Raw genomic sequence first — 57,507 nt, forward strand, 5'->3', positions numbered from 1 at the left:
ACCTCAGAAACCGAGCGCAGGCAAGCCCTGCCGGGCTGGCTCCACTTCTACAATCACCACCGAGCCCACTCCGCCATCGGAGGCCAGCCACCGATCACCCGACTGAACAACCTCCCCGAACATCACAACTAGACGCAGAACGGCCGGCATGAGCACGAAGCCGGGCCGGGTGGGCGCAGGGGCGCCAAGGCAGCGACAGCGGGGTTGTGGGTAGCTCCGCATTCTTCGAACATACGTGCGTATTGATCGAGCGAGACTCCGGCTCTGATTCGAGCGAGGCCGACGCGAACGGCATCCGGGTCTCTTGGGTCGGGACCGTGGCGGTCGGCGGCACCACCGCAGGAGCGGATAGGGCTACTTGCCGCCGCAAGCGTCGGCTGCGGCAAGGTGGCGAGTCCGTTGTAGTTCCGGTTACCCCGGGCGCGTGCGAACGCTCTGGGGCCGTTTTCGGGCCGTCGTGGGGCCGTGGGGCCGTCGCTGGGCCGTCATAGAGCCACCGACATCCACCGATGTTCACCAGCAGCCGCCCGGTAAACCCGCAGCTAGAGCGGCTGTTGACGACGTGGACCTGCGACGCGGGAGAACCGTCAACGCTATCCGGCGTATCGGCCATCTCGTTCCCAGTCTTGCGCCCGCGAGGGCGTTCACGTGCGGCGGTCGTGCGCGATTCCGGATCGTTCCGGCTCTGGGGCGTGGTGCGCGTCAGGCCGAGGCCGGGGGTTCTGCGGACGGGTCGGCGGCTCGGAGGGGGCCCAGGTCGTAGTGGGACAGGAGCTTGGCGGTCGCGCGGGTCATCTCGGGGAGGGCGTCGGCGGGGTGCCAGGCGGCGTCCCAGACCTCGTGGCCGTCGACGATGATCTCGGTGGTCTCTGGGTCGCGGGTGAGCCGGAAGACGTTGTCGACCCAGCGGCCGCTGGTGTGGACCACGGCGCACGGGTCGGCGGGGGCGAGTTCGCTCAGGTCGGCTTCGATGCCGGTCTCCTCGGCGAGTTCGCGGCGGGCCCCTTCGACGGGCTGCTCGTTGCGGTTGAGCAGTCCCGCGGGGAGCGACCAGCGCCGGCCCGGCGGCTGGCGGAGCATGAGCAGCTTCGTGCGGTCGGCGTCCATGACGAGGACGACGGAGCCGAGCGTGTACGTCGGCGTGGCGATCCGCACGATCCGGCGGCGCATCGGGTGCGGAAGGCTGTAGAACACCGTGCCCGCGAGGCGCCGCAGCAGAGGCGCTTTCCGGCGCCGCACAGAGGGAGTCACCTGCCACACCCTACATACGCGCGAAAGGCCCGGAGCATCGCGCTCCGGGCCTTCTGCGTGCGTCCGCTACTGCGGGCCGAGCTTGCGCGTGCCCGTGTAGTACTCGAAGGTGAGCCCGCCGACGGCGAGCATGAGCGCCGCGCCGCCCGCGACCATGAGCCACGGCAGCCAGAAGACGAGGCCCAGGCCGCAGAGGACGGCGGTGAGCGCCAGGCCCAGCGGCCAGTACGAGCCGGGGCTGAAGAAGCCCACTTCGCCGGAGACGTCGGAGATCTCGCCGTCGGGGCGGTCCTCCGGGCGCGGGTCGATACGGCGGGAGATCACCCAGAACACGAGCCAGACCATGCCGGCCAGGAGGCCGGAGAAGATCAGGGCGATCGTCCCGACCCACTCGACCTCGCCGGGGCGGCCGTAGGTGGGGTTGTCGTTCTCCCAGGTCCAGTAGCCGTAGATCGCCGCGAAGACGAACATCGACACTGCGACGATGGCGAACAGCCGGTTCTCTGTCTTCATCGCTGGTCCTCCCTAGCTCGCTTCGCCCGAGGCCGGGTCGGTGTCGAACGGGTGCGTCGTGGTCGCGTACGGCTCCTGCCCGATGAGCTCGAGGGCCTCGGGCGTGCTGGCGCCGTCGACGCGGGCGTCGACGAAGGTCTGGTAGTCCTCGGGGGAGACGACGCGCATCTCGAAGTTCATGAAGGCGTGGTAGGCGCCGCACAGCTCGGCGCAGCGGCCCACGAAGGTGCCCTCCGAGTTGAAGTCGACCTCCCACTGGGTGTGGCTGTTGTCCGACCCGGGGAACACGTCGCGCTTGAAGAGCAGGTCGGGGACCCAGAAGGAGTGGATGACGTCCTCGGCGTGGGCGGTGAAGCGCACGTCGTCCTGGTTGGGGACCACGATGATCGGGATGTAGTCCGAGTCGCCGGTCTCGGTGACGGGCTGGCCGTCGGCTCCGGTCAGGGGATCGCAGTTCTCGTCGGTGTAGGTGAACTGCCAGTTCCACTTGAACGCGGTGATCTCGGTGCAGGCGCTCGGCTGCTCGCTCATCTTCGTCACGTTGTCCTGGACGATGACCGTGTAGTAGAAGAGCACGCCGATGAGCACGAACGGCAGGGCCGTGAAGGTGAGCTCGGCCGGGAGGTTGTACTTGGTCTGGCGGGGCAGCTCGGTGTCGGTGTCCTTCTTCTTGTAGGCGGCGATGCACCAGAAGGTGAGGCCCCAGACGACGACGCCGACGGCGAGGGCCGCGATCGTCGAGCCGATCCAGAGGTCGAACATCTGCTCGGACTGCGTGGTGGGCGTCGTGCGGGGCCAGCCGAAGTAGAAGGCGTCGGCGACGCTGCAGCCCGCGAGGAGGATCGGGAGCAGCGCGGCGATCCCGGTGAGACCTATCGCGCGGCGGGCTCGGCCGCGACGTTCTCGGGACGGTTTTCCGACCACCTGTCTCATGCCTTTCTCAGCGCTCGGCTCCGCGTCCGCCGCCGGGCAGGCGACAAGGCACGGACTTGACGGCAAGAGCCTACTGCTTAGCCCGTGCGGCGGGGACCAAGGGGTTGGGTTCGGGGCCGGGAGGGTTCTAGATTGGAACCGTGACCGAGACCTACTTCGACGGCGCGACCGCCCAGCCGCCGCACCCGGCGGCCCGAGACGCGTATGCTGCGGCTTTGTCGGAGGGATGGGCCGGGCCCGGCCGACTGTACACATTGGGCCGGCGGTCCCGGATGCTGCTGGAGGCCGCCCGCCAGTCGGCGGCCGCCTCGCTGGGCGTGAGCGCTGATGAGGTCACTTTCACATCGAGTGGGACACAGGCCGTGCACGCCGGCGTACTCGGCGTCATCGCGGCCCGCAGCGAGCCCGGCCCGCTCGTCCACAGCGCGGTCGAGCACTCGTCGGTGCTGCACGCGGCGCAGTGGTTCGAGGCCCGCGGCGGCCGGGTCGCGGCGGTCCCGGTGGACCGGCTCGGGCGGGTCGACCCCGACCCGCTGGCAGGGGTCGACGGGGGCGACGAGGCGTCGGTCCTGGCGGTGCAGTCCGCGAACCACGAGGTCGGGACCCGGCAGCCGGTGGCCGCCGTCGCGGCGGGCGCCGGGGACGTGCCGCTGGTCGTGGACGCCGCCGCGAGCCTGCCGTGGGAGCCGGTGCCCGACGGGTGGTCGGTGCTCGCGGCCAGCGCCCGGAAGTGGGGCGGCCTGTCGGGGGCGGGGATCCTGGTCGTGCGGAAGGGCGTGCGCTGGCGCAATCCGTTCCCCGGGGAGGACTCGTCGATCCGGGAGGCGATCGGCGAGATCGACGTGCCGGCGGCGGTGGCCGCGGCGGCGTCGCTGCGGGCGGTGGTCGCCGAGCGCGAGGAGCTGTCGAAGCGGGCGCGGGCGCTCACCGAGCAGATCCGCGAGCACATCGCCTTGACGATTCCGGAGGTGGAGCTGCCGGGCGATCCGGTGGACCGGCTGCCGCACATCGTCACGTTCTCGTGCCTGGGGGTGGACGGCGAGGTGCTACTGACGGAGCTGAACCGGGCGGGCTTCGCGGTGTCGTCGGGGTCGGCGTGCGCGTCGACGCGGCTGCGGCCCTCGCACGTGCTCCAGGCGATGGGGGTGCTGAGCCACGGGAACGTGCGGGTGTCGCTGCACCGGGAGACCACCGAGGCGGAGGTGGAGCGGTTCCTGGAGGTGCTGCCGGGGATCGTGGAGTCGATCCGGCGGCTGGCCCGCTAGTGCGCCGACGCGTTGCGCGGCTTGGGTTGCGGGCGCGGCCGGGACGTTGGTCTTAAGACGACGGGAATCACGGGGCGACCCGTGCCGACTTCTATTGCAAATAACTTGCAGTTGTGAAACTGTGGCGACAACGTTCGATCTGCCGCGATAGAGAGAGGCGACGATGACCGTCTACACGCTTCCGGACCTGCCCTACGACTACGGCTCGCTGGAGCCGCACATCAACGGGTACATCCTCGAACTGCACCACGACAAGCACCATGCGGCATATGTCAAGGGCGCCAACGACACCCTGGAGCGGATCGCCGAGGCGCGCGACAAGGGCGACTTCTCCTCGATCGTGGGGCTCGAGAAGACGCTCGCGTTCAACGTCTCGGGCCACGTCCTGCATTCCCTCTACTGGGAGAACATGAGCCCGGACGGCGGCGACCGCCCCGAGGGCGAGCTCGCCGAGGCGATCGACGAGTACTTCGGGTCGTTCGAGGGCTTCCACGGGCAGCTCTCGGCGGCGACGACGCTCGTGCAGGGCTCCGGGTGGGGCGTGCTGTCGTACGAGCCGCTCTCGAAGCGGCTCATCGTGGAGCAGGTCTACGACCACCACGGGAACGTGGCCCAGACGTCGGTGCCGCTGCTGGCGTTCGACGCCTGGGAGCACGCGTACTACCTCCAGTACAAGAACGTCCGGCCCGACTTCGTCAAGGCGATGTGGGAGGTCGTGAACTGGCAGGACGTGGCCGCGCGCTACGAGGCGGCGAAGGCCGGGTAGGCCTGAGGCTCCGGGCCGCGGTGCGCACTCCCCCGTGTGCGGCCGCGGCCCGGTCGCGTGTCAGGAGCCCGTGCAGCGGGCGAGGGCGCCGGTCTCGAGGGCGGCCCAGAGCGCGCCGTCGGGGCCGGCGGCGATGCCGTGGGGTTCGCTGCCGGCTTCGGGCAGCTCCCGGCCGGTGATCGCGCCGTCGGCGGTGATGCGGCCGATGCGGTTGGCGCCCCACTCGGTGAACCAGAGGGCGCCGTCGGGGCCGGCGGCGATCGCGTGCGGTCGCGCTGCCCGGTCGGGCAGCGGGTACTCGGTGACGGTGCCGTCCTCGTCGATGCGGCCGATCTGCCCGGCGCCGATCTCGACGAACCAGACTGCGCCATTATGTTCGGTGCCATTGTGTCCGGTGCCGTTGCGTTCGGTACCGCCGAGGTCGGTGCCGTCGGGTCCCGCGCAGATGCCGACCGGAGCGGCGCCCTCGGTGGGGAGCGGGTGGACGGTCACCTCGCCGTCCAGGCCGATCCGGCCGATCGCGTTGGCCGCGTTCATGGTGAACCAGAGCGCATCGCCCGGGCCGGCGGTGATCGCCGACGGGAAGGCGTTGTCGACGGGGATCGGGAAGCCGGTCGTCTCGCCGCTCGTGGTGATGCGGCCGATGCGGTTCGCGGCGGTCTCGGTGAACCACAGCGCGCCGTCGGCGCCGGCGGCGATGCCGAACGGCTTGGCGTCGCGCCGCAGTTCGTACTCGGTGACCTCGCCCGCGGTGGTGATGCGGCCGATGCGGCTCGCCTCGTACTCGGTGAACCAGAGCGCGCCGTCGGGTCCCGCCGCGATGACCGTGGGGCCGCAGCCCGGGTCGAGATCGTAATACTCGGGTTCGCCGCCCGGAACGAGGCGGCCGATCTGTCCGCTGTGGACGAGGGTGTACCACAGGGCCCGGTCGGGGCCGGTCGTGATCGCGTAGGGGCCGCTCTTGTGGTCGGCGACGCGGATCGCTGTGATGTCGATGCGGGTCAAGAGGTTCGCTCCAATCCGTTGCGGAACAGGCAACGTTACCGGACGGCGGGGGCGGGCGCACGGCGCTTTCGGGAGGCGTCCCGCGCGGCGCTCAGGCCAGGCCGAGCGCGTCCAGCAGGGCGTCGAGCATCGCCTCCTGCAGTGCGGCGCTGTAGGACTCGGGGTCGAAGCAGGCGAGCTGGGCGGCGCCTTCGGTGGCGCCGACGAGGGCGAGGACCGCGGCGTCGACGCGGTCGGCGCCCCAGTCGGGCGCGGACTCGCGGACGAGGCGGGCGACCCGGTCGCGCCAGACCCGGTTGTTGCGGCGGTGAAGGTCGGCGAGCTCGGGGTCGCCGACGGAGGCCGCCAGGAACCCCATCCACACCAGGGCCTCCTGCGCGGCGTCCTCGGTGAGGGCCATGCCCTGCGCGAGCACCGCGCGGAGGGCCGCCCGCGGGGTCGGCGCCTCGGCTTCGAGTCGTTCGACGCGGACGCGGGTGCGGGCGTGGAGGAGGTCGCGCGCGTGCGCGAGCAGGGCCCGGCGGCCGGGGAATCGGTGCATCACGAGACCGGTCGTGCAGCCCGCGGCGGACGCGACGGCGCGGATCGTCAGGTGCTCGATCCCCTTGCGCGCCAGGATGCTCCAGACCGCCTCCGAGATGCGCTCCTGCTGGGACTCCGGATCGGCTCGGCGTGCGATGGCCCACTCCCCTTCCTCAACTTCGTAACACCTGTTACGGTAACACTTGTCATGACGAGCCTGCCGGGGCCCGACCGGACTGGAGACCAGCATGCGCACCACCACCGACTGGCGGATCGAGCCCCGCGCCTGGGACGATCCCGAAGGCGCCCGCCTCCGCGCCGCCCAGCGCGCCGAACTCGACGCGCGCTTCGGCTGCGACGACCACGAACCCGGCCCCGCCCCCTCCTCGGCCGACATCGAGGTCTTCCTCGTGGCCGTCGACGCGAACGGCACCGCCGTCGGCTGCGGCGGACTGCGCCGGCTCGACGCCGGCACCGCCAAAGTCAAGCGCATGTACGTCCTCCCCGGATTCCGCGGCTCCGGCGTCGCCCCCGCGATCCTCGCCGCGCTCGAGGCGACCGCCCGCGGCCGGGGCTGGGGCACCCTGCGCCTCGAGACCGGCGACGAGGCCCGCATGCCCGACGCCAACCGCTTCTACCGCCGCGAGGGCTACCGGCCCATCCCCCGCTACGGCCACTACGTCGACTCCGACGTCTCCGTCTGCTACGAGAAGCGGCTCGACTGACCGGATCCGCACAGCGCCGCGCCCCGCTCGCCTACGCTCGACCGGAGGCCGCGCACCCGCGGCCGCGCTGCGAACGCGACGAGGCGAAGGAGCGAGGCGATGGCCGCACCGGTGGCGCCCACACCCGAGGAGTACCCGAACGCGGTCGACGACCGGGGCCGCAAGACCGGGCTGTGGGCCGAACGGGACCCGCACGGCGGGTACGAGGTCGGCGAGTACGTCGAGGACCTGCGCCAGGGCATGTGGCGCCACTACGCCGACGACGGCCGCCTCCGGTCCGAAGGGGCCTACCGCGACGGCCGCGTCACGGGCCGGTGGACCTGGTGGCGCGCCAACGGCGAACTCCTCCAGAAGGGCGGCTTCGACGACGACGAGGCCAAGCACGGCGTCTGGGAGCGCTGGACCGCCGAAGGCGACCCGCTCGACCACGGCGAGTACGACCACGGCAGGAAGACCGGGCGGTGGACCGTCTTCAACCCCGACGGGTCGGTCAAGAAGACCACGAACCACCGCCCCCGGCCATGAGGGGCCGGAGGCCGGGCCGCGGGCTGCCCGGCCTCCCATCGAGGGGTCACTTGACCGCGTGCGTGACGTCCCGCTCCTCCGCGTAGAAGCAGGCCGTCGGATGCGTGCCCCGGTCGCCCACCGCGAGCGAGGGGACCTCCTCGGCGCAGCGGTCGGTCGCCTTCCAGCAGCGGGTCCGGAAGCGGCAGCCCGACGGCGGGTCGATCGGCGACGGCACGTCCCCCTGCAGGACGATCTCCTCGCGGTGGCCGCGCAGATCCGGGTCCGGGACGGGCACCGCCGACAGCAGCGCCTGCGTGTACGGGTGCCGCGGGTGGTCGTAGATCTCCGGCCCCGTCCCGCGCTCGACCACCTTGCCGAGGTACATCACGGCGACCTCGTCGGCGATGTGGCGCACCACCGACAGGTCGTGCGCGATGAACACGTACGCCAGGCCCAGCTCGTCCTGGAGCCGCTGGAGCAGGTTGATCACCTGCCCCTGGATCGACACGTCCAGCGCCGACACCGGCTCGTCGCACACCAGGACCTTCGGGCGCAGCGCGAGCGCCCGGGCGATCCCGATGCGCTGGCGCTGCCCGCCGGAGAACTGGTGCGGGTACCGGTTGATGTGGTCCGGGCTCAGCCCGACCATGTCCAGCAGCTCCTTGACCTCGCCGGCGCGCCCCCGCTTCGGGACCGCCTCCGGGTGGATCTCGAACGGCTCCCCGACGATGTCGCCCACGGTCAACCGCGGGTTCAGCGAGGTGTACGGGTCCTGGAACACGAGCTGGACGTCGCGCCGGAACGGGCGCATCCGGCGGGCCGAGAGGTTCCCGATCTCCCTGCCCTCCAACTTGATCGAGCCCGACGTCGGCGTCTCCAGGCCCACCAGGAGCTTCGCGAGCGTCGACTTGCCGCAGCCCGACTCCCCCACCACGCCGAGCGTGCGGCCCGGATGCAGCTTCAGGTCGACGCCGTCGACGGCCTGCACGTGCCCCACGGTCCGCTTCACGACGATGCCGCGCTGGATCGGGAAGTGCTTGACGAGGTCCTTCGCCTCCAGGACCGGATCGGTCCCGGTGTCGGCCTGGCCCAGTTCAGCGTTCATCGGTGTAGACCTCCTCGGCGAAGTGGCAGCGCGAGCCGTGGAACTCGGCGGGCTCGATCCACGGCGGCACCTCCGTCGCGCACTTGTCCTCCGCCGCGAAGCAGCGCGGGTGGAACGGGCACCCGCCCGGCAGCTTCGCCGGGTTCGGCGGCAGCCCGCGGATCACCTCCAGCTCCTGGCCGACGGTGTCGACGCGCGGGATCGCCCGCAGCAGCGCCTTCGTGTACGGGTGGGCCGGCCGCTTGAACGCGTCGCGGATCCCGGCGCGCTCGACCACCTCCCCCGCGTACATGACCGCGACCTCGTCGGCGACGTCGGCGACCACGCCCAGGTCGTGCGTGATGAGGATCAGGCCCATGTTCCGCTCGGCCTGGATCCGCTTGAGCAGCCGCATGATCTGCGCCTGCACCGTCACGTCGAGGGCGGTCGTCGGCTCGTCGGCGATGAGGACCTCCGGGTCGAGCGCGAGCGCCATCGCGATCATCACGCGCTGGCGCATGCCGCCGGAGAACTGGTGCGGATAGTCGCCGACGCGGTTCTTCGCGTCGGGGATGCCGACCTGGTCGAGCAGTTCGACCGCCTTCAGCTTGGCGTCCTTGCGGCTGGTGCCGCGGTGGACGCGGAACAGCTCGCCGATCTGGAAGCCGACCGACCACAGCGGGTTGAGCGCCGACAGGGCGTCCTGGAAGACGATCGCGATGTGGTTGCCGCGCACCTCCCTGCGGGTCTCCTCGCTCTGCTCGAGGAGGTCGACGCCGTGGAGGCGCACCGCCCCGCCGGTGATCGTCGCCGGCGGGGTGTCGAGGATGCCCATGATGGCCTGCGAGGTCACCGACTTGCCCGAGCCGGACTCGCCGACGACGGCGAGCGTGCGGCCCTGCTCGAGGGTGAAGCTGGCGCCGCGCACGGCCGGGATGCGCTGCCCGCGCACCCGGAATTCGACGCGCAGGTCGTCCACTTCGAGCAGCGGGGCGTTGAAGTCGGCGCCCGGGAGGGTGTCGCCGATGACGCGGACGGTCTCTGACACCGGGATCACCTCAGTTTCGGGTCGAGGGCGTCGCGCAGGGCGTCCCCGAAGGTCGCGAACGCGAACACGGTCAGGATGAGCAGGCCCAGCGGCCACGCGAAGAGGTAGACGTACCCGCCGCCGGCCCACTCGGTGCCGTCGGACAGGAGGACGCCCCAGCTCGTGGCGGGCGGCTGCACCCCGATGCCGAGGACCGCGAGCGCGGACTCGGTGACGATGATGCCGCCGATGGTGGTGGGGACGACGGCGGTGACCGGGACGATCGCGTTCGGCAGGATGTGCTTGAACATGATCCGGCGGTCGCTCGCGCCCAGGCACTTCGCGGCGATCACGTAGTCGAGGTTCTTCGTCTCCAGGGTGGCCGCGCGCGTGTAGCGGCAGAACTCCATCCAGCCGAAGAGGGTCAGGGCGATCGCCGGCGCGGCGATCGTCTCGACGAGGCTCTCGGTGGACACGCGCCCGCGGAACAGGCTCAGGATCAGGATGGCGCCCATGAGCATCGGGATGACGACGAACACGTCGAGCGCGCGGGAGATCACCGAGTCGAGCCAGCCGCCGTAGTACCCCGCGTAGATGCCGAGCACGAGCCCGATGACGACCGAGGCGACGATGACGCTGAGCGCGAGCGCGATCGTGGGCCGCGTGCCGTGGACGAGGGTGGCGGCGAAGTCGCAGCCGAAGGCGTCCGTGCCGAGCGGGTGGTCGCCGGTGAACCACGTGTCGGGCCGCAGGCGGGCCTCGCGGCCGAGGCACTGGGTGGGGTCCTTGTCGGTGAACAGCCGCGGGAACGCGGCCATGGCGAACACCAGCAGGAGGACGAGCGTGGCGATGATGACGTCGGGCCGCCGGCGCATGGTCCGGAAGGCGTCCGACCACAGCGAGGCCTGCCGCTCGGTGGTGGGGACGGGCGCGGTCAGTTCACTCATAGCGGATCCTCGGATCGAGTGCGGCGTAGAGCAGGTCGACGATCAGGCTGACGAACACGACCACGAACGCCGAGACGGTGAGCCCGACGATGACGAGGTTGCCCTCCTGGCGCTGGACGGCCTGGAAGATCATGCGGCCCATGCCCGGGATGCCCATGACGCCTTCGGTGAGGACCGCGCCGGAGAGCATGAAGGCGAACAGGAAGCCGATGCCGGTGACGATCGGGATCATCGAGTTGCGGATGACGTGCACGATCGTGATGCGCATCGGTTTGAGGCCCTTGGCCCTGGCGGTCCGCACGAAGTCGGATCCGAGGTTCTCGAGCTGGGAGGCGCGGATCAGGCGGGTCATGGTGGCGAGGCCGACGGTCCCGACGATGATCCCGGGGATGATGATCGTCGTCCACGGGTAGTCGGGGTTGTAGTTGGGTCTGAACACCTGGCCCATGAACGACTCGGTGCCCCAGATGCCCCTGGCCCAGCGGGTGAGCGGGACCGCGACGATGTACACGTAGGACAGCAGGATGAGGAAGACCGGGATCGAGTCGGCGAGGATCGTGGTGCCGCGGACGGTGTGGTCGATGAACCTGCCGCGGTGGCGTGCCGCCCAGGTCCCGAGGACCATGGAGACGGCCACGAGCGTGATCACCGAGAACACGAACAGCCGCAGCGTGTTGGGGATGTAGATCGACAGGAGCTGGGCGACGTCGCGGTTGCCGTTCAGGGTGGTGCCGAGGTCGCCTTGGACGTAGTCCTGGAGGCGCTCGACGAACGGCGTGATGCACGGGTCGCCGACCCGCTCGTAGCAGGAGTTGTCGAGGTTGTAGAGGCGTTCGACCTGTTCGAGCATGGCGGGGTCGGGGGTGCGGTCGCCGCCGAAGAACAGCAGCGCCGGGTTGCCTCGGATCTGGACGGACAGGGCCATCAGGTAGTGCAGCAGGAAGAGCACGATCCCGAGGGTCAGGAGTGCCTGGAGAATACGGCGGATGACGTAGCGTCCCATTGTGTTCCCGTTCTAGCGGCCCGGGCGGGCCAACGCCGTGGCCCGCCCGGGTGTCGCAGTGTGGTCGCTACTCGGTGATCGTGACGGTGCGCAGTTCGCAGTCGCCGCGCGGGCCCGCGTAGATCGGGTGGACTTCGACGTTGTCGAGGCGCTCGGTGTAGAAGAAGTTGAAGTTCTCACCGAACACCGGGACGCTGGGCATGTCCTCGGCGAGGATGGCCTCGGCCTCGGCGTAGAGGGCGACGGCCTCGTCGAGGGTCGCCGCGGCGCCGGCCTCGGCGATCTTGGCGTTGTACGCCTCGTTCTCCCAGCCCTGGTCGTTCACGCTGGCGCCGCCGCCGTAGATCGGCTCGAGGTAGTTCTCGTTCAGGTTGTAGTCGGGGCCCCAGCCGGAGCGGAACGGGCCGTCGAGCTGGTGGTTCTCGCGGGCGGTCAGGAACTCGGTCCACTCCATCGGCACCAGTTCGTAGGTGATGCCGAGCGATTCGGAGATCGAGTCGCCGATCGCGCGGAAGATGTCGAGGTTGTCGGCCGCGTCGTTGACCCAGATCTTGAGCGGTTCGCCTTCGGGCCAGCCGCCGGCCTGGGCCAGGAGCTCCTGGGCCGCTTCGGGGTCGTAGGTGCAGTACTCGCCGCAGGAGTTGGTGCCGCCGCCGAGGATGGACTCGGGGACCCATTCGTCGAGCGGGGTGAAGCGCTCGGGGCCGACGACGTTGAGGACGCCTTCGCGGTCGATGGCCATCGAGATGGCGCGGCGGACGTTGACGTCCTGGAACTTCTCGTCGTAGAGCGGGAAGGCGAGCATGAGGATGCTCGGGTCCGGCTGCTGGATGACGCGCTCGGCGAGTTCGGTGTCGCTCATGGCGGACTGGTAGTCGGCCGCGGAGGGCGAGCAGATGTCGATGTCGCCGGTGAGGAAGTCGGCCCAGCAGTCGTCGCCTTCGAGGTAGACGTGCCATTCGACGGCGTCGATCTTGGGCTTGTCGCCCGCGTAGTCCTCCCAGACGACGGCGGTGCCGCCGGCCTGCGGGTCGTACGGCTCTTCGAACATGAAGGGGCCGTTGCCGATCGGCGTGGCCTCGCAGGCTTCGAGGTCGGCCAGGCACTCCTCGGCGACCGGGTAGAACGCCTCGTAGCCGAGCATCGTCGGGAAGCCGATGAACGGCGCGGTGAGCTTGACCTCGATGGTGAGGTCGTCCACCGCGGTGACGCCGGACAGGTGGGTGGTCGCGACCTCGGGGTACTCGGGGACCTCGGGGTCGGCCCACTGGTCCTCGGGCAGCGGGTCGGGGTTCATCTCGGCGTAGCCCTCGAAGGTGCCGAAGAAGTAGTTCAGCGGGAGTGCGTTGGGGGCGTAGGCGGTGCGGTCCCACGAGCGGATGAAGGCGTCGGCGTTGACCGGTTCGCCGTTGTGGAAGGTCAGGCCGTCCTTGATCTTGATGGTCCAGGTCTGGTTGTCCGGCGAGGTGATCTCCTCGGCGACCAGGTTCTCGGGCTCGCCGGTCTCGATGTCGTAGTAGACCAGGCCGTCGTAGACGTTCTTGATGATCCGGTAGCCCTCGGATTCGCCTGAGCCGCCGGGGATGAGGCTGCGCACCTCGCCGATCTGCATGTTGATGACGCCGCCGCCGTCGCCCTCGCCGTCGACGTCGCCTTCGTCGCCGGCGCAGGCCGCGGTGGCGGCCGCGAGTCCGGCGGCCGCGATCGCGGCAACGGTCATTCGCATTCGTCGCACTGGGAACGCTCCTGGGTGTGAGTGGGTCGTGGGATACCTCACACCATGTCGCACAACACAACTAAATGTAAGAGTGCGTTGTGAAATCGTTACCTGCCGGACGGTAACCAGAGACCTTGCGCGTGCAATGTTTCGACGGGATTGCCGGATGAATCCGGCCATATGCGACGACTGTTGCGGGTGCGGGTCCGGAAGACCCGGGAGTTCACTCGGGCAACAGGTAGGCGGACGCCTCGGCCGCGGCGGCCGGGCCGTAGGACTGCTCGAGGCGGTTCACGAACTCCACCGGGTTGACCGAGTACCCCTGCGGGCCCACCGACTCGAGGGCGAGCGCCGTGAGCTGGCTGCCCACTTCGGAGGCGCGGCGCAGGCTCATGCCCCACCCGAGTCCTGACAGGAGCCCGGCGGTGAACGCCTCGACGCCCCCGGCGGGGTCGATGATCTCGCGGGCGCGGGCGAACGGCACCCGCACCCGGTCCATGTCGTGGCCGGCGATCTCGACGCCGTCCTGGTCGAGCGTGGTCACGCGGACGCGGACGCGCTCGAGGATGTCGTCGTCGGCGAGGCCGGTCGTGGCCTGGAGCAGGTGGTACCGGTGCTCGCTGGTGACGAGGAACTTCGCGCCGGAGAGGAACTCGACGGCCTCCTCGCCCTCCAGGTCGCCGGGGTCGGCGCTGAACTCGAGGCCGAGGTCCCGGGCCTGGTCGGCGTAGGCGTGCATGGCCTTGGCGTCGGCGGGGCCGATGTGGATGAGTCCGAGGGACCCGCCGCGCTCCATGACCTCGATGAGGTCGAGCTCCTCGCGGTCGAGGACGACGGGGGCCTGCCCGAGGCGGGCCATGCCGTGGCCGACGGCCTCGGCGGTGGTGCCGGTGACGGCGGTCTTCATGCCTTGCACGACAAGTGCCACTGAGCAGTCCTCGTTCAGTCGGGGACGGGAGGATCGGATTCGGAAGGCGCGGGGCAAAAGCGGATCACCCGGCCGGGGGCGCCCAGCCTAACGCACGGCGAAGCCCGGCCGGCGAAGCGTCCGACCGGGCTGCGCGAGTCTGGCCTAGTGGAACGAGTCGCCGCAGGCGCAGGAGCCCTGGGCGTTCGGGTTGTCGATGGTGAAGCCCTGTGCGTCGATGCGGTCGGCGAAGTCGATGCTGGCGCCGATGAGGTACGGGATGCTCATCTTGTCGACGACGACGCCGAAGCCGTCGTAGTCCTGGACGGTGTCGCCCTCGCGCACGTCGGTGTCGAAGTACAGGCCGTAGCGCAGGCCGGAGCAGCCGCCGGGGCTGACCTCGACGCGCAGGCGCAGGCCCTCTTCGCCTTCCTGCTCGATCAGGGCTTTGACCTTGGCGGCCGCGGCTTCGGTGAGCACGACGCCGACCTTGGCGTTGTCCTTGACTTCTTCAGCCTGCTGAGTGGCGCTCACTTGCTACTCCCTAGATGTGTGCGAGACCCGGGTCGATCGGGCCGATTCGACCCGTCAACAGTACCCAACCGGATCGCACGCGTCCCTATTCCCGCGGTTCACGGAAGTGGAAGTGACGCGTCATCACGGCTGATGTCCGACGGTACCTATTCCTGCCATTCCTTCGCCACCCGCTCGGCGAGCGCGCTCAGGCCCTCGACCGGTCTGGCCATGGCCTCCTCGGCGCTGCCGAGGAGATCGGTGACGGAGTACACGCCCGCGAGGTCCGGATGGGAGGCGAGGTCGGAGCGGCCGGCCAGGACGAGGCAGGGCCTGCCGTGGGCGGCGGCGCCCTTGGCGACCTCGGCGGCGAGCTTGCCGCGGAGGCTCTGGGAGTCGAACGACCCTTCGCCGGTGATGACGAGGTCGGCGGCGGCGATGCGGGCGTCGAGGCCCACGGCGCCGCAGGTGAGCCGGGCGCCGGAGGCGCGGGTGCCGCCGAGGAGGAACAGGGCGAAGCCGAGGCCGCCGGCGGCGCCGGCGCCGGGGAGGTTCGCGGTACCGGTGCGGCCGGTCCTGGCCTCGACGGCCTGCGCGAAGTGGGCGACGGCGAGTTCGAGCTGCTCGACGCGGGCGGGGTCGGCGCCCTTCTGGGGTCCGAAGACGCGGGAGGCGCCGTGGGGGCCGAGGAGGGGCGAGTCGACGTCGGTGGCGGCGATGAACTCGGCGCCGCGGGTGCGCGGGTGCCATTCGATGTTGTGCGCGGCCGGAAGGCCGAAGCCGCCGTAGGGGATCGGGCGGTCGAACTCGTCGCGGAAGACGCAGCCGAGGGCGGTGAGCATGCCGGCGCCGGCGTCGTTGGTGGAGGAGCCGCCAAGGCCGATGACGACGCGGCGGGCGCCGTTCTCGACGGCGTGGGCGATGAGGAGGCCGACGCCGTAGGTGGTGGTGCGGCGGGGGTCGCGCTCGTTCGGGGCGAGGAGGTGGAGGCCGCAGGCGGCGGCGGACTCGATGTAGGCGGTGTCGCCGTCCTGGAGGTAGTCGGCCTGGATCGGACGGCCGATGGGGTCGTAGACGTCGACGGTGCGCCGCCGGGCCGCGGGCTTGGCGCGGGCGAGGACGTCGACGAACCCGGGGCCGCCGTCGGCGAGGGGGAGGGTCTCGACGGTGTCGCCGGGCCGGGCGCGCAGCCAGCCTGCGGCTGCGGCGTCGGCGGCCTCGCCGGCGCTCATGGTTCCGGCGAACTTGTCGGGAGCTATGAGGATGCGCACACCGTCAGCGTAGTGGATGCGTTCGATGTCCCCGGACCATGGTGTAACCGTTTGCCGATCGGATCGCGCGCGTGGCCGGTCCCACACTGTGCGACGGCCGGTCCGGATAACGGATTTCGGCGGACTGAGAAACGCTCGGAAGCGACTACGATTGCGGCCATGACGGGCTTCACTGAACCTGCGAGCACCCAGACCGCGCTCCTGCTGCTCGGCCGCGGCTCCGACGCCGGCTCCGAGCGCGGCGTCGACTGCCCCGGCGAGCTGCCCGCGCCCTCCGACCCCGACCTGGTCGAGCGGGCGAGGGCCGCGAAAGAGGCGCTGGGCGGCAACGTGTTCGTCCTCGGACACCACTACCAGCGCGACGAGGTGATCCAGTTCGCCGACGTCACCGGCGACTCGTTCAAGCTCGCGCAGCAGGCCGCGGCGCGGCCGGACGCCGAGTACATCGTGTTCTGCGGCGTGCACTTCATGGCCGAGAGCGCCGACATCCTCACCGGCGACCACCAGCGGGTGGTCCTGCCGGACATGGCCGCGGGCTGCTCGATGGCCGACATGGCCACCGCCTCGCAGGTCGAGCAGTGCTGGGAGGACCTCAAGCGGATCGGGATCGCCGACGTGACCGTGCCGGTCACGTACATGAACTCGACCGCCGCGATCAAGGGGTTCGTGGGCCGCGAGGGCGGCCTGGTCTGCACCTCCTCGAACGCCGAGCGGGCGCTGCGGTGGGCCTACGAGCAGGGCGAGAAGGTCCTGTTCCTGCCCGACCAGCACCTGGGGCGCAACACGATGGTCCGCGACATGGGCTACTCGCTCGAGGACTGCGTGCTCTACAACCCGCACAAGCCGAACGGCGGCCTCACCGACGACGAGCTGCGCGAGGCGAAGATCATCCTGTGGAAGGGCCACTGCTCGGTCCACGGGCGCTTCACGCTCGAGTGCGTCGAGGAGATGCGCCGCGTCGACCCCGAGGTCAACATCCTGGTCCACCCCGAGTGCAAGCACGAGGTGGTCGAGGCCGCGGACTACGTCGGCTCGACCGAGTACATCATCAAGACGCTCGAAGCGGCCGAGCCCGGCTCGTCGTGGGCCATCGGCACCGAGCTGAACCTGGTGCGCCGCTTGGCGAACCGCTTCCCGGACAAGAAGATCTCCTTCTTGGACAAGACCGTCTGCTACTGCTCGACGATGAACCGGATCGACCTGCCGCACCTGGTGTGGGCCCTCGAAGAGCTCGTCGCCGGGCGGGTGCCGAACGTCATCACCGTCGACGCCGAGACGGCCGCGTACGCGCGCGAAGCGCTCGACCGGATGCTCGCGCTGCCGTAGCGGCGAGTCGCGGATCACCCGGAATCAGGTGCACTCCCGCGGCCCCCTGAAACGTGTATCCATCGGGGGCCCGGGTGCGCATGATCACCCAGTGTTATGCGGCTACCTGGGCGTTCTCCCCGTAGCCGTTCCGTTATCGTTGGCCCGGCAAGTCGATATCCGGTGAACGAACATCGCCTGGGCCCGGCCGACGCGACCTCGGCGACATTGCAGGCCGAGCACTGCAGCGTCGCTTCCCGGCTTCCGAACCAGAACTCCACCCATCACGAGGAGACCTGTTGAGCACCGACGCCACCTCCGAAACTGCGCTTTCCGAAGACATGCTGATCATCCACGGCGGCACCCCCCTCGAAGGCGAGGTCCAGGTCCGCGGCGCGAAGAACCTCGTCTCCAAGGCGATGGTGGCGGCCCTCCTGGGCACCTCCCCGTCGGTCCTGCGCTCGGTGCCCGCGATCCGCGACGTCGAGGTCGTCACCGGCCTCCTGCGCGTCCACGGCGTCGACGTCGAACTCGACGGCGACACGCTCTACATGGACCCCACCTCGGTCGAGTCCGCCGGCGTCGAGGAGATCAACGTCCACGCCGGGACCAGCCGCATCCCGATCCTGCTGTGCGGGCCGCTCCTGCACCGCCTCGGCCGCGCGTTCATCCCCGACCTCGGCGGCTGCAACATCGGCGGCCGCCCCATCGACTTCCACCTCGACGCGCTCCGCGAGTTCGGCGCCGTCGTCGAGAAGGACGCCGCCGGCACCCACCTCTCGGCGCCCAACGGCCTCCACGGCATCCGCTACGAGCTCGAGTACCCGTCCGTCGGCGCCACCGAGCAGGTCCTGCTCACCGCCGTCATGGCCAAGGGCACCACCGAGCTGCGGAACGCCGCCATCGAACCCGAGATCATCGACCTCATCTGCGTCCTGCAGAAGATGGGCGCGATCATCAAGGTCCACACCAACCGCGTGATCGAGATCGTCGGCGTCGACGAGCTCAAGGGCTACCGGCACCGGGCCCTCCCCGACCGCATCGAGGCCGCCTCGTGGGCCTCCGCGGCGCTCGCCACCGAGGGCAGCGTGTTCGTGCGCGGCGCCCTGCAGGCCGACATGATGACGTTCCTCAACGTGTTCCGCTCCATCGGCGGCGCGTACGAGGTCGACGACGACCCGGTCGACGGCGGCATCCGCTTCTGGCACCCCGGGACCCCGCTCAAGCCCGTCGCGCTCGAGACCGACGTCCACCCCGGGCTCATGACCGACTGGCAGCAGCCGATCGTGGTCGCGCTCACCCAGGCCGACGGCCTGTCGATCATGCACGAGACCGTGTACGAGAACCGGTTCGGCTACACCTCCGAGCTGCGCCGCATGGGCGCCAACATCGAGCTGTACTCCGACTGCCTCGGCGGGACCCCGTGCCGCTGGGGGCGCCGGAACTTCCTGCACTCGGCGGTCATCGCCGGGCCCTCGAAGCTCCACGCCGCCGACCTCCAGATCCCGGACCTGCGGGCCGGCTTCAGCCACCTCATCGCGGCCATGGCCGCCGAGGGCACCTCGCGCGTCTACGGCGTCGACCGCTACATCACCCGCGGCTACGAGAACTTCGAGGAGAAGCTCCTCGGCCTCGGCGCGAAGATCGAGCGCCCTGTCACGAAATGAACCGTGATCCCGGCGTAGGTATGCTTGAGGGACACCATCCCGCAGCGAGTTGAGGAAGGCCGAGCGTCCGTGGCCAAGAAGTCCGTACAGGAAGTTCCTGAAACCGAGGACCCGAAGCCGGTTTCGGCCACGGACAAGAAGGGGAAGGCCACGCCCAAGCGGCCCAACCAGTCGAAGGCCCGGCCGCCGGCCAACCCCCCGCTCACCGCCAAGGAGAAGCGGGAGGCCGCCAAGAAGGCCGGCCCCCTCACCAAGGAGCAGAAGAAGCAGGCCCGCGAGGACCTCCGCGCCGAACGGGCCCGCATCGCCGAGGGCCAGTGGAAGGGCGACCCGCTCTTCGACAAGTACCACCTCCCCCGCGACCGCGGCCCCGAGCGCCTGCTCGTGCGCGACATCGTCGACTCCCGCTGGTCCGTCGGCCAGTACTACATGTTCGGCGCGTTCGCGATCCTCATCTTCTCCACCGCCGGGTCGGTGCAGCTCCAGAGCTACCTCTTCATCGGGCTGCTGGCCCTCACCGGCGCGATCGTCATCGAATCGGTGTTCCTCGCCCGCCGGGTCAAGCGCATCGTCCTCAAGCGCTTCCCGAAGACCGCGCAGCGCATGGGCGGCCTCTACTGGTACGCGATCCAGCGCAGCATCATGCCCCGGTCCATGCGCAATCCGCGTGCGCGCATGAGCTACAAGGCCACCGAGGACGACCTCGGCAAGATCGTCAAGTGAGACGGCGGGGCCGCCCGGCCCCGCCCCGCAGCGATCGCGCCCGGGGTCGCTCGACTGCCCCTCCCCGGTCCCGATGGCTTACCCTCGATACTGACGTAGCCCTCTCTGACCCCGGAAAGTAGTCAACGTGGTTGATGTCGCGGCGGACTTGCGGGCGGGGCTGTTCCGCGCCCTCGGCCCACTCGATCGCGCCACCATGCGCCACGCCATCGCCGACACCGTCGCCCTCCAGCACATCCGCGAGGAGGCCACGCTCCGGCTCGCCCGCCACGCCCCCGAGGCCGACCAGTCGCGGCTGCTCGGGGTCCGGGCCGTCATCCTCCGCGTCCTCGGCGACTTCGACGGCGCCGAAGTCGACGCCGCGGCCGCCGTCAAGTACGCCGAAGCCGTCGGCGCCGACCTGCTCCTGGCCCCCGCCCGCGCCCGCCTCGCGCAGGTCCTGCGCGTCCGCGGCCGCTACGAGGAGGCCGACCAGCTCTTCGCGCTCGCCGAGGCCGGCGAGCTGCCGCGGACCCTCACCGGCGCCGTCCGCGCCTACGCCGGCCTCTCCTGCATCGCCCAAGGCCGCATCACCGAATCGCTCATCCACGTCCAGCGCGCCTCCGAGCAGAACCCGCACGGGTTCGTCATGCAGATCGTCGAGACCGCCCTCTCCCTCATCGAGGAGCACGCCGCGAAGTACGGCTTCGGGGCGTCGCCGCGCCCGTGGGCCGAACGCGCCGGATACCCCGCGCCCGAGCGGTTCCAGGACCCGCAGACCGGCCGCTTCGGCTACCTCGGCCCCGACGGGCGGGCGGTCGTGCAGGCCGCGTTCAGCCAGGCCGGCGACTTCCGCGGCGGCGTCGCCGCCGTCTGCCAGGCCGACTGGGGCGCCATCGACAAGACCGGGACCGTGGTCGTCCCGATGCTCTACGGCGCCATGGAGACCCCCACCGCGGACGGGCGCACCGTCACCGGGTTCGTCAACGGCGTCGCCGTCGCCGCCCAGCGCGGCCGCGTCCTCGCCGTCCACAAGACCGGCCGGGTCGTCGTCCCTCCGCGCTACCAGCGCATCGAGGTCCATCCGGCCGGGTTCCTCGTCACCGACGGCTACTCGTGGGGCGCGCTCGGCTTCGACGGCAATGAACTCGTCCCCGTCCGCGTCGAGCGCGCCGAGGCGCTGGGCCGGCTCGACGCGGCCGTCTCGATCGACGACGGGCCGCTTTAGGCCCGGGTCTTTCATGCGAGGGCACCCCGCGTGCGCCGGGTAACGTCCAGCGCAAACGTGTGATCTTGGCGCCATTGACGCTAGCCGCACGGCAGGTACGCTCTCTAGTCATGGAGTTTCGTCATCTCGGCCGATCTGGCCTCGTTATTTCCGAACTGGTGTACGGCAACTGGATCACCCACGGCGGGCAGGTGGAGGAGGACGCCGCCGTCGCGTGCGTGAACGCCGCCCTCGACGCCGGGATCACCACCTTCGACACCGCCGACGTCTACGCGCAGGGCGCCGCCGAGGAGGTCCTCGGCCGGGCCCTCAAGGACCAGCGCCGCGACGGCCTCGAGATCTTCACCAAGGTGTACTGGCCCATGGGTCCGGGCAAGAACGACCGGGGCCTGTCCGCCAAGCACATCAAGGAGTCCATCAACAACTCCCTCACCCGCCTGCAGACCGACCGCGTCGAGCTCTACCAGGCCCACCGCTGGGACGTGGAGACCCCGCTCGAGGAGACCATGCAGGCGTTCGCCGACGTGGTCCACTCCGGCAAGGCCCACTACATCGGCGTCTCCGAGTGGACCGCCGACCAGATCCGCGCGGCCGCCGAACTCGCCAAGGACCTGAAGATCCAGCTCGTCTCCAGCCAGCCCCAGTACTCCGCCCTGTGGCGGGTCATCGAGGCCGAGGTCGTCCCCGCCTCCGAGGAGCTCGGCATCGGCCAGATCGTCTGGTCCCCGCTGGCCGGCGGCGTCCTCACCGGCAAGTACAAGCCCGGCCAGGCCGCCCCCGCCGGCTCGCGCGGCGCCGACCCCAAGTTCGGCCGCTTCGTCGAGGGCTGGCTCAAGGACGACGTGCTCGAACGCGTCCAGCAGCTCGGCCCGATCGCGGCCGAAGTCGACCTGACGATCGCGCAGCTCAGCCTCGCCTGGGTCCTCCAGAACCCGAACGTCTCCGCCGCGATCATCGGCGCGACCCGCCCCGAGCAGGTCGAGGAGAACGTCAAGGCCGTCGGCGTCAAGCTGCCCGAAGAGGTCTACGCCAAGGTCAACGAGCTCCTCGAGCCGGTCGCCGTCACCGACCCGAAGGAGACGACGGCGCCGAACCCGCGCGCGTGACCGCCCGCTCGACCAGCTGAGGATCGGCCGCATCGAACCATTCGATGCGGCCGTCCCTTTTGAACCAGGAGCGCTGGCGGCGCACGAACCGGCGCGTGCCCTGCACCGTGAGCCGGAACGCCTCGTCCTCGCCGTACTCGCCCGCGAAATGGGCGAGGACCTGCTGGTAGCCGAGGGCGCGGGAGGCGGTGCGGCCCTCGCGCAGGCCCTTCGACTCGAGGTCGCGGACCTCGTCGAGGAGCCCGGCGTCCCACATGCGCCGGACGCGCCGCTCGATGCGCTCGTCGAGCACCGGGGTGTCGAGGTCGACGCCGATGCGGACCGCGTCGATGTGCGCCTTCGGTTCGGGCAGCGAGGCGGTGAAGGAGCCGGTGAGCTCGACGACTTCGAGGGCGCGGACGACGCGGCGGCCGTTCGAGGGCAGGATCGCCTTCGCGGCCTCGGGGTCGCGCGCTTTGAGGCGCTCCCAGAGCGCGGCCGGGCCTTCCCGCTCGAGGTCGGCTTCGAGGCGGGCGCGGACGACGGGGTCGGTGCCGGGGAAGTCCATCTCGTCGAGGGCGGCCTGGACGTACAGGCCGGAGCCGCCGACGAGGACCGGGCGCTTCCCGCGCGCGCGGATGTCGGCGATCGCCTCGCGGGCGAGGCGCTGGTAGCTGGCGACGTCGGCCGGCTCGGTGACGTCGAGGACGTCGAACACGTGGTGGGGGACGCCGCGCTTCTCGTCCTCGGTGATCTTGGCGGTGCCGATGTCCATGCCGCGGTAGAGCTGCATGGAGTCGGCGTTGACCACTTCGCCGCCGAGGGCTTCGGCGATCGCGACCGACAGGGCGGTCTTCCCGGCCGCGGTGGGGCCTACGACCGCGATCACCGGCGGTTGTAGGGTGGGTGTGCCGTCGGCACCCTCTCGGCGGCGCTTGCGAGCCGAGTGTTGAGCACTGTTCAATTGAATGACCCCCTCGGTACGTGTGCAGCCCCGACCCGGCGTGCGGCGACCCGCCGACCACCGTAAGGTACGGGAAATACGTCCCTAAGTTCGTGTGAAGGATTTGAGATTACCGCGATGAGTGACCTCGGAGACTGGACCAGCTTCGGCCGCATCGACGCCGACGGCACGGTCTATGTGAAGACCTCCTCCGGCGAGCGCGCGGTCGGCTCCTGGCAGGCCGGCTCAACCGAGGAGGGGCTCGCGCACTTCGCGCGCAAGTACGCCGACCTCGTGGTGGAAGTCGATCTCATCGCCGCACGCTTGAACTCGGAGTCGGCCGACGTCGAGCAGGCTGCCGCGCAGCTGCGCAAGCTGCGCGAGGGCCTGGACACCGCCGCCGTGGTGGGGGACGTCGAGGGCCTGGCGACCCGCCTGGACGGCCTGTCGAAGCACGCCGAGGAGAAGCTCGGCGAGTTCAAGGCCGCGAAGGAGTCGGAGCGCGCCGAGGCCGTCGCCGCCAAGGAGGCCCTCGTGGCCGAGGCGGAGGAGCTGGCGGCCCGCGACAGCCACTGGAAGGCGTCGGGGCAGCGCTTCAGCGAGATGATCGAGGAGTGGAAGGCGATCCACGGGGTCGACCGGAAGACCGATCAGAAGCTGTGGCGGCGCTTCTCGGCCGCGCGCGACACGTTCACGCGCCACCGCGGGGCCTACTTCTCGCAGCTCGACGCCGAACGCAAGGTGATCGCGCAGAAGAAGGAAGAGCTCATCGCCCAGGCCGAGGAGCTGTCGACCTCCACCGACTGGGGCCCCACGGCCGACCGGCTCAAGGCGCTCATGGCCGAGTGGAAGGAGGCCGGGCGACTGGCTCCGGACGCCGAGCAGAAGGCCTGGAAGCGGTTCCGGGCGGCGCAGGACGTGTTCTTCAACGCGCGCTCCGAGGTGTTCTCGGCCCGCGACGCGGAGCTGGAGGCGAACCAGGCCGCCAAGGAGGAGCTGCTCAAGCAGGCCGAGGCGCTCGACATCGAGGCCGACCCGAAGGCGGCGCAGAACGCGTTCCGCGAGCTCCAGGCCGGCTGGCACGACATCGGCGCAGTCCCGCGCAAGAACCAGGCGAAGCTCCAGCGGCGCCTGCGCAACGTCGAGGACAGGCTCCGCGAGGCGCTGGACACGGCGTGGCGCAAGGTCCCGGCCGACGAGAACCCGCTGCTGCTGCAGATGCGCCAGCAGGTCGCCGAGGCTGAGGAGAAGCTCGCCCGAGCGAAGGCGGACGGGAACCCGGGCCGGATCAAGAAGGCCGAGTCGGAGCTGGCGAGCAAGAAGCAGTTCCTGCAGATCGCCGAGGGCGCCAAGTAGCGCCGGGCTGCGGATCGCCGAAGGCGCGGAGGAGCAGGGGCCGCGTCTCGCCGAGGGCGCGAAGGAAGGGGAAAGCTCCCGTTCTCCCGGGGTTCGACCGGATGCATGAGGACGTTCGCGGACCGATCGGGATAATGGAACAGGGCCTACAACGGCGTGGACCGCTTCGGTCCGCGCCGTTCGCTTTGCCCGCACCGACCGTCCCCGACAGGAAGGCAGCCGCATGACGACCCTCGACACGCTCCCCCAGCAGTTCATCGAGGCAGACAAGGTCTTCAACCTGCGCGATGTCGGCGGCTGGGAGGCCGCGGACGGGAAGAAGGTCAGGACGGGCCGGGTGTTCCGCTCCGACAACCTCGGGATGGTCACCGAGGCCGACGTCGACCTGCTCGTGAACCGGCTCGGGGTCCGCCACGTGATCGACCTGCGCCGGGCCGAGGAGTGGGACGTCGCCGGGCGCTTCCCCGAGACCGCAGGCGTCGAGTTCCACCACTTCGAGCTCCTGCACGTCAAGTGGGAGAACATCGGCCGCGAGTACCCGTCGGGCCCGGACGCGGTGACGTTCCTGCGGCAGCGGTACTCCGGGATGTACGAGGCCGGGTACCAGGCGGTGCGCGACTCGCTCGACGTGATCGCGCGCGGCGAGCCGGTGATCTTCCACTGCATGGCCGGGAAGGACCGGACGGGCCTGGTGGCCGCGGCGCTCCTGTCGGTGCTCGGCGTCGACGAGACCGACATCGCCCGCGAGTACGAGCTGTCCAACTTCGGCATCGCGCGCTGGCGCGCGTGGCGCGACGCGAACATCGGCAAGCCCGCGACCGAGAGCGGCCTGACCACGCCCGCGGAGGCGATGCTCGAGACCCTCGCCGAGATGAACGCCCGCTTCGGGTCGATGCGCGACTACGTGGCCGCGACCGGTTTCGACCAGGCCGACGCGCTCCGCGAGCAGCTCCTGCACTAGCGGCCCCGGGCCGGCCCCAGGTCGGCCGCCGGTGGCCGGCGAACCGGCGGCGCCGGCTCAGTCGGGCCTGCCGGCCGGCCCGGTCGACGGACGCGATGGAGTGATCGTCCCGACACTTTCCGTGTCGGGACGCCGTTCTCGTCGGACCCGGCCGGGAGGATCGCACCTACCTTTCCCCGGGCGGGTGGGGGCTGGGGATGGCAGTACACGGAGCCCGCCCACCCGCCCTGCGGGCGGCGCATGTACGCGTCCAGCGATCTCCCCGCCGCTTACCGGTCGGCAGGTGGAAATCGGATTGCGCTCGTCATACCCCGCTCGTACGGTGGAACGGTGGGCTCAGAGCGGTTGAAAACTCCAGAAGATTCCGAACCAGACAATCCCCCTGAACGTCGGACGGCGCTGACGAACCTGTGGCGGATGAAGAAGTACCTGTACCCCTACCGGTACCGCCTCGCGGTGCTCTGGTCGATGGTGCTCCTGAACATCGTGTCCGGCCTCGCGATCCCGCCGCTCGTCGGCCGCGCGATCGACGGGCCGATCGCCGACCGGGACATGGCCGGGCTGTGGGCGATCGTCGGCGTCATCGCCGCACTCGGCGCCGCCGACGCGGTCCTCCAGCTCGCGCGGCGCTACTTCCAGACCACCACCGCGATGGCCATCGAGGCCGACATCCGCGGCGCCCTGTACGAGCACCTCCAAGTGCTCCACACCGGGTTCCACGACCGGTGGCAGACCGGGCAGCTCCTCGCCCGCGTCACCTCCGACCTCGGCATGATCCGGCGGTTCTTCGCCGGCGGCCTCGTCTTCGCGATCACCTCGATCGGCATGATCGCCATCATCATGGGCCAGCTCCTGTTCATCGAATGGCGGCTGGCCCTCATCGTCGCCGCCTCCGCGGTCCCGCTGTTCCTCATCGGCCGCAAGTTCTTCCGCGAATACCTCCCCGCGGCCCGCTCCGAGCAGGACCAGTCCGGCGAGGTCTCCAGCGCCGCAGAGGAGTCGGCGCTCGGCATCCGCGCCATCAAGGCGCTCGGGCGCGGCCCGCTCATGGCGGCCCGCTTCGAGAAGGAGGCCGCCGAGCTGCGGTCCCGCAGCATCTTCAAGAGCATGATCGCCTCCCGGTCCTGGTCGGGCTACGACGCCATCGCGACCGCCGCCATCGGCGCCGTCCTCGTCCTCGGCTCGACCATGGTCGCCGGCGGCTCCCTGTCGGTCGGCGACCTGACCGCGTTCATCATGCTGCAGCTCGCCCTCCTGTGGCCGATCGAGGCGTCGGGCTGGGTCATGGCCCACGGCAACGAGGCCATGACCGCCGCCGACCGCGTCTACGAGGTCTTCGACACCGAACCGGCCATCAAGGACCGGCCCGGCGCCAAGGCCGTCGACCGCGGCGACGTCCGCGGCGAACTCGTCTTCGAGAACGTCCGCTTCGCGTTCGAGGACGACTCCCGCGAGATCCTCCGCGGCGTCGACCTGCGCGTGCAGCCCGGCGAGACCGTCGCCATCGCCGGCAAGACCGGCTCGGGCAAGAGCACCCTGGTCTCGCTCCCCTCGCGCCTGAACGACCCGACCGGCGGCCGGATCCTCTTGGACGGCACCGACATCCGCGACCTGAGACTCGAGAACCTCCGCTCGGTCGTCACCACCGCGTTCGAGGAGGCCACGCTGTTCTCGATGAGCGTGCGCGAGAACCTCGCGCTCGGGCGGCCCGACGCGGACGAGCGCGACCTCGAAGAGGCCGTGCGCGTCGCCCAGGCCGAATTCGTGTACGACCTGCCGTACGGGCTCGACACCCGCATCGGCGAGCAGGGCCTGTCCCTGTCCGGCGGCCAGCGCCAGCGCCTCGCGCTCGCCCGCGCGGTGGTCGTACGCCCGGCAGTGCTCGTCCTCGACGACCCGCTCTCCGCGCTCGACGTCCACACCGAGGAGCTGGTCGAGCGGGCGCTCGCGCAGGTCCTGCAGGACACGACCGCCCTGGTCGTGGTCCACCGGCCGTCCACGGTCGCCTTGGCGGACAAGGTGGCGCTGCTCCACGAGGGCCGGATCGCGGCCTTCGGGAGGCACTCCGAGCTGATGGCCTCCAGCCCCGAGTACGTCGACGTGCTCTCCGCAGAATCCGAAGAGGTGGCCGCGTGACCCTCACGACGAAGACAGCGACCGGGAAGTCCGACAAGCACGCGTCGTGGCGCGGGCGCGCCGAGTCCGCGGAGGCGGACCGGACCAGCGCCGAAGTCGACGACGCCGAGTCGATCAAGGAGCTGCGGGCCCAGAGCCGGCGGCTCCTGGGCTGGATGATGCGGCCCCACAAGAAGGGGATCGCGTTCCTGTGCGGGATCCTCGTGGTCCAGAACTTCACGAGCATGGCCACACCGCTGCTGGTCATGTTCGGCATCGACAACGCGATCCCGGCGATATCCGAACGCGGCGACTACTCGATGCTGATCGGGATCGCCGTGGTCTTCGCGGTGGTGTCGGTCCTCAAGTACGTGTGCGTGCGCCTGTACATCGCGCAGTCGGCGAAGGTCGGCAATGCGATGCTGTTCGCGCTGCGCAACCGGGTGTTCCGCAAGTTCCAGGACCTGTCGGTGTCCTTCCACGAGCGGTTCACGTCGGGGCGGGTCACCGCCCGGCAGAGCTCCGACATGGAGTCCATCCGGGAGATGACGGAGAACGGCGTGGACGACCTGGTCCTGGCCGCGCTGAACGTCGTCACCATCACGATCGTGATGCTGGTGATCGACCCGCTGCTGGCGGCGGTGTCGCTGATGACGTTCCCGCTCATGCTGCTGCTGGGCCGCTGGTTCAGCCGGGTCTCCGCGGTGGCGTACCGGCGGGCCCGCGAGACCGTGGCGCTCCTGATCGTCTACTTCGTCGAGTCGATGGGCGGGGTGCGGGCGGTCCAGGCGTACCGGCGCGAGCCGCGCGACCTGGAGCTGTTCTCGGACCTGAACACGGACAACCGGTTCGCGCAGGCGCGCGGGCACCAGCAGAACGCGTTCATGTCCGGCGGGATGCGCGGCATCGGCCACCTGGCCACGGTCGTGGTGCTGCTCTTCGGCGGCTGGCAGGTCATGCAGGGCAACACCGAAGTCGGTGTGCTCGCGGCGTTCCTGCTGTACATGAAGCGGTTCTTCGACCCGCTGAACGAGCTGGTGCAGTTCTACAACGTGCTGCAGTCGGCGACCTCGGCCCTGGAGAAGCTCTCGGGCGTCCTCGACGAGAAGGTCGAGGTGCCCGAGCCCGAGCGGCCGAAGTCGATCACGGCGCCGCGCGGGGAGCTGCGCTTCGACGACGTGCACTTCCAGTACCGCGAGGACCAGGTGGTCCTGCCGGGCCTGGACCTGCACATCCCCGGCGGGCAGACGCTGGCGCTCGTGGGCGCGACGGGCGCGGGCAAAACCACGATCGCGAAGCTCGTGAGCCGCTTCTACGACCCGGGTTCGGGTTCGGTGTCGCTGGACGGCGTGGACCTGCGCGACCTCGCCGAGGCGGAGCTGCGCAGGCACATCGTGATGATCACCCAGGAGAACTTCCTGTTCAACGGGACGATCGCGGAGAACATCGAGCTGGGCCGGCCGGGCGCGTCCAGGGAGCGGATCATCGAGGCGGCACAGGTCGTCGGGGCGCACGAGTTCATCGACTCGCTGCCCGAGGGGTACGACACGCACGTGCGCAAGCGCGGGGGCCGCCTGTCCGCGGGACAGCGGCAGCTCGTGGTGTTCGCGCGGGCGTTCCTGGCGGATCCGCGGGTGCTCATCCTCGACGAGGCGACCTCGTCGCTCGACATCCCGTCGGAGCGCCTGGTGCAGCGGGCCCTGCGCACGATCCTGGCCGACCGGACGGCGATCATCATCGCCCACCGGCTCTCCACGGTGGAGATCGCCGACCGGGTGATCGTCCTCGAGCACGGCCGCATCATCGAGGACGGCCGCCCCGAGGAGCTGATCGACCACGGCGGCGAGTACGCGACCCTGCACCGGCAGTGGGAGGACTCCCTGGTCTAGGGCCCGGTCAGGCGCGGCCGGCGGGGGGTCGCTAGGAGGCGGTCAGGATGTAGTAGTCGATCCAGCCGTTCTCGTAGCAGCGCAGCCAGTTGCGGCCCCAGGAGTCGCGGTACTCGGTCTGGGCGACCCAGCGGTCGAACTGGCGCCACACGTGCTCGCCGATGGACTCGACTTCGACCTTCGCGAAGCCGGCGGCCGAGAGGTCGCCGGCGAAGGCGCCGACGGGGCGGACCACGTCGACGCCGGTCGCGACCGTCTCGATGAGGTCGGCGACCGGGGTCTCTCCGGCGTCGTCGGGGGCGAAGAACGTCGCGGCCGCGAAGCTCCCGCCGGGTCTGAGCACGCGGCGGGCCTCGCGGGCCACGGCGGCGAGGTCGTCGACGTGCTGGAGCGCCTCGACGGAGTAGACGCCGTCGAACGAGTCGGCGGGGAACGGGATCTCGGTGACCGAGCCTTCGTGGAAGCCCAGGCGGCCCGAGAGCTTCTCGAGGGCGGCGGCGTTGGTCTCGGCGGCCCTGGCGAGCTGGGCTTTCGACCGGTCGAGCCCGGAGACGTACGCGGCGAACTCGCGGGCCACGAGCGCCGTCCCGACACCGATGCCGCATCCGAGTTCGAGGAGCTGGACGCCTGGCGGCGTCGACAGGCGGGACACGACCTGCCGGTACAGCTCGGCCTGGCTGGCGGTCCGCTCCTCGACGGTGATGTCCCGGTGGGGCGCGATCTCGCCCCAGTACCCGTAGTTGATGAACGACCCCGAGAAGATCGTCAGCGAGCCGAGGTCCAGCTCCCCGTACATGAGATCCCGCTTGGCCTGTACGTCGTTTTCCTGTTCCATCGCCCGATTCTCACATACGGGTTGCGGACTTCCCCGGACGCGCCGGAGCCTCGTAAACCGCTCTGACCGATACCGTAGGTAGACGATCATAGATATCGACCGCGCTCGAAATCAAATGTCGGGAACACGACTCAAACGATCGCGACACGCGACTACAGAAGGTACGATCGGAGTCCGCGCTTCGTTACGTTGAGGAGGTGAAAACAATGTCCAGAACAGTCATCAACCTCGACGACGACCTCTGCGCCCAGGCGGCGGAAATCCTCGGTACGACAACCAAGGTCAGCACCGTCAACGCCGCGCTCAAGGAGCTGGTGAGCCGAAAGAAGCGGCAAGAGCTCCTGGATTGGCTTGCCGAAGGCAACCTCTCCGACTTCGCGGACGACGAGCTTCGGGAACGCGCATGGCGGCGGTAGCGAAGTTCATCGTCGACACCAGCATCATGGCACGTCAGCAGAAGCCGCGTATCAGTGAACGCATTCGCACCTTCTCGGATCGAGGCGTTCTCGGCATCTGCTCGATGGTCATGATGGAGATGCTGACCAGCGCCCGGAACCAGAGGGAGGCCGAAATCTGGCTGACGCTGGCGCGTGAGTTCGAGTGCCTCCCGATGCCCGATGAGATCTGGGATCGAGCCATCGCGGTCCAGTCGAAGCTTGTCCAGCAGTCCCTGCACCGCGCGGTCAAGCTGCCGGATCTCCTCATCGCCGCGACCGCCGAGCGACATGGGGTCACCGTGCTCCACTACGACCGCGACTACGACCGCATCGCCGAGGTGACCGGCCAGCCCGTCGAATGGGTGGTGCCTCCCGGCGAAGCCGACTGACACCCCGCTCTCCCCCAGAATGAAGCCCGCCGGCGTCGCCGGCGGGCGTTTCGCGTCTCCGGGTCAGCAGGCGCAGGCGGGCCCGTCCTGCGCCACCGCGGGCTTCTTGCCGATCGAGGGCATGCCGAGGCTGACGCCGGGGAGCTTGGTGGCCTTGCCCGCGGCCCAGGCGTCGCCGGCCTTGGTCCTGCGGTGGGTGAGGACCGCGCCGTCGGCGACGAGGTGGTGCGGGGCGCCGTAGGTGATCGTCGTGGTGACGACGTCGCCGGGGCGGACGCCTTCGGCGTTGCCGGCCGGGTCGGCCTCGGAGGGGGTGACGGCGAAGTGGACGAGGCGGCCGTCGCGGGCGCGGCCGGTGAGGCGGCCGGTGGCCTCGTCCTTGCGGCCGTCGCCGGCGGTGACCAGGACTTCGACCTCCGTGCCCTCGAGCTTGCGGTTCTCCTCCCAGGAGACACGCTCCTGGAGGGCGATGAGGCGCTCGTACCGCTCCTGGACGACGGCCTTGGGGATCTGGTCGTCCATGGTCGCGGCCGGGGTGCCGGGGCGGATCGAGTACTGGAACGTGAAGGCGCTGGAGAAGCGGGCCTGCTCGACCACGTCGAGGGTCGCCTGGAAGTCCTCCTCGGTCTCGCCGGGGAAGCCCACGATGATGTCGGTGGTGATGGCCGCGTCGGGCATCGCCGCGCGGACCTTGTCGAGGATCTCCAGGTACTTGCCGGAGCGGTAGGAGCGGCGCATCTCCTTGAGGACCCGGTCCGAGCCGGACTGGAGCGGCATGTGGAGCGAGTGGCAGACGTTCGGGGTCTCGGCCATGGCGGCGATGACGTCGTCGGTGAAGTTCTTCGGGTGCGGGCTGGTGAAGCGGACCCGCTCCAGGCCCTCGATCCCGCCGCAGGCGCGCAGGAGCTTCCCGAACGCGAGCTTGTCGCCGAACTCGACGCCGTACGTGTTCACGTTCTGGCCCAGGAGGGTCACCTCGGAGACGCCCTCGGCGACGAGCGCGCGGACCTCGGCGAGGATCTCGCCGGGGCGGCGGTCCTTCTCCTTGCCGCGCAGGGACGGCACGATGCAGAACGTGCAGGTGTTGTTGCAGCCCACGGAGATCGAGACCCAGCCGGAGTAGGTCGACTCGCGCTTGGTGGGCAGCGTGGAGGGGAAGGTCTCGAGGGACTCGAGGATCTCGACCTCGGCGGCGCGGTTGTGGCGGGCGCGCTCGAGCAGCGCCGGGAGCGAGCCGATGTTGTGGGTGCCGAAGACCGCGTCGACCCAGGGGGCGCGCTTGACGATCTCGCCGCGGTCCTTCTGCGCCAGGCAGCCGCCGACGGCGATCTGCATGTCGGGGTTCTCGCGCTTGGCCGGGGCGAGGTGGCTGAGGTTGCCGTACAGCTTGTTGTCGGCGTTCTCGCGCACCGCGCAGGTGTTGAACACGACCAGGTCGGGCGCGTCGGCGCCGTCGACCGGGACGTACCCGGCCGCTTCGAGCAGTCCCCCGATGCGCTCGGAGTCGTGCACGTTCATCTGACAGCCGTACGTCTTCACCTGGTACGTCTTCACACCGTTCACAGCCACCTCCCCAGGATAGACGCGAGGCCCGTCACACGATCAGGGCCGGGAGCGCGACCGTCCGATCACCGCGCGTGATCGTATGAGCGCCTACTGTGCACAGTCGTCCGCACAGCATGCACATCCATTCAGTGAATGCGAGATGTTAGCCCTTATTGATCACGGTAAAGCCCGCTAGCCGACAAAACTTATTCTTGTCCGGTCTTGTGCGTCCCGGACCGTCCTTATAAGGTGGCCTGCGTGTCGCCCCATTCCCCCACGAGGGGGCGGCTTCCCCACCAAAGACCCCAACAGCCTCTCTACTCCATCCTTTCTGATCAAGGAAGAACATGCGCCTCAAATCCACCACCGGCGCGGCCTTGGCCGCTGCCGCCCTGCTCGCGACCGGTGCCTGCGTCTCACAAGACGCCGACAACGCCTCCGCCGACAGCGCCCTCTCAGGTACGGGCACCGGCGCGGACTGCACCATCGACGAGACCGTCAAGATCGGCGCCGTCTTCAGCCTCACCGAAGCCGCCGCGTTCGCCGGCCTCTACCAGCAAGAAGGCCTCGAACTGGGCTTCGAGGAGCTCAACGCCGCCGGCGGCATCCAGTACGAGGTGATCCTCGAGGACGACGCCACCAGCGTCGACGGCTCCGTCGCCGCCTTCGAGAAGCTCATCGACCGCGACAAGGTCAGCGCCATCGTCGGCCCGACCCTCTCCAACATGGCGTTCACGACCTACACCGACGCCCAGAGCGCCGGCGTGCCCGCGCTCGGCGTCTCCACGACCGCCGAGGGCATCCCTGAGATCGGCGACTACATCTTCCGCGCCTCGCTGCCCGAAGAGGTCGCCCTCGCCGCCAGCATCCCCGCCGCCAAGGAGGCCCTGAACCTCACCAAGGTCGCCGTCCTCTACGACAGCGCCGACGAGTTCACCGCCTCGGCCTTCAACACCATCTCCGACGTCCTCGCCGACGAGGGCATCGAAGTCGTCGCCGAAGAGACCTTCGAGACCGCCGACACCGACTTCTCGGCGCAGCTCACCGCCGTCCTCGAGGCCGAGCCCGACGCCGTCATCCTCTCCGCCCTGCCCGGCGCCACCGTCCCGCTCGTCAAGCAGGCCCGCGAACTCGGCATCGACGCCCCGATCGTCGGCGGCAACGCCTTCAACTCCCCCGTCCTGGTCGGCGCGCTCGAAGACGCCGCCGAGGGCCTCATCGTCGGCGGCGCCTGGAGCGCGGCGTCCGAGACCACCGGCAACGCCGAGTTCATCGCGACCTACACCGAGAAGTACGGCCGCGCGCCCGACCAGTTCGCCGCCCAGGCGTACACCGCCGCGTACCTGATCGACCAGGCCATCCGCGCCGACTGCGACGCCAACCGCGAGGCCATCAAGGACAACCTCGGCCAGATCCTGGAATACGATTCCATCCTCGGCCCGATCTCGCTCGACGAGAACGGCGAGGTCCACCAGGAGCCGGTCGTCCAGATCATCCGCGACGGCGCCTTCACGCTGCTCTAACCCTCCACCGGAACCCCGGCGGACGCCCACCACCTCCGTACAGGAAATCCAGACATGCTGCAACAGTTGGCGAACGGCGTGTTCGCAGGTTCGATCTACGCCCTCTTCGCAATCGGCTTCACGCTCGTGTTCGGCGTGCTCCGGCACCTGAACCTCGCCCACCCGGCGGTGTTCACGGCCGGCGCCTTCATCGGCATCGAGGTCGCGGCGCGGACCGCGATCCCGGTGTGGATCCTGTTCCCGGTCGTGGCCCTGTTCGGGGCGATCGCCGGGGTCCTCGTGGAGCGCATCGCGTTCCGCCCGCTCCGCGGGCGGGACGACGAGCACTTCGCCGGGCTCATCTCGTCCATCGCGCTCGGCGGCGTCGTCATCGCGCTCCTCCAGGCGCGCTACGGCACCGAGCCGCAGAGCTTCGACATGGACTACTTCCCGAACCGGCTGTTCGAGATCGCCGGGGTCCGCGTCACGCTGACGCAGCTCGTGACCCTGGGCCTGGCCCTGGTGCTCATGCTCGGACTCGCCTGGCTCGTCTCGGCGACACCGCTGGGGCGGTCCATGCGGGCCGTGGCCGAGAACCCGACGGCCGCGAAGGTCCTGGGGGTCAACGTGGGGAGGGTGACCGCCGGGACGTACGCGCTCTCGTCGGCGCTCGGCACCGTCGCCGGCGCACTCCTGGCCCTCAACCTCGGCCAGGCCGGGCGCGACCTCGGCGCCTCGATCGAACTGGTCGGATTCGCAGTGATCATCCTCGGCGGCCTCGGCTCACTGTGGGGCGCCATGGCCGCCGGGGTGGTCCTCGGCATCGCCGAGGCCCTGACGATCCACCTGTTCGACTCCACCTGGAAGAGCATGGTCGCCTTCGCGCTGCTCTTCGCGGTCCTCGTCGTGCGCCCGCGCGGCCTCTTCGGCCACGTCAAGGTCAGGGAGGTCTGATGCTCGCCGGATACGACACCCTCATCACCACCATCGCGCTCGGCGCGATCCTCGCCTACTCCTTCCACGTCGTCCTCATGGCCGGGCAGCTCAGCCTCGGCCAGGCCGGCTTCGCGTCCCTCGGGGCGTACGTCTCCACCCTCGTCGTCCCGACCGAGCCCATCGCCGGGTCGATCTCGCCGGTCATCGTCGGACTGCCCGTCGGCGCCGCGGTCGGCGCCGCCGCCGCCTTCGTCGTCGGCATCCCGGTCCTGCGCCTGCGCGGCGTCTTCCTCGCCATCGCCACCATCGCCTTCGGCGAGATGGTCCGCGTCGTCATCAACAACGCCGAATGGACCAACGGCGCCCTGGGCCTGCGCGTCGAGAAGTGGGTGACCTTCGACTTCGCGTGGATCATCGTCGCGGTCCTCGCCTACCTGTTCTGGCGCCTCGGGCCCTCGCGCTCGGGCCGCGCGTTCGCCGCCGTCCGCGAGGACGAGCTCGCCGCCGGCTCCATGGGCGTCGACGTCGTGCGCACCCGCATGTCCTCGTTCATCGCCTCCGGCGCCATCGCCGGCGTCTACGGGGTCATGTTCGCCTACTTCTTCGGCCGCATCACCCCCGCCACGTTCGACTTCGCCCTCACCGTGAACGGCCTCGTCACCGCCGTCCTCGGCGGCTACCTCGTGTTCTTCGGCCCGATCCTCGGCGCCGGGTTCCTCACCTCCGTGCCCGAGATCCAGACCGCCCTCGGCCTCGAAGCCGGCTGGATCCACCCGCTCGTCACCGGCGTGCTCCTCCTCGCCGTCGTCCTGTTCCTGCCCGGCGGCCTGTCCACGCTGTTCAGCCGGCTGCGCCCGGCGCCCGTCCGGCCCGGACCCGACTACGCCCCCCTCGACGCCCTCGACCCCCTGCCCGACCGCGGCACCCCGATCGCCGCCGTCCGCGGCCTCGCCAAGAGCTACGGCGCCGTCCACGCCGTCCGCGGCGTCGACCTCGAGATCCGCTCCGGCGAAGTCCTCGGCGTCATCGGCCCCAACGGCGCCGGCAAGACCACCCTCGTCAACATGCTCAGCGGCCTCGAACCGCCCACCGCCGGCGACGGCGAGATCCTCGGCGTCCCGCTCGGCTCCCGCCCCCACCGCTTCGCGCAGGCGGGCGTCAGCCGGACCTTCCAGCACTCCAAGCTGTTCGAGCGGCTCACCGTCCTCGACAACGTCCTCGTCGGCACCCACGTCGTCAGCCGGCCCACCTACCTGCGCCGGCTCCTGTGGCTGCCGTCGGCCCGCCGCGACGAGCGCCGCGCGCTCGCCCTCGCCTGGGCCCAGCTCGAACGCGTCGGCCTCGCCGACCGCGCCGGGATCCGCCCCGGGGCCCTGTCCTACGGCGACCGGCGGCGGCTCGAGATCGCCCGCGCGCTCGCCGCCCACCCGACCCTGCTCATCCTCGACGAACCCGCCGCCGGCATGAACCACGTCGAGGCGGCCGAACTCGCCTCGCTCATCCGCGGCCTCGCCGACGACGGCGTCACCGTCCTGTTCATCGAGCACAACGTGAAGATGGTCCTCGAAGCCTGCACCCGCCTCGTGGTCCTCGACTTCGGCGAGGTCATCGCCGAAGGCGAGCCCCGCGAGGTCGCCGCCGACCCCCGGGTCGTCGAGGCGTACCTGGGCACCGAGGCCGACGAGCGCGAGGAGTCCGAACATGTCTGAGCCGATCCTCGAAGTCGAGTCGCTCCGGGTCGCCTACGGGCGCGTGCAGGCCGTCCGCGACGTGTCCTTCACCGTCCCTGAAGGCGGCCTCGTGGCCCTCGTCGGCGCCAACGGCGCCGGCAAGAGCTCCGTGCTCGCCGCCGTCTCGGGGCTCCAGCGCCCCGCGTCGGGCCGGATCCGGTTCGGCGGCGAGGACATCACCCGGCGCCCCGCGCACCGCCGCATCGCCGCCGGGCTCGTGCTCGTCCCCGAAGGCCGCCAGATCCTCGGGACCCTCACCGTCGCCGAGAACCTCCTCCTCGGCGCGCACCGGCGCCGCCGCCAGGCGGCCCCCGAATCGGAGATGTACGACCTGTTCCCCGTCCTGGCCGAGCGGCGGGCCCTGCCCGCCGGCTCGCTGTCCGGCGGCGAGCAGCAGATGCTGGCGATCGCCCGCGCGATGATCGCCAGGCCGCGGGTCGTCCTGCTGGACGAGCCCTCGATGGGGCTGGCCCCCAAGATGGTCGACGAAGTGTTCGCGGTCATCGAGAAGATCCGCGCCTCGGGCGTGACCGTCGTGCTGGTCGAGCAGAACGCCCGCCGGGCGCTGCGCGCGGCCGACACCGGCCACGTCCTGGAGACCGGGGAGATCGCGCACAGCGGCCCCGCCTCCGAACTCCTGCAAGACCCCCGAGTCGTGAAAGCCTATCTGGGCGTCGAATAGCGCCGGCGCCCGCCGAAGGAACCCCTGAGATGAACGATGAGCTAGCCGAGTCCCCACCGTCGCCGGCGCAGCCGCAGGCAAAGCGGCAGCCTCGCGGCGGGCCCTGGTCCCGCATGAGGATCCGGACCAAGCTGACGATCATGCTGCTCGTCCCGGCGCTCACACTGGCCGGAATGGTCGCGCTCCGGCTCGTCGAGTCCGCCGACGAGGCCCGCGACATCGGCGCCACCGCCGACGCGGTCGAACTCGCGCACGACGTCAACGCCGTCATCGCCGCGATCCAGGCCGAGCGCGAGGACGCCGCGCGGCTCGTGTACCAGGAGCAGACCGGCATCACCGACACCGAGTCGATCGCGACCTCGTTCGCCAACCACGAGGAGGCCACCGGCGACGCCCTCGAGCGGCTCGCCGCGACCCGCGAGAACCTCGACCTCGACGCCGAGTCCGAGTCGCTGCTCGCACGCGCCGACGCCCCGCTCGAGCGGCTCGAGACCGCCCGCAGCGCCGTCTTCGAAGGCACCGTCGAAGCCGTCCACCTCACCGTGTACAACTCGATGGTCGCGCGCCTGTCGGCCGTGCTCGACCACGCCGTCGACCTCGCCGGGACCGCGGAGCTCACCAGGATGGTGCGCACCGCGAGCCTCCTGTCGACCATCGACGAGTACTCCGAGCAGCTCCGCCTGCTCACGCTGTCCCTCGAGGACGGCCGGCCGCTGGCCGGCAAGCACCGGACCTTCATGCGGCTCACCGCCGCCCGCGAGGAGTCGCTGAACGAGTACCGGCGCATCGTCGCCCAGACCGATCCCGGCGCGGCCGTGTTCGAGGTGGGCGGCATCGGCTCGTCCGACGCCCGCGAGGCGAACGCGTTCGAGAGCACCATCGCCGGTTCGCGGTCCGATGAGGAGCAGGACGTCGAGCACAACGCGCTCATGGCAGCGTACGACGCCCGGCACAGCGCGACGTCCGACCTCATCACCGACGCGCTCGACGAGGCCGAGGCGGAGGCGGGCGCCGTCAGCACCGCCGCCATCCGCCGCCTCGTCGCCGAGTCCGCCATCGCCGTCGTCGCGCTCGCGATCGCGTTCCTCATCGCCTTCACCATCGGCCGCTCGGTCACCCGCGGCCTGCGCGACCTGTCGGGCTCGGCCCGGCAGATCGCGATGGTCGACCTCCCGCAGGCCGTCAAACGCGTCGACCAGCAGCAGGGCCTGGGCGGGCTGAGCCCGTTCGAGTACGCCGCGCGCACCACCCCGCCGATGCAGGTCCGCGGCGACGACGAGCTCAGCGAGGTCGGCGAGGCGTTCAACATCGTCCACCGCGAGGCGATCCGGGTCTCCGCGCAGCAGGCGCTGCTCCGGTACCACGTCGGCGCGATCTTCGTCCGGCTCGCCCGCCGCGGCCACTCGCTCACCGGCCGGCTCACCGCCGAGCTCGACGCCGCCGAGCAGAACGAGCAGGACCCCGAGCGCCTGCAGCGGCTGTTCCGCCTCGACCACCTGGCCTCGCTCATCGGGCGCGCGAACGACTCGCTCCTGGTGCTCGGCGGCTCCTCGGCGGCCAAGGTCCGCACCACGGACGCGTCGCTGAACGACGTGCTCATCGCGGCCCAGAGCCGCATCGAGTACTACACCCGCATCGAGGCGTCCGCCGACGAGGGCGCGTGGGTCAAGGCCGACTACGTCGACGACGTCGTCCAGCTCCTCGCCGAGCTGATGGACAACGCGACCCGCTACTCCGAGTCGGCCGCCGAGATCACCGCCAGGGTCCTGACCGGGAAGGTCATCATCCAGGTCCGCGACCACGGCATCGGCATCGAACCCGACCGGATGGAGCGGTTCAACGACCGCCTCCGCCGCGACACCCCCGTGGACCTGGAGGCCATGCAGGCCATGGGGCTCACCGTGGTCGGGTTCCTCTCGGGGCGGCACGGCATCGAGGTCGAGCTGCGGCCGTCGATCGGCGGCGGCGTGGTCGCCGAGGTCGCCGTGCCCGGGACGCTGCTCTCGTTCACGCCGCCCCCGCGCAGCCAGCGGCCGCCGACGCTCCCCGGCGGTGCCGCCGGGGCCCGGACCGTCCCGCTGCCGCGCCCGCGCCAGGACGCCCCGCTGTTCGCCCGGGCCGACAAGCCCGAGCTGCAGGGCGCCGCCGGCGGCCCCGTGCCGCAGCAGCGGCAGCCCGCGAAACACGTTGCACCCGAACCGAGGGCGCTCCCGGCCGGACCGAGTCCCCGCGTCTCCGCTGTGGACGACACGCGCCCGCTCCCGGTACTCTCCTCTTCGTCGACGGCCGTGCTCTCCGAGCTCCCGGAGATCAAGTTCGACGTGACCGTGGTGCACGCGGACCCGTCCCTGCGGGCCGGACAGGCGCTGCCCCGACCGAAACCGGCGCCGTCCCTCGGCCCGAACGGCCTGCCGCGCCGGGACCCGATGTCCAATCTGGTCCCCGGCGCGGTCGCGCCCAGTCCGGGACAGGACGGCATGGTCATCGAACGCAATCCCCGGAGCATCGGCGCGACGTACTCGGCGTACGCCCGCGGCCTTTCGAGCAGCAGGACCGCTGGACCCGACAATGAGAAATGACCCGGAGATCGACCATGACCACTAGCGCGCAACTGGACTTCCTTCTCAACGACTTCGTCGGCCGGGTGCCGCACGTGACGCACGTGATCGCCGTGGCGGCGGACGGCCTGCTCATCGCCTCCAACAACTCGCTGCCGCGGGACGAGGCCGAGCGCCTGTCCGCGATCGCCTCCGGTCTGACGAGCCTCCTCGCCGGTGCGGCCCGCTCCCTCCAGGCCGATCCGGTGATCAGCAACCTGACCGAGATGAACGGCGGCTTCATGTTCTCCATGTCGGTGTCGAGCGGCGCGAGCATCCTGGCACTGGCCGGGCTGAACTGCGACATCGGTCAGGTCGGACACGAACTCGCCAACCTCATCAACCAGGTCGGCCCGGCCCTCACCCCGGCCGCCCGCCAGGTCTACGCCGCCCAGTACCAGCAGCACTGACGGCGGAGGCCGGGAGCCGCTTCACGGTTCCCGGCCTTCGCCGTGCGGGCGGGGCGCGCTCAACCGGCGGCGCCGGCGCGGCCGCGCACCAGGTCGGCGTAGGACTTCGCGATGCTCGCGGACACCTCCCCGACGCCGAAGACCCGGCCGTCGATCGCGGCGACCGGTTGGATCTCGTACGCGGTGCCGGTCAGGAAGACCTCTTCGGCGTCGGCGAGTTCGGACGGCGCGATGCGCCGCTCCCGCACCGGGATGCCGAGTCCGGCGGCGATGCCGATCACCGTGCGGCGGGTGATCCCGTCGAGGAAGCACTCGGGCACGGGCGTGTGGAGCTCGCCGCCGATCACCAGGAACAGGTTCGCGCCGGTGGCCTCCGCGAGATCGCCGCGCCAGTCCAGCAGCAGCGCGTCGTCGCACCCGGCGGCCTCGGCCTCGTCGCGGGCGAGCGTGCCGGTGCAGTACAGCGCCGACGCCTTGGCGCGCACCGGCGCCGTGTCCGGGTGCGGGCGACGCCAGCGCGAGGTGGCGAGGCTGATCCCGGTCTTCGCGGGGTCGAACACGTGCGGCCATTCCCAGGCGGCGACGGCGGTGTGCGCGGACAGGCCGGCCCCGCCGACCGCGATGCGCTCGCTGCCGCGCCAGGCGACGGGCCGGACGTAGCCGTCGGTGATCCCCTGCCGTTCGATGAGTTCAGTGACGGCGCGTTCGAGTTCGCTTGTGGTCCAGGCGAGTTCGTAGCCGAGTTCGGCTGCCGAGGCGGCGAGGCGGCGCAGGTGCTCGCCGGCCTTGAACGGGCGGCCGCCGTAGACGCGGACGCCTTCGAAGACGGCCCCGCCGTAGTGGAGGCCGTGGGAGAGCACGTGGAGCCCGGCGTCCCGCCAGGGTACGAATACGCCGTCGAGCCAGATCACGCCGTCCCGGTCGTGGAAGGGGCGGGCCTCGGCGGGGTTCACGAGGTCGCCTCCGGTTCGTGCTCGGCTTCGTCTTCGGCTCCGTATTCGACCTTGTATTCGGCTTCGTCTTCGACCTCGTATTCCACGCTGATCAGGTCGTCGAGCAGCCGGTGGTAGCGTTCGGCCGCCGCCGTGTCCGGGTGGGTGGAGATCACGAACGCGGGGTAGCCGCTGAAGTCCGGGTAGGGCTTGACGACGTCGCCCGGGTGGAGCATCTGGACGACGTGGTCGGTCTCGGGCAGGGCCCGGACCCGCTCGAGGCCCCGGACGGCGCGGATGCGGCCCGCTCCGCCGCACGGGACGATGTAGTTGGCGGCGGCCCCGGCCGCCGGCTTGCGGCACTCGGGCGCCTCGGGTTCGCGTCCGACGGCGATGCGCAGGGCGTCGGCGGCGAGGTCCGCTCCGGTCGCACCGTAGGCGATGCAGTGGGAGACGCCGGAGCCGCCGACACGGGCGCCCAGCTCCAGCAGGTAGGGCCGGTCTCCTTGGAGGCGCAGCTCGGTGTGGGCGGGGCCTTCGGCGATGCCGAGCGCGGCGTGCGCGGCGGCGACCTCGCGTTCGATCGCGGCGGCGGCGCCGCTCGGCAGCGGGGCCGGGGCGCGGTAGACGGTCTCCTCGAAGTAGGGACCCTTGGGCTGTCCCTTGTAGCCGATGGTGAGCACTTCGACGCGGCCGCGGTAGGCGAGGGACTCGACGGCGTACTCGGGGCCGTCGAGGTATTCCTCCACGACGAGGTCGACCGCGCCGGGGATCTTCGCGCGGCAGACCGCCCTGACCGCTTCGACCGCGGCGGGCAGGTCCTCGGGGGCGTCGACGCGGACGACGCCGATGCTGGAGAAGCCGTGCGCGGGCTTGACGACGACGGGGAACCGGAGTTCGGTGAGATCGGGTGCGGTGGGATCGGGTGCGGCGTCCGGGCCGTCGAGCCGCGCGAAGCGCGGGACGTTCATCCCGGCCGCGGCGAAGCGCTCGCGCATGAGCCGCTTGTCCTGGGCCGCACGCGCGGCGCTCGCGCCGATGCCGGGCAGGCCGAGCGCTTCGGCGGCCTCGGCGACGAACGGGACCGCCGGGTCGTAGAGGGTGGCGATCCCGTCGAAGGGCCGCTCGCGGTGGCGGCTCCGGAGCCGTTCGAGGGCCGCCGCCGGGTCGGACAGGTCGAGCCGGAGCACTTCGGTCACGGCGCCGGGGAGTTCGCCGGGAAGCGCCTCGTCGGGCCGGGGCACGAGGACGACGCCGATCCCGGCGCGGTCGGCGGCGTCGAAGATCCACGGCAGGGAGACGCGCTGGTGGACGAGGACGATGGCGGGTCGGTTCATGGCGTGCTCTCTTCGGTTGCGACGGTGGCGGACCGGCGACCGGAGGTGGTCCGGGACGGTTCGCGGACGGTGAGCCAGACGCCGGCGGCGCATGCGGTCAGGAGCGCGAGGGCGACCGGGCCGGGAGGTCCCGCCCAGCCGAGGCCCCACTCCCCCAGGCGGACGAGGAAGGGCACCAGGAGCGCCACCGCGGAGGTGTAGAGCGGGCCCCGGCGCAGGATCAGCTCATGCGCGAGGACGAAGACCGGGGCGGTGAGGGCCGCGCCGAGGAGGGCGATCCCGACCCAGTCCTCGAACGCGATCTCCCGCAGCGGGACCGCGGCGGCCGCGAGCGCGCCGAGCGCGAGGGCGGCCGCGCCCGTGACCGCGGGCAGGGCCGCGGGCGGGGCGAGGTCGCCGAGGCGGGCGCGGTAGACGTACCCGTAGAGGGCGTACGCGACGGTCCCGCCGAAGGCCAGCGCGGCTCCGGCGAGGACGGCGCCGTCCAGGCCGGTGCCGCCGGTGCCCGTGGCGGCGTAGGCGATCGCCGCGGCGGCGGCCAGGAGCGTCCCGGTGGTCTTCCGTGCGGTGGCCTTCTCGCCGAAGGCGGTGATGCCGATGGCGAAGGTGATGCACGGCAGGAGCGAGACGATGAGGCCGACCCGGGAGGCGCCGATGCGGTCGACGCCGAGCAGCGTCCCGGTGTAGTACAGGACGAAGCCGAGGAGCGCGAGATAGGCGACGGCCCAGGGCCGGGCCGCGGCGGTGCGGGCCCCGGCCCTGAGCGAGGGGACGGCGGCGGCCAGGGCTGCCAGCACCGCGAAGCTCGCGGCGGTGCGGCCGGCCGCGACGGCGAGCGGGTGGACGCCCGCCACGAGGTGGCCCGAGAGGAGCCATCCCGCGGCGAGCAGCACCACCATGAGGGCGGACAGCACGGCCGTCCGCCCCAGGAGCCGGGTCACCATTCGGCCGGGCCGTACCGCAGCGGCGGGCGCTGTGCGAGGGTGCGCTTGGCGCGCAGGAGAATGCGCTGGTCCTCGGTGAAGGAGTACCGCTGCTTCGCCTCACCGGGCGGGAGGTACTCGCGCACCAGGGCCTTGGCCTGGGACCGGTAGTCGTCCTCGTCGGCGACGCGGTCTTCGAGGGCGCCGACGGCGTCGACGTAGTCGCGGAGCGCGTCGACGGCGGCGTCCCGGTCGAGGCGCAGGAGGCCGCCTTCGGCGTCGGTCAGCGCGCCGCGGCGGCGCAGCCAGCTGAAGAGGAAGACGCCGGTGCCCGAGTCGAAGTTGCGGGTGGCGTCCTCGGCGAGCGGGTAGCGGGTGATCCGCTCGAGGAGGATCATGTCGATCACCTCGTCGGCGTGCGGGAGTCCGTCGTCCGCGCAGGCGAGCACCGTCTTGGCGTCCACTTTGATCTCTTCGAGGACGCCGACGAACCAGTTCATCTTCAGCTTGATGTGCTGGTCGAACGGCCAGGCGCCGTCGTAGTGGGCCCGGTCGTGGAGGTAGCCCCACATCGAGCGGGCCTCGTAGCAGGCGTCGGGTTTGAGGCCGGTCGAGGCGCGCGGCAGGCTGTCGGGGGTGAAGACGGCCTCGGCCGAGGGGAGCGCGTAGGTCTCGTGGATGCGGCGGAACTTCGAGAAGAGGAACATCGCGTACTCCTGCCCGTCGAGTTTGTCGCGGGCGGCGACGTTCTCGGGGAAGAACACGAGGCAGTTGCCTTCGGTGAAGCCGCGGCTGCCGGCGAGGACGACGACGCACTGGCAGTTGTTCTTCGGGTGCGGGTGGCTCTCGTGGAGGCCGAGGACCGAGTCGGCTTCCTTGCGCAGGAACAGGAAGCATTCGAGCCGCTTGCCGACGGGCGGGACCGAGTTGGTGCTCTGGAGCGGGGCGAGGAACAGGGCGGTGGCGCCGTCCTCGGGCGGGCGGAGGGCGTCGCGCGAGCGCGCGAAGTGCGGTGCGGTGTCGAGTCCGGCGTCGAGCCAGTCGGCGACGTCGGCTTCCAGCGCCTCGGCCTGGGCGGTCTCGCCGCGGCGCAGGTGGTGGCGGCGGGCCTCGTCGCGGATCGCGGCGAGGAGGTCGCGGTCGGCCGCGGTGGGCTCGGGGACGGTGCCGTCGTCGGCTTGGCGGGCGCGGAACCGGTCGACCAGGGTGGCGAGGCCGGATTGGACGGCGGCGGCTTCTGCGGCGAGGTCCGCGTCGAGCGCGTAGGTCTCGGTCATGCGGTCACCACCTGGTGGACGGTGAAGGCCATGGGGACGGGGCCGAAGTCGCGCAGGACCTTGAGCCCGTGGCGGGCCGCGGCGACGATGGTGGTCACGCACCCGTCGACGCGGCCTTCGGCGCATTCGATGGCGGCCCGGGAGTTCGAGTTGACGGTGACGGTCCCGACTCCGGCGGGCACCAGGCCCTCCGGGGCGGGGTGCGAGGCGACCCGCCGCGGCGCCGCGGTCCCGGAGGAGGCCAGGACCATGTTGTGGGTGGGCATGATGAAGCTGTCGACCATGCGCAGGCGGTGGAGGTTCGCGAAGACGAGGGTGTGGAGCGCGGGGTAGACCGCGCAGGCGGTGAGCGCGTGGCTGCCGTCCGCCGGGACGGCCTCCAGCGCCGCCTCGATGGTCTCGTGGAGTTCGACGGTGCCGTCGATGCCGTTGCGGCGCAGCCATTCGTGCGATGCCGCTTCGAGGTTGGTACCGGTCGGTCCGAGTGTGTGCAGGTGTCGAATCGGTGGCGGGGTGCCGGTCGGGGCCACTGAAGTGCTCCTGTTCAGAGTGGGTGCTTGCTGCGTGAGGGGGATCGCGCGGTACGAGCATATACGCGGCAAGTGACCCACATGGACACTCATTCATGCCATTTCTGAAGTGTCGCAACAGTATTGGAGATGATAAAGCGCGGGAATCGAATTGTTGTGATCAGTGGGAACAGCGCGAACGCCCGGACCGGTGGTGATGGGCTGCAGCGTCGTCACAAGCTCCGCAGTGGCGATTCCGATAGCGGCGACGCGCAAGTGCCCGCGACGGGAATGGCGGCTTCGGTCACGTCGGCAGCCCGTTCTCGTCGTTGCCGATGATCTCGTCGCTCGCGCGAGGGTCGAGCACTGGCAAAGATTGCACATCCTCTCTGGCCTCGATGATGCGAGCATCGGTATCAGGGCAATGCGCCAGACGATGGCGATGGGAGCGGAGTCAGCCTCCGCGACTCCGAGACAGTCAAGATAATCGCGGACCGCATCCTCAGCGCCGCCGGCGCTGGTCGACTGCGTGACGCCGACTCCTGGGACGTCGAGCTCCCACATGCCGTGTAGTCGTGTGGCAGTAACGGTGTATTCCTTCATCGAAGCCATCCTTCCTTCAGGTGTTCCACAGTTTCGGTGATCTTGCACTCGGACCCAGACATAAGCGAAACCCACTCACGCCGTACTCTCGCGTTATGCGTACGTTTACTGAATCCAAGCGCCGTGTGGTCGGTGTCCTCCGCCTCTCAGTCGAGACCAAAGAGTCCACCTCTGTCGAGAAGCAGAAGGAGATCATCACCGCTTGGGCGCTCATCCACGATGCCGACATCGTCGGCTGGGCAGTCGATGAGGGCGTGAACGGAGCGACCTCACCCTTTGAGCGTGACGGCTTGGGCGAGTGGCTGACCGATGAGAAGGCCCAGGAATACGACATCCTGGTCAGCTGGAAGATCGACAGGTTCGGCCGTGAAACCCGCGAGTTCCTTCAGCTCGTTGACTGGCTGCACTCCCGCAAGAAGGATATCGCCATCACCGATATCAACATCGACACCACCACCCCCGGCGGAAAGATGATCATAACAATCCTTGCCGCCTATGCCGAGTGGGAACGATCGATGATCGCGGACCGAGTTCGCACTACCCCCAGGCATCTTCGGTCCCAAGGGCGTGTCAGCTCAGGCAAGGGCTACTGGTGGACAACAAAGGTCAGGCGGGACAACGGGTGGTTTCTGGAGAACATGCCGGAACGGGTCGAGTTCATGCGGGAACGCTTGATCGACCCGAGACTTGACGGTAAATCGCTGAACAACATCGGTCGGACAACCGGGTTGAACCCGAGCCGCATTGCCGTGTTGCTTCGCCCTGAAACCCTTATGGGGTGGAAGGTCTATACTCCCGAAGGCGAGAAGCGAGGACAGTACAGGGTCGCACGCGATGCCGAAGGTGAACCCGTCAAGTACACCGATCCCATCATTACCGAGCATGAGTACCACAAGCTGAAAGCAATGGCAGGTCAAAAGGACTTGGTCACCGGTAGCACTACCGAGCGGCTGATGCTTCGCTCGATGGTGAAGTGCGGTTCATGCCAACGCGCCTATGTAAAGAACAAGTCAACTCGTCGCGGAGTTACCAGTACCGGCTATCAACACGCTCAGCACGAGTGCGGATTGGGCCGACCGCACATTACCGCGAAATCCTTGAACCAACTTGTTGCCGACGTCTTCCTTGACGCGGTTGGCCCCAAGCCCGTCGTTCAAAAGGTGTTCGTTGCCGGTAATGATGTTGCGGACGATCTATCGAGAGTCAACCGAAATATCGAATACCTTAGGGAAGAGTACGATCTAGGGCTATATGACGGGGATCGGGAAGGCTACCTTCAGCGACTCAAGCGGTTTACTGACCGTAAGAAGACGCTCGAATCGACCCCCGCACGTCGGGATTCGTGGGAGCTGCAACCAACCGGCGAGACATACGCGGATTGGTGGGCTACTGCCTCAGATGAAGATCGAAACCAGGCGCTCAAGGACCTTGACCTGCAAGTCCTGGTGTTCATGCAGGATGAGCAACCAGACATCAAGGGAATGCCGCTCACCGGGGACACGCTGAAGACAGTTCCTGTACCCCCGCCATCCAAGGCCAACAAGAGCTATAGGCGGCGCTGGGCAGTGGTGAGCTGGCGCAAGCCTGAGGAGACGTGCTCGAATCCCTGGGATGATCTCGGTCCGGAGAAGATCAAAGTGATCATCAACGAAGGTCGCCCCGTGACCAATACCCTCAGCGACCCGCAGACCAATCGTCGGAGCCGGACGGCTGTAGGCCCCGCCCAAGAGGGCGGGGCCTAGGCGTTTCCGCATTCAGCTCAGGTGAGCCTTACTGCTGGGCTGCGCCGGCTTCGTACTTGTGCCGAACCCACGGCATGAGGTCGCGCATCTTCTTGCCGACCTCTTCGAGCTGGTTGTCGGTCTGGACCGCCTGCAGCTTCTTGAAGTTCTCGCGCTTCTCGGACTCCGCGACCCACTCCTTCGCGAAGGTGCCGTCCTGGATCTCGCCCAGGATGCGCTTCATCTCCTTGCGGGTCTCGTCGGTGATGATCCGCGAGCCGCGCGAGACGCCGCCGTACTCGGCGGTGTCGGAGACGGAGTACCACATGTTGGTGAGGCCGCCCTCGTAGATCATGTCCACGATGAGCTTGAGCTCGTGCAGGCACTCGAAGTACGCGGCCTCGGGGGCGTAGCCCGCCTCGACCAGGGTCTCGAAGCCGGCCCGGATGAGCTCGGCGGTGCCGCCGCAGAGGACGACCTGCTCGCCGAACAGGTCGGTCTCGGTCTCCTCCTTGAAGGTGGTCTTCAGGACGCCGGCGCGGGTGCCGCCGATGGCCTTCGCGTAGGAGAGCGCCACGGCCTGGGTGTCGCCCGACGGGTCCTGCTCGACCGCGACGAGCGCGGGGACGCCCTTGCCGTCGACGAACTGGCGGCGGACCATGTGGCCCGGGCCCTTCGGGGCGACCATGGCGACGTTGACGTCCGCGGGGGCCTGGATCAGGTCGTAGCGGATGTTGAAGCCGTGGCCGAAGAACAGCGAGTTCCCGGCGGACAGGTTCGGCGCGATCTCCTCGGCGTACAGCTTGGCCTGCACGGTGTCGGGGACCAGGATCATGATGACGTCGGCCCACTTGGCGGCCTCGGCCGGAGTGAGCACCTTCAGGCCCGCCTCCTCGGCCTTCGGCCGCGACTTCGAGCCTTCCTGGAGGCCGATGACGACCTCGACCCCGGAGTCCCGGAGGCTCAGCGAGTGGGCGTGGCCCTGCGAGCCGTAGCCGAGGACGGCGACCTTCTTGCCCTGGATGAGGGCCAGATCGGCGTCGTCGTCGTAGAACACTTCAGCGGACATGCGTTGATTCTCTTCCTTTTACTGCTGGCTATTCGGTGAGACGTAGCGCGACAGCGAGGCCATGGACTTGGCCCCCCGCCCCAGTGCGACCGTCCCCGACTGGACGAGCTCCTTGATCCCGAACGGCTCCAGGACTTCCAGGAACGCCTCGATCTTGTCGCGGTTCCCGGTGACCTCGAAGGTGACCGTGTCGGGTGTGACGTCGACCGAGCGGGCCTTGAACAGCTCGGCGGCGGCGATCACCTGGCCGCGGGTGGCGGCGTCGGCGCGGACCTTCACCAGCAGCAGTTCGCGCTGCACGGAGGAGCCCGCTTCGAGTTCCACGATCTTCAGCACGTGGATGAGCTTGTTGAGCTGCTTGGTGACCTGCTCCAGCGAACCCGCCTCGACGTCCACCACGATGGTGATGCGGCTGACGCCGGGGTGCTCGGTCTCGCCGACGGCGAGGGAGTCGATGTTGAAGCCGCGCCGAGAGAACAGGGCGGCGACCCGGGCGAGGACGCCCGGCTTGTTCTCGACGAGGACCGACAGCGTGTGCGTCGTCATGGCTAGATCTCTCCCTCGTCGTCGAAGTTCGGGCGCACGTCGCGCGCGTACAGGATCTCGTCGTTGGAGACCCCGGCCGGGACCATCGGCCACACCATGGCGTCGGGGCCGACGGTGAAGTCGACGACGACGGGACGGTCGTCGATGGCGTTGGCCTGCGCGATGACCGCGTCGACCTCCTCGGGCGTCTCGGCGCGCAGGCCCACGCAGCCGAGGGCCTCGGCGAGCTTCACGAAGTCGGGGACGCGCGGGGACGCCTCGGAGTGGTGCGTCGAGAGGTTCGTCTGCGAGTACCGCTTGTCGTAGAACAGGGTCTGCCACTGGCGGACCATGCCGAGGTTGCCGTTGTTGATGACGGCGACCTTGATCGGGATGCCCTCGATGGCGCAGGTGGCCAGCTCCTGGTTGGTCATCTGGAAGCACCCGTCGCCGTCGACGGCCCACACGGTGCGGTCCATCTGCCCGAGCTTGGCGCCCATGGCGGCCGGGACGGCGAAGCCCATGGTGCCCAGGCCGCCCGAGTTCAGGAACGTGCCCGGCTGCTCGTAGGTGATGAACTGCGAGGCCCACATCTGGTGCTGGCCCACGCCGGCGGTCCAGATGGTGCCGTCGGGCGCCAGTTCGCCGAGGCGCTGGATGACCCACTGCGGGGTCAGCAGGCCGTCGTCGATGTCGGTGTAGCCGAGCGGGTAGCGGGCCCGCAGGTCGTCGAGGGTCTCCCACCAGGTCTTCAGGCGCTCGCGGCCGGGGTCGGCGTACGCGTCGGTCATGGCGGCGATCGCGGCCTTGCAGTCGCCCACGATCGGGACGTCGACCTCGCGGTTCTTGCCGATCTCGGCCGGGTCGATGTCGACGTGGACGATCTTCGCCTCGGGGGCGAAGGAGTCGAGCTTGCCGGTGACGCGGTCGTCGAAGCGGGCGCCCAGGGCCACGATCAGGTCGGACTTCTGGAGCGCGTGCACCGCCGGCACCGTGCCGTGCATGCCGGGCATGCCCAGGTGCTGCGGGTGCGTGTCGGGGAAGGCGCCGCGGGCCATCAGGGTGGTGATGACGGGCGCGCCGGTCAGTTCGGCGAGCGCGCGCAGCTCGGCGTGCGCGCCGGACTTGACGACGCCGCCGCCGACGTAGAGGACGGGGCGCCGGGCCTCGGCGAGGAGCGCGGCGGCCTCGCGGATCTGCTTGCCGTGCGGCTGCGTCGTGGGCCGGTAGCCCGGGAGGTCCATTTTGGGCGGCCACACGAAGGCGCCCTTGGCGTTCAGGATGTCCTTGGGGATGTCGACCAGGACGGGGCCGGGCCGGCCGGAGGAGGCCACGTAGAACGCCTCGGCGAGCACGCGCGGGATGTCCTCGACCTCGGTGACCAGATAGGAGTGCTTGGTGATCGGCATCGTGATGCCGCAGATGTCGGCCTCCTGGAAGGCGTCCGTGCCGATCGCGGTCGAGGCGACCTGGCCGGTGATGGCCACGATCGGGACCGAGTCCATGTGGGCGTCGGCGAGCGGGGTCACCAGGTTGGTCGCGCCGGGGCCGGAGGTCGCCATGCAGACGCCGACCCTGCCGGTGGCGAGGGCGTAGCCCTGGGCGGCGTGGCCCGCGCCCTGCTCGTGGCGGACGAGGACGTGGCGCACCTTCTGGGAGTCCAGGAGCGGGTCGTAGGCCGGGAGGATCGCGCCGCCGGGAATGCCGAAGACGGCTTCGACCTCGAGCTCCTCGAGGGCGCGGACGACGGCCTGCGCCCCGGTGAGGACGGGCGCGGCGGCGGGAGCGCCGAGCGGGGGTGCGGGCCTGGGTGCCTTCGGCCTCGCGGGCTGAGCTTTGGCAGCCTGCGGCCCTGCCGTCGCGGCCTGCGGGCCTGGCTTGGGTGCCTTCACTGGTGTGCTCATGTCCTTCGTCCAATAGGGAGATGTGGCTGGTTCGACATGCTGCGTCGTTCCCCGGGCAGAAAAAATCGCCCGCGTGCTAGGACGCACGGGGCGAGCGCACCGTCGGAGAACGACGGTGCGCTAGATAAGTACTACGACGAGCGGCCGGGCGGCGAGGGCCTCGGTCGCGTTGGAGTCGTAGTTCTGCTTCGGCACGTACCCCATGATTCACGATTCCGGCCCGTGAGTCAACTTTTCTCAGATCCCGGGACGTCATTCGGCGTGTCGCCGGGCCCGGCACCGGCGCCGGACGCCGCGTCGCCCGAGTGGGCGGGGTCGGCGAGCGCGTCGTCGATGTCGGCGTACGGCTCGGCGGCGAGGGCCTTCGGCTCCTCGGTGAGCCAGCGTGTGAGGTCGTCGGGGTCCATGGGCTTGGCGAGGAGGTAGCCCTGCACGAGCGGTGCCTGGGCCGCGATCATGGCGTTGAGCTGGAGGTCGGTCTCGACGCCTTCGGCGATGACCTCCATGCCGAGGAGGCGGCCGAGGGTGACGGCGACGGCGGCGAGGGGGCCGACGCCGCCGTCGTCCTTGGCGATGAGGTCGCGGTCGATCTTGAGGATGTCGACGGGGAGCCGGTCGAGCTGGCCGAGCGAGGAGTAGCCGGATCCGAAGTCGTCCAGGGCGATCCGGACGCCGGCGCCGCGCAGGGCGCCGAGCTGGGCGATGAGGGTGTTCATCTGGTGCGAGAAGTCGTGCTCGGTGACCTCGAGGACGAGGCGCTTGGCGGGGACGCCGGCGGCGATGAGCGCGGTGTTGACCTCGGTAGCGAACAGGTGGGTGTGGAGCTCCTTGACGGAGACGTTCACGGAGATCCAGGCTTTGATGCCGCCGTTCTGCCAGGCGGCGAGCTGCTCGGCGGCGCGGTTGACGGTCCAGACGGCGAGGTCCTGGGTGAGGCCGGACTCGGTAGCGGCGGGGATGAACTCGCCGGGGCTGACCTGGCCGAGCCGGGGGTGGTTCCAGCGCAGGAGGGCTTCGGCGCCGACGATGGTGCGGTCGGAGATGGAGAAGACCGGCTGGTAGACGAGGCGGAGTTCGTCGCGGGCGATGGCGCCGCGGAGCTCCTGGCTGAGCTCGTTCTTGCGGCGGACGCGGCGGTCGAACTCGGCGTCGTAGGTGGCGTACCGGTTCTTGCCGGCCTGCTTGGCGGCGCGCAGCGCCAGGTCGGCGTTGCGCAGGAGGAGTTCGGGGTCCTCGAGTCCCTCCGCGGCGGTGGCGATGCCGACGGAGCCGGTGACGAAGACGGTGGACTCGTCGTGGAACTCGTACGGTTCGCCGAGGCGGGCGACGAGGGCCTTGGCGGTGGCGACGGCCTCGGACCAGCTCGCGCGCAGCAGGATCGCGAACTCGTCGCCGCCGAGGCGGGCGCCGACGTCGGTGGGGCGCAGGAGTTCCTTGATGCGCCGGGAGACCTCGACGAGGAGTTCGTCGCCGAAGTCGTGGCCGCGGGTGTCGTTGACGTTCTTGAAGCCGTCGAGGTCGAGCAGGAGGAGCGCGGTCTGGTGCTCTTCGGCGGCGACGCCGTCCTCGAGGCTCTGGAGGAGGGCGCGGCGGTTGGCGAGGCCGGTGAGCGGGTCGGAGTAGGCCATGCGGGCGAGCTCGGTCTCGAGGCTCCTGCGGGCGCCGACGTCCTCGACGCGGGCGACGAGGCCGCGGACCTGGGGGCGGCCGCGGAGGTCGGTCACGACGGTCTCGGTGTGCCGCCAGCGGCGGGCCGAGTCGCGGACGCGGATGTTCAGGGACACCTGGCCGGTGTGGCTGAGGCCGTCGAGGAGGGTGCGGAGGTCCTCTTCGGCGCCGCGGCGGTCGTCGACGTGGACGAGGTCGAGGAAGGACGCGCCGACGCAGGTGCCGTTGTCCGTGGCGGGCCGCCACGCGGAGTCCTCGGGGTGCCAGGTGACGGTGAGGTCGGGGTCGAGGACGAGCACGGTGTCGGAGGCGACGCCGACGATCGCGGAGAGGCGGCGCTGCCGGGCGGCCGCCTCGCCGGTGACGCGCCGGACGTCGAAGTAGGTGAGGATGAGCCGCGCGCCGAGGGCGCCGACGGCGGCGAGGCCGAGGAGGGTGGCGTCGAGCGGGAGCGGGCCGGTGCCGGCGCCGTTGATGAGGACGGCCGCGGCCCCGAGGGCGGCGGCGCCGACCATGACGGCGTAGTGGACGCCGGGGTAGTTCGGCTTGTCGACGGGGGCGGGCTTCTGGCTGCGGGCGAGGTAGGTGACGCCGAGGAGGGCCGCGCAGGTGGCGACCCAGGCGACCGACCACCACAGGACGCGTTCTTCGGGGCGCTGCCACTGCCAGGCGACGAAGGTGGAGAGGCCGGTGAAGTGGACGGCGAAGACGGCGATGTACGCGAAGGCGTGGCGGCGGCGCCAGCGCTGGATGCGGAACGTGGTGGTGAAGCCGACGCCGAGCATGACGACGCCCATCATGCCCGGGATGATGATCGCGAGGTCGCCGTCGCCGAGGGGGCCGCGCATCTGCGCGAACAGGGGGCGGGCGAAGAGGGTCCAGGCGAAGAAGAGGACGCACAGGCCGACGAAGGCGCCGTCGACGAGGCGCCGCTGGACGGCCTGGGGCGCCCAGCCGCTGTCGGGCAGGCGCAGGAGCGCGAGGGCCCAGAGGATGACCGAGGCGGTGAAGCCGGTCCCGGCCACGGCGTCGGCGGCCGGGTCGGGGAGCCAGCAGGCGGCGGCGAACGTCGCGGCGGTGGTCTGGATGCCGGCGGCCATGAGCTGGTAGGTGGTGCGGCGTCCCGAGGCGATGCGCCCGGCGGCGCGCCACATGAGCGATCCGGCGCAGGCGGCGCCGATGGAGCCGAGTGCGGCGGCGGTGCCGGGGTCGATGGTCCGGAGCGAGGAGTGTACGCCGACCACGATCGCCGCGGCCAGCACGGAGCACCAGACTGCGGCGGTCGCGGTCCACGACAGTGTCTGCCGGACGCGACGGGGGGTTGGCGTCATCCACTGGCCCAATCGTAGGAACACTCGTGCATTACAGGATGCCGCATGGTCCCTCGTATCCGACTGCGGGCCTCCGCATGGGCGCGCGGCCGGTCATCGGGCGGGCGGCAGGGCGGCCCGGAGGCGGTCGAGGGCCGCGCGGTCGGCCCGGTGTCGCTCGGCGCGCTCCCGGTCGAGGTCGGCGGCGTCGCTGCGGGCCTTGATGAGCGCGGAGCGGAGGTCGGCGAGGCGGTCGTCGCGCTGCTCGGTCTCCTTGCGGGCCTTGGCGGATTCGGAGCGGTGGACGAGCAGCGGGAATGCGGCGGTGGCGGCGGCGAGCGCGGCGAGGACCCACTGGCCGAAGACGGCGAGGAGGAGCGTGACGGCGCCGATGCCCGCCACGAGTGCCGTGTAGGCCGGTTTCGAGGGCCCGTCGGTGGTGAAGCCGCGGCTGATGTGCGCTTCGGCCGCGGCGGCGGCCTCGGGGTCGTGCCCGGCGGCGGTGACGTCGACGCTCGCGCCGCGGCGCCTGACGGGGACGACGGCGGGCTCGGGGTCGCGGAGGCCCGATTCGAGGTGGGCGAGGCGGGCGTGCAGGAGTGGCGCGGCGAGGTCGAGGGCGAGGCGGCGCAGGGCGGTCGGGGCCTCGGGGTCGAAGAGGTCGCGGCGCACGAGTTCGGCGACGGTCCCGGCGGGCTCGGCCCAGGAGGGGCGGCTGCGGCGCGGCGCGCCGGCGGGCGCGAGCTCCTCCAGGCGGCGCACGAGCGGGAGTTCGGCGGGGCTGGGGGCTTCGATGAGCTCTTGGAGGTACCGGCGCCAGGCGGTGTCCGTGTCGCCGGGTGCGGCGGCGGGCTCGGCGGCGAGGTGGTCCCGGAGGGCGGTGAGGGCCGCGGCGAGGGTGGCGCCGTTCGCGAAGTCCGCGATCGCGCGGTCCCATTCCTTGAGTTCGGTGTCGTCGAGCGCTTCGGGGTCGAAGTGGTCGCGGAGGCGCCCGGCGAGCTGGACGGCCGCGTCGGGGCCGAAGACGCCGTGGGCGGCGTGCTCCCAGAGCGTGCGCCAGGCGGCGGCGACCTGGACGGGCTCGGCCGCGGGTCTGCCGCTCTCGGTCGTGGCGCCGCCGCCCTCGGCTGCGTCCCTGCCGCCTTCGGCGGTGGCTCGGGCGGATTCGGTCGTGCCTAGGCCGCCGACGGTCGTGCGTTGGCCACCTGCGGCGGTGCTGCCGCCGTCGTTCGCGGCGCTTCGGTCGCCGTCGGCCGTTCCCTGGAGGTCTTCGGTCGCGCCCGGGCCGCCATGGCCGGGGCCCGGAAGGTCTTCCGCAGTCCCGAGGTGCGGGGGTTCGGCGATGAGGCGCAGGAATGCGGCGTCGATGAGGACGGGCCGGTTGAAGCAGCGGCCGACGGCGAGGTTGAACAGCTCGGCGCGGACGGGGTCGCGGTCGCGGGCGGTGGCGAGACCGGTGGTGAGGTCGCCCGGGGGCTGCGGTTCGGTCCCGGGGCGGCCGCGCAGGACGAGCGGGAGGATCGCCGCGGCGGCGGGCGGGAGCCAGTAGCCGGGGGTGTCGCGGGTCTCGGGCAGGCGCGCGGGGCGGCCCTCGGCGAGGGCGCGGAAGGCGCTGCGGATGTCGACGCGGGCCCGGTGCTCGTCGAACTCGGCGAGCTCGAACCGCAGGTCGGCCCAGGCGTAAAGGGTCTCGATGCGGTCGGTGAGCTCGGAGGAGGCCGCTTCGATGCGCCCGGCGAGCTGCTGCTCGGACTTGCGGCGGCGCTCCTCGGCCTCGCGGTTGTGGCGGCGCTGGCGCATCGCGAGGTCTTCGATGGCGCGGTCCTGCAGGGTGTCCTGCCAGCTGTCGGACCAGAACCAGGAAGGCGGGGAAAAGGTGCTGCTCACGCGGGCACGCTCCGAGAAGGTAGGAGGGCTGGGCGCCTTCATTGTGCCCGGAGGACGCAAGCGGCGGAGCCCTCCGTTCGGAGGACCCCGCCGCTCGCTTCTCTGTCCTTTGTCGACTGTGCCTCAGTCGACCTTCCGGACGGCGCCGTCGCTGGCCGGGGTGGCCATCGCCGCGTACGCCTGGAGGGCCCGCGAGACGACCCGGTCGCGGTTCACGGGCGTGTACGGCTGCTCGCGCTTCTCCTGGGCCAGGCGGCGTTCGGTGAGGACCGCCTCGTCGACCTTGAGCTCGAGCCTGCGGTTCGGGATGTCGATCTCGATGATGTCGCCGTTCTCGACCAGGGCGATGAGCCCGCCGCCGGCGGCCTCGGGGCTGACGTGCCCGATCGAGAGGCCGGAGGTGCCGCCGGAGAAGCGGCCGTCGGTGATGAGCGCGCACTTGCGGCCCAGGCCGCGTCCTTTGAGGAACGAGGTCGGGTAGAGCATCTCCTGCATGCCGGGGCCGCCCTTGGGGCCCTCGTAGCGGATGACGACGACCTCGCCCTCGACCACGGACTTGTCGAGGATGCCCTGCACCGCGTCGTCCTGCGACTCGAAGACGTGCGCGGGCCCGGTGAAGGTCCAGTTCTCCTCGGGGACGCCGGCGACCTTGACGACGCAGCCGTCCTCGGCGAGGTTGCCGAACAGGACGGCCAGGCCCCCGTCCTTGGTGTAGGCGTGCTCGACCGAGCGGATGCAGCCCTCGGCGGCGTCGGTGTCGAGGCTCTTCCACCGGTTCGAGGTGGAGAACGCCTGCGTGGTGCGGACGTTGCCGGGCGCGGCGTGGTACAGCTCGATTGCCTCGGGCGCCGGGTTCTCGGCGCGGATGTCCCAGGTGCCGAGCCAGTCGGCCATCGACGGCGAGTGGACGGTGTGGACGTCGCCGTTGATGAGGCCGCCGCGGTACAGCTCGCCGAGGATCGCGGGGATGCCGCCGGCGCGGTGCACGTCCTCCATGTGGTACTTCGCGGAGTTCGGCGCGACCTTCGCCAGGCACGGGACGCGGCGCGAGATCGCGTCGATGTCGGCCACGTTGAAGTCGAGCTCGGCCTCGCGGGCGGCGGCGAGGAGGTGCAGGATCGTGTTGGTGGAGCCGCCCATGGCCACGTCGAGGGCCATCGCGTTCTCGAACGCGGCGCGAGAGGCGATGCTGCGCGGCAGGACCGACTCGTCGTCCTGCTCGTAGTAGCGGCGGGCCAGGTCCATGACGACGCGGCCGGCCTCCTCGAAGAGGGCGCGGCGGGCCGTGTGCGTGGCGAGGGTGGAGCCGTTGCCCGGCAGCGAGAGGCCGAGGGCCTCGGTGAGGCAGTTCATGGAGTTCGCGGTGAACATGCCCGAACAGGAGCCGCAGGTCGGGCAGGCCGACTCCTCCATCTTGAGGAGCTGAGCGTCCGAGACGTCGTCGTTCGCGGCGGCGATCATCGGGTCGATGAGGTCGAGCTTCTGGGTGACGACCCCGTTGACGTCGATCGTCTTGCCGGCCTCCATGGGGCCGCCGGAGACGAACACGACCGGGATGTTCAGGCGCAGGGC

Annotated in this window: 49 protein-coding genes and 1 pseudogene (1 of these 50 only partly in view); 23 read left to right on the plus strand and 27 right to left on the minus strand. The window is 70.5% G+C overall.

The genetic code is table 11. The features are described 5' to 3' along the window. Positions 1-132: pseudogene (locus GFD30_RS19750) on the plus strand (integrase core domain-containing protein); the annotation flags it as partial. Between the two features lie 570 nt (positions 133-702). Here the strand turns inward: GFD30_RS19750 and GFD30_RS19755 are convergent. The 3 genes from GFD30_RS19755 to ctaC all read right to left on the minus strand — a co-directional run bounded on the left by GFD30_RS19755 (position 703) and on the right by ctaC (position 2,697). Then, positions 703-1,170 carry an NUDIX hydrolase gene (locus tag GFD30_RS19755; protein ID WP_153026955.1) on the minus strand — a complete coding sequence of 156 codons (468 nt, stop codon included), beginning with the start codon at positions 1,168-1,170 and terminating at the stop codon, positions 703-705. A 147-nt stretch (positions 1,171-1,317) separates the two neighbouring features. Continuing rightward, a complete protein-coding gene (locus GFD30_RS19760; RefSeq protein WP_153026910.1) occupies positions 1,318-1,764 on the minus strand; it encodes a cytochrome c oxidase subunit 4 in 447 nt (148 codons plus the stop codon). Positions 1,765-1,776: 12 nt separating this feature from the next. Beyond that, complete coding sequence (gene ctaC, locus GFD30_RS19765; RefSeq protein ID WP_153026911.1) at positions 1,777-2,697, minus strand: aa3-type cytochrome oxidase subunit II; 921 nt, start codon at positions 2,695-2,697, stop codon at positions 1,777-1,779. Positions 2,698-2,828: 131 nt separating this feature from the next. Between ctaC and GFD30_RS19770 the strand changes: the two genes are divergently transcribed. Next, the gene (locus GFD30_RS19770) at positions 2,829-3,962 is read left to right on the plus strand and encodes a cysteine desulfurase family protein (RefSeq protein WP_407649112.1); all 1,134 of its coding nucleotides are present in this window, start codon (positions 2,829-2,831) and stop codon (positions 3,960-3,962) included. Positions 3,963-4,125: 163 nt separating this feature from the next. Next, entirely contained in the window at positions 4,126-4,728 is a 603-nt protein-coding gene (locus GFD30_RS19775) for a superoxide dismutase (protein WP_153026912.1), read from the plus strand. 60 nt (positions 4,729-4,788) lie between these two features. Here the strand turns inward: GFD30_RS19775 and GFD30_RS19780 are convergent, their stop codons facing one another. Together GFD30_RS19780 and GFD30_RS19785 are read right to left on the minus strand one after the other, a co-directional pair. Then, positions 4,789-5,733: a Vgb family protein gene (locus GFD30_RS19780; RefSeq protein WP_153026913.1), complete on the minus strand. Its 945-nt coding sequence runs from the start codon at positions 5,731-5,733 to the stop codon at positions 4,789-4,791. A 91-nt stretch (positions 5,734-5,824) separates the two neighbouring features. After that, the gene (locus GFD30_RS19785; protein ID WP_407649114.1) at positions 5,825-6,412 is read right to left on the minus strand and encodes a TetR/AcrR family transcriptional regulator; all 588 of its coding nucleotides are present in this window, start codon (positions 6,410-6,412) and stop codon (positions 5,825-5,827) included. 91 nt (positions 6,413-6,503) lie between these two features. Between GFD30_RS19785 and GFD30_RS19790 the strand changes: the two genes are divergently transcribed. Both GFD30_RS19790 and GFD30_RS19795 read left to right on the plus strand, forming a co-directional pair. Next, positions 6,504-6,980, plus strand: a complete 477-nt coding sequence (locus GFD30_RS19790; protein WP_153026915.1) for a GNAT family N-acetyltransferase — start codon at positions 6,504-6,506, stop codon at positions 6,978-6,980. A gap of 99 nt (positions 6,981-7,079) precedes the next feature. After that, positions 7,080-7,505, plus strand: coding sequence for a toxin-antitoxin system YwqK family antitoxin (locus GFD30_RS19795; protein ID WP_153026916.1), 426 nt, complete (start codon positions 7,080-7,082; stop codon positions 7,503-7,505). A 46-nt stretch (positions 7,506-7,551) separates the two neighbouring features. Here GFD30_RS19795 and GFD30_RS19800 read toward each other — a convergent pair whose 3' ends face one another. From GFD30_RS19800 to GFD30_RS19835, 8 genes are all read right to left on the minus strand, one after another. Beyond that, positions 7,552-8,592, minus strand: a complete 1,041-nt coding sequence (locus GFD30_RS19800; RefSeq protein WP_153026917.1) for an ABC transporter ATP-binding protein — start codon at positions 8,590-8,592, stop codon at positions 7,552-7,554. Next, entirely contained in the window at positions 8,582-9,619 is a 1,038-nt protein-coding gene (locus GFD30_RS19805; RefSeq protein ID WP_322633438.1) for an ABC transporter ATP-binding protein, read from the minus strand. The genes GFD30_RS19800 and GFD30_RS19805 overlap by 11 nt, the downstream gene beginning before the upstream one ends. A gap of 5 nt (positions 9,620-9,624) precedes the next feature. Continuing rightward, positions 9,625-10,545, minus strand: coding sequence for an ABC transporter permease (locus GFD30_RS19810; RefSeq protein WP_153026918.1), 921 nt, complete (start codon positions 10,543-10,545; stop codon positions 9,625-9,627). After that, positions 10,538-11,548: an ABC transporter permease gene (locus GFD30_RS19815; protein ID WP_153026919.1), complete on the minus strand. Its 1,011-nt coding sequence runs from the start codon at positions 11,546-11,548 to the stop codon at positions 10,538-10,540. Before GFD30_RS19815 ends, GFD30_RS19810 begins: the two co-directional genes overlap by 8 nt. 67 nt (positions 11,549-11,615) lie before the next feature. Next, complete coding sequence (locus GFD30_RS19820) at positions 11,616-13,274, minus strand: peptide ABC transporter substrate-binding protein (protein ID WP_227996722.1); 1,659 nt, start codon at positions 13,272-13,274, stop codon at positions 11,616-11,618. Positions 13,275-13,488: 214 nt separating this feature from the next. Further along, positions 13,489-14,193 (minus strand): carbohydrate kinase family protein, encoded by a 705-nt coding sequence (locus tag GFD30_RS19825; RefSeq protein WP_153026921.1) that lies wholly within the window; start codon positions 14,191-14,193, stop codon positions 13,489-13,491. Between the two features lie 144 nt (positions 14,194-14,337). Continuing rightward, positions 14,338-14,706: an iron-sulfur cluster insertion protein ErpA gene (erpA, locus tag GFD30_RS19830; protein ID WP_322633439.1), complete on the minus strand. Its 369-nt coding sequence runs from the start codon at positions 14,704-14,706 to the stop codon at positions 14,338-14,340. A 146-nt stretch (positions 14,707-14,852) separates the two neighbouring features. Then, positions 14,853-15,956, minus strand: a complete 1,104-nt coding sequence (locus GFD30_RS19835; RefSeq protein WP_322633440.1) for a glycerate kinase family protein — start codon at positions 15,954-15,956, stop codon at positions 14,853-14,855. 159 nt (positions 15,957-16,115) lie between these two features. Between GFD30_RS19835 and nadA the strand changes: the two genes are divergently transcribed. The 5 genes from nadA to GFD30_RS19860 all read left to right on the plus strand — a co-directional run bounded on the left by nadA (position 16,116) and on the right by GFD30_RS19860 (position 21,964). Continuing rightward, on the plus strand, positions 16,116-17,282 hold the full coding sequence (gene nadA, locus GFD30_RS19840) for a quinolinate synthase NadA (RefSeq protein WP_153026922.1): 1,167 nt from the start codon (positions 16,116-16,118) through the stop codon (positions 17,280-17,282). A gap of 320 nt (positions 17,283-17,602) precedes the next feature. Then, positions 17,603-18,928 carry a UDP-N-acetylglucosamine 1-carboxyvinyltransferase gene (murA, locus tag GFD30_RS19845; protein ID WP_153026958.1) on the plus strand — a complete coding sequence of 442 codons (1,326 nt, stop codon included), beginning with the start codon at positions 17,603-17,605 and terminating at the stop codon, positions 18,926-18,928. A 69-nt stretch (positions 18,929-18,997) separates the two neighbouring features. Beyond that, positions 18,998-19,651, plus strand: coding sequence for a DUF3043 domain-containing protein (locus GFD30_RS19850; RefSeq protein ID WP_194202030.1), 654 nt, complete (start codon positions 18,998-19,000; stop codon positions 19,649-19,651). A gap of 127 nt (positions 19,652-19,778) precedes the next feature. Continuing rightward, positions 19,779-20,858: a WG repeat-containing protein gene (locus tag GFD30_RS19855; RefSeq protein WP_153026924.1), complete on the plus strand. Its 1,080-nt coding sequence runs from the start codon at positions 19,779-19,781 to the stop codon at positions 20,856-20,858. 110 nt (positions 20,859-20,968) lie between these two features. Then, a complete protein-coding gene (locus tag GFD30_RS19860) occupies positions 20,969-21,964 on the plus strand; it encodes an aldo/keto reductase family protein (protein ID WP_153026925.1) in 996 nt (331 codons plus the stop codon). Here GFD30_RS19860 and miaA read toward each other — a convergent pair. Continuing rightward, on the minus strand, positions 21,921-22,832 hold the full coding sequence (miaA, locus tag GFD30_RS19865; RefSeq protein ID WP_322633441.1) for a tRNA (adenosine(37)-N6)-dimethylallyltransferase MiaA: 912 nt from the start codon (positions 22,830-22,832) through the stop codon (positions 21,921-21,923). The two genes, GFD30_RS19860 and miaA, sit on opposite strands and share 44 nt — an antisense overlap. Positions 22,833-23,024: 192 nt before the next feature. Here miaA and GFD30_RS19870 point away from each other — a divergent pair, with 192 nt between their 5' ends. From GFD30_RS19870 to GFD30_RS19885, 4 genes are all read left to right on the plus strand, one after another. After that, positions 23,025-24,242 carry a DUF349 domain-containing protein gene (locus GFD30_RS19870; RefSeq protein WP_153026927.1) on the plus strand — a complete coding sequence of 406 codons (1,218 nt, stop codon included), beginning with the start codon at positions 23,025-23,027 and terminating at the stop codon, positions 24,240-24,242. 223 nt (positions 24,243-24,465) lie between these two features. After that, positions 24,466-25,203 carry a tyrosine-protein phosphatase gene (locus GFD30_RS19875; protein ID WP_153026928.1) on the plus strand — a complete coding sequence of 246 codons (738 nt, stop codon included), beginning with the start codon at positions 24,466-24,468 and terminating at the stop codon, positions 25,201-25,203. Between the two features lie 345 nt (positions 25,204-25,548). Next, a complete protein-coding gene (locus GFD30_RS19880) occupies positions 25,549-27,339 on the plus strand; it encodes an ABC transporter ATP-binding protein (RefSeq protein ID WP_407649106.1) in 1,791 nt (596 codons plus the stop codon). Then, positions 27,336-29,207, plus strand: a complete 1,872-nt coding sequence (locus GFD30_RS19885) for an ABC transporter ATP-binding protein (RefSeq protein WP_322633442.1) — start codon at positions 27,336-27,338, stop codon at positions 29,205-29,207. The genes GFD30_RS19880 and GFD30_RS19885 overlap by 4 nt, the downstream gene beginning before the upstream one ends. A 31-nt stretch (positions 29,208-29,238) precedes the next feature. Here the strand turns inward: GFD30_RS19885 and GFD30_RS19890 are convergent, their stop codons facing one another. Beyond that, the gene (locus tag GFD30_RS19890) at positions 29,239-30,042 is read right to left on the minus strand and encodes a class I SAM-dependent methyltransferase (RefSeq protein ID WP_153026930.1); all 804 of its coding nucleotides are present in this window, start codon (positions 30,040-30,042) and stop codon (positions 29,239-29,241) included. A 206-nt stretch (positions 30,043-30,248) separates the two neighbouring features. Between GFD30_RS19890 and GFD30_RS19895 the strand changes: the two genes are divergently transcribed. Both GFD30_RS19895 and GFD30_RS19900 read left to right on the plus strand, forming a co-directional pair. Next, positions 30,249-30,458: a type II toxin-antitoxin system VapB family antitoxin gene (locus GFD30_RS19895; protein WP_153026931.1), complete on the plus strand. Its 210-nt coding sequence runs from the start codon at positions 30,249-30,251 to the stop codon at positions 30,456-30,458. Beyond that, complete coding sequence (locus GFD30_RS19900; protein WP_153026932.1) at positions 30,446-30,868, plus strand: PIN domain nuclease; 423 nt, start codon at positions 30,446-30,448, stop codon at positions 30,866-30,868. The genes GFD30_RS19895 and GFD30_RS19900 overlap by 13 nt, the downstream gene beginning before the upstream one ends. Positions 30,869-30,931: 63 nt before the next feature. Here the strand turns inward: GFD30_RS19900 and miaB are convergent, their stop codons facing one another. Continuing rightward, the gene (gene miaB, locus GFD30_RS19905) at positions 30,932-32,431 is read right to left on the minus strand and encodes a tRNA (N6-isopentenyl adenosine(37)-C2)-methylthiotransferase MiaB (protein ID WP_407649116.1); all 1,500 of its coding nucleotides are present in this window, start codon (positions 32,429-32,431) and stop codon (positions 30,932-30,934) included. A 329-nt stretch (positions 32,432-32,760) separates the two neighbouring features. Between miaB and GFD30_RS19910 the strand changes: the two genes are divergently transcribed. From GFD30_RS19910 to GFD30_RS19935, 6 genes are all read left to right on the plus strand, one after another. Continuing rightward, positions 32,761-33,936 (plus strand): ABC transporter substrate-binding protein, encoded by a 1,176-nt coding sequence (locus GFD30_RS19910; protein WP_153026933.1) that lies wholly within the window; start codon positions 32,761-32,763, stop codon positions 33,934-33,936. Between the two features lie 54 nt (positions 33,937-33,990). Then, positions 33,991-34,869, plus strand: a complete 879-nt coding sequence (locus GFD30_RS19915) for a branched-chain amino acid ABC transporter permease (protein WP_227996709.1) — start codon at positions 33,991-33,993, stop codon at positions 34,867-34,869. Continuing rightward, positions 34,869-36,560, plus strand: a complete 1,692-nt coding sequence (locus GFD30_RS19920; protein WP_153026934.1) for a branched-chain amino acid ABC transporter ATP-binding protein/permease — start codon at positions 34,869-34,871, stop codon at positions 36,558-36,560. Before GFD30_RS19915 ends, GFD30_RS19920 begins: the two co-directional genes overlap by 1 nt. Then, positions 36,553-37,263, plus strand: coding sequence for an ABC transporter ATP-binding protein (locus GFD30_RS19925; protein WP_153026935.1), 711 nt, complete (start codon positions 36,553-36,555; stop codon positions 37,261-37,263). The genes GFD30_RS19920 and GFD30_RS19925 overlap by 8 nt, the downstream gene beginning before the upstream one ends. Positions 37,264-37,376: 113 nt before the next feature. After that, on the plus strand, positions 37,377-39,842 hold the full coding sequence (locus GFD30_RS19930) for a sensor histidine kinase (protein WP_194202031.1): 2,466 nt from the start codon (positions 37,377-37,379) through the stop codon (positions 39,840-39,842). A 14-nt stretch (positions 39,843-39,856) separates the two neighbouring features. Then, positions 39,857-40,270 carry a roadblock/LC7 domain-containing protein gene (locus GFD30_RS19935; protein WP_153026937.1) on the plus strand — a complete coding sequence of 138 codons (414 nt, stop codon included), beginning with the start codon at positions 39,857-39,859 and terminating at the stop codon, positions 40,268-40,270. A 59-nt stretch (positions 40,271-40,329) separates the two neighbouring features. Here the strand turns inward: GFD30_RS19935 and GFD30_RS19940 are convergent, their stop codons facing one another. From GFD30_RS19940 to GFD30_RS19960, 5 genes are read right to left on the minus strand one after another with little or no spacing between them, the layout of a single operon-like run. After that, complete coding sequence (locus GFD30_RS19940) at positions 40,330-41,223, minus strand: branched-chain amino acid transaminase (protein WP_322633444.1); 894 nt, start codon at positions 41,221-41,223, stop codon at positions 40,330-40,332. Next, positions 41,220-42,539 (minus strand): ATP-grasp domain-containing protein, encoded by a 1,320-nt coding sequence (locus GFD30_RS19945; protein ID WP_227996711.1) that lies wholly within the window; start codon positions 42,537-42,539, stop codon positions 41,220-41,222. The genes GFD30_RS19940 and GFD30_RS19945 overlap by 4 nt, the downstream gene beginning before the upstream one ends. After that, on the minus strand, positions 42,536-43,483 hold the full coding sequence (locus GFD30_RS19950) for an EamA family transporter (protein WP_153026939.1): 948 nt from the start codon (positions 43,481-43,483) through the stop codon (positions 42,536-42,538). Before GFD30_RS19950 ends, GFD30_RS19945 begins: the two co-directional genes overlap by 4 nt. Then, positions 43,477-44,739: a DUF6421 family protein gene (locus GFD30_RS19955; protein WP_153026940.1), complete on the minus strand. Its 1,263-nt coding sequence runs from the start codon at positions 44,737-44,739 to the stop codon at positions 43,477-43,479. The genes GFD30_RS19950 and GFD30_RS19955 overlap by 7 nt, the downstream gene beginning before the upstream one ends. Beyond that, complete coding sequence (locus GFD30_RS19960) at positions 44,736-45,269, minus strand: type 2 periplasmic-binding domain-containing protein (protein ID WP_227996714.1); 534 nt, start codon at positions 45,267-45,269, stop codon at positions 44,736-44,738. The genes GFD30_RS19955 and GFD30_RS19960 overlap by 4 nt, the downstream gene beginning before the upstream one ends. Before the next feature lie 677 nt (positions 45,270-45,946). Between GFD30_RS19960 and GFD30_RS19965 the strand changes: the two genes are divergently transcribed. Next, positions 45,947-47,593 (plus strand): recombinase family protein, encoded by a 1,647-nt coding sequence (locus tag GFD30_RS19965; protein WP_153026941.1) that lies wholly within the window; start codon positions 45,947-45,949, stop codon positions 47,591-47,593. Between the two features lie 28 nt (positions 47,594-47,621). Here the strand turns inward: GFD30_RS19965 and ilvC are convergent, their stop codons facing one another. From ilvC to ilvD, 6 genes are all read right to left on the minus strand, one after another. Further along, entirely contained in the window at positions 47,622-48,641 is a 1,020-nt protein-coding gene (ilvC, locus tag GFD30_RS19970; protein WP_153026942.1) for a ketol-acid reductoisomerase, read from the minus strand. A gap of 18 nt (positions 48,642-48,659) precedes the next feature. Beyond that, entirely contained in the window at positions 48,660-49,187 is a 528-nt protein-coding gene (ilvN, locus tag GFD30_RS19975; RefSeq protein ID WP_125247037.1) for an acetolactate synthase small subunit, read from the minus strand. A gap of 2 nt (positions 49,188-49,189) precedes the next feature. Then, entirely contained in the window at positions 49,190-51,070 is a 1,881-nt protein-coding gene (locus tag GFD30_RS19980) for an acetolactate synthase large subunit (protein ID WP_153026943.1), read from the minus strand. Between the two features lie 227 nt (positions 51,071-51,297). Continuing rightward, positions 51,298-54,069, minus strand: coding sequence for a putative bifunctional diguanylate cyclase/phosphodiesterase (locus GFD30_RS19985; protein ID WP_153026944.1), 2,772 nt, complete (start codon positions 54,067-54,069; stop codon positions 51,298-51,300). 93 nt (positions 54,070-54,162) lie between these two features. After that, entirely contained in the window at positions 54,163-55,935 is a 1,773-nt protein-coding gene (locus tag GFD30_RS19990) for a hypothetical protein (protein ID WP_153026945.1), read from the minus strand. Between the two features lie 123 nt (positions 55,936-56,058). Further along, on the minus strand, positions 56,059-57,507 hold the 3' portion of the coding sequence (gene ilvD / locus GFD30_RS19995; RefSeq protein ID WP_153026946.1) for a dihydroxy-acid dehydratase. It continues 396 nt past the right edge of the window; the window shows 1,449 of its 1,845 coding nt (coding positions 397-1,845); its start codon lies beyond the right edge, outside the window; the stop codon is at positions 56,059-56,061.

The organism is Glycomyces albidus, from assembly GCF_009451885.1.
Classification (GTDB): domain Bacteria; phylum Actinomycetota; class Actinomycetes; order Mycobacteriales; family Micromonosporaceae; genus Glycomyces; species Glycomyces albidus.

Excerpts from the sequence above, each read along its gene's own strand:
- GFD30_RS19945 (WP_227996711.1), bottom strand. The coding sequence starts at position 42,539 with ATGAACCGACCCGCCATCGTCCTCGTCCACCAGCGCGTCTCCCTGCCG.
- GFD30_RS19925 (WP_153026935.1), top strand. The coding sequence starts at position 36,553 with ATGTCTGAGCCGATCCTCGAAGTCGAGTCGCTCCGGGTCGCCTACGGG.
- GFD30_RS19915 (WP_227996709.1), top strand. The coding sequence starts at position 33,991 with ATGCTGCAACAGTTGGCGAACGGCGTGTTCGCAGGTTCGATCTACGCC.
- GFD30_RS19795 (WP_153026916.1), top strand. The coding sequence starts at position 7,080 with ATGGCCGCACCGGTGGCGCCCACACCCGAGGAGTACCCGAACGCGGTC.
- GFD30_RS19980 (WP_153026943.1), bottom strand. The coding sequence starts at position 51,070 with ATGAGCACACCAGTGAAGGCACCCAAGCCAGGCCCGCAGGCCGCGACG.
- GFD30_RS19985 (WP_153026944.1), bottom strand. The coding sequence starts at position 54,069 with ATGACGCCAACCCCCCGTCGCGTCCGGCAGACACTGTCGTGGACCGCG.
- GFD30_RS19920 (WP_153026934.1), top strand. The coding sequence starts at position 34,869 with ATGCTCGCCGGATACGACACCCTCATCACCACCATCGCGCTCGGCGCG.
- GFD30_RS19890 (WP_153026930.1), bottom strand. The coding sequence starts at position 30,042 with ATGGAACAGGAAAACGACGTACAGGCCAAGCGGGATCTCATGTACGGG.
- murA (WP_153026958.1), top strand. The coding sequence starts at position 17,603 with ATGCTGATCATCCACGGCGGCACCCCCCTCGAAGGCGAGGTCCAGGTC.
- GFD30_RS19910 (WP_153026933.1), top strand. The coding sequence starts at position 32,761 with ATGCGCCTCAAATCCACCACCGGCGCGGCCTTGGCCGCTGCCGCCCTG.
- GFD30_RS19955 (WP_153026940.1), bottom strand. The coding sequence starts at position 44,739 with ATGACCGAGACCTACGCGCTCGACGCGGACCTCGCCGCAGAAGCCGCC.
- GFD30_RS19760 (WP_153026910.1), bottom strand. The coding sequence starts at position 1,764 with ATGAAGACAGAGAACCGGCTGTTCGCCATCGTCGCAGTGTCGATGTTC.
- GFD30_RS19810 (WP_153026918.1), bottom strand. The coding sequence starts at position 10,545 with ATGAGTGAACTGACCGCGCCCGTCCCCACCACCGAGCGGCAGGCCTCG.
- GFD30_RS19790 (WP_153026915.1), top strand. The coding sequence starts at position 6,504 with ATGCGCACCACCACCGACTGGCGGATCGAGCCCCGCGCCTGGGACGAT.
- GFD30_RS19800 (WP_153026917.1), bottom strand. The coding sequence starts at position 8,592 with ATGAACGCTGAACTGGGCCAGGCCGACACCGGGACCGATCCGGTCCTG.
- GFD30_RS19950 (WP_153026939.1), bottom strand. The coding sequence starts at position 43,483 with ATGGTGACCCGGCTCCTGGGGCGGACGGCCGTGCTGTCCGCCCTCATG.
- GFD30_RS19775 (WP_153026912.1), top strand. The coding sequence starts at position 4,126 with ATGACCGTCTACACGCTTCCGGACCTGCCCTACGACTACGGCTCGCTG.
- ilvN (WP_125247037.1), bottom strand. The coding sequence starts at position 49,187 with ATGACGACGCACACGCTGTCGGTCCTCGTCGAGAACAAGCCGGGCGTC.
- GFD30_RS19755 (WP_153026955.1), bottom strand. The coding sequence starts at position 1,170 with ATGCGCCGCCGGATCGTGCGGATCGCCACGCCGACGTACACGCTCGGC.
- GFD30_RS19900 (WP_153026932.1), top strand. The coding sequence starts at position 30,446 with ATGGCGGCGGTAGCGAAGTTCATCGTCGACACCAGCATCATGGCACGT.
- GFD30_RS19820 (WP_227996722.1), bottom strand. The coding sequence starts at position 13,274 with ATGCGAATGACCGTTGCCGCGATCGCGGCCGCCGGACTCGCGGCCGCC.
- GFD30_RS19935 (WP_153026937.1), top strand. The coding sequence starts at position 39,857 with ATGACCACTAGCGCGCAACTGGACTTCCTTCTCAACGACTTCGTCGGC.
- GFD30_RS19895 (WP_153026931.1), top strand. The coding sequence starts at position 30,249 with ATGTCCAGAACAGTCATCAACCTCGACGACGACCTCTGCGCCCAGGCG.
- GFD30_RS19870 (WP_153026927.1), top strand. The coding sequence starts at position 23,025 with ATGAGTGACCTCGGAGACTGGACCAGCTTCGGCCGCATCGACGCCGAC.
- GFD30_RS19815 (WP_153026919.1), bottom strand. The coding sequence starts at position 11,548 with ATGGGACGCTACGTCATCCGCCGTATTCTCCAGGCACTCCTGACCCTC.
- ilvC (WP_153026942.1), bottom strand. The coding sequence starts at position 48,641 with ATGTCCGCTGAAGTGTTCTACGACGACGACGCCGATCTGGCCCTCATC.
- GFD30_RS19875 (WP_153026928.1), top strand. The coding sequence starts at position 24,466 with ATGACGACCCTCGACACGCTCCCCCAGCAGTTCATCGAGGCAGACAAG.
- ctaC (WP_153026911.1), bottom strand. The coding sequence starts at position 2,697 with ATGAGACAGGTGGTCGGAAAACCGTCCCGAGAACGTCGCGGCCGAGCC.
- GFD30_RS19965 (WP_153026941.1), top strand. The coding sequence starts at position 45,947 with ATGCGTACGTTTACTGAATCCAAGCGCCGTGTGGTCGGTGTCCTCCGC.
- GFD30_RS19860 (WP_153026925.1), top strand. The coding sequence starts at position 20,969 with ATGGAGTTTCGTCATCTCGGCCGATCTGGCCTCGTTATTTCCGAACTG.
- GFD30_RS19930 (WP_194202031.1), top strand. The coding sequence starts at position 37,377 with ATGAGGATCCGGACCAAGCTGACGATCATGCTGCTCGTCCCGGCGCTC.
- nadA (WP_153026922.1), top strand. The coding sequence starts at position 16,116 with ATGACGGGCTTCACTGAACCTGCGAGCACCCAGACCGCGCTCCTGCTG.